The following is a 57,671-nucleotide window of genomic DNA, read 5'->3' as shown; positions in this document are numbered from 1 at the left end:
AAAAGGTTCTTATAAAATGGGAATTAGTCTTTTAGGATTTACAGATTATGAAAAAGAAACAACGATTGAAAAAGATACTGATTTAGGTACAATTATTTTAAAAGAAAATGCAACCAATTTGGGAGAAGTTGTCATTAAAACCAAAAAACCTATCATTGAACAAAAAACAGATCGTTTAGTTTATAATCTTGAAAATAATATTACAAATGTTGGAGGCGATGCTTTGAGTGCGATTAATACTGCACCGGGAGTTGTGGTGCAGAATAATGTTATCAATATATTAGGAAAAGGCGTATCTCGTGTGATGATTGACGGAAGAATGATTGAATTAACGGGCGAGGAACTAAATAATTTCTTAAAATCAATATCGGCTAGTGATATTAAAAATATCGAAATTATCAGTAATCCGCCGGCGAAATATGAGGCTGAAGGAACTGGAGGATTAATCAATCTTATTATGAAAAAAGGAACCCGGGATTCCTGGAAAAATACAACGACTGCTTCTTATGATCAGAATAAATACGGAATTTATACTTTAAGAGATAATTTCTTTTACAATAAAAAGAAAGTTAGATTTTCTGCAAGCGTTAACGGAAAAACAGGTTATAAAAATGCTACTGACAATTTAGACATGTATTTTCCTGACGGACTTTCAAACATGAAAAGTACAACAAGGGTAAAAGAGGAAAACCTTTCGGGGAAATTGGCTTTAGATTATGATATTTCTGAACGAACAACGGTTGGTTTTCAGTTTTTAAAGGATAGAAATAATCCGGATTTTAAATCGGATATCAGGATTGATAAGTATAATACTCAAAATCAGCCAGATTATTTTACACTCAATAATAGTTCTACCGACAAGGGATCAAATAATCAAACTTATAATGCGCACTTTATAACCAAACTAGATTCTTTAAAACGAAAATTGTCATTTGATGTGGATTATTTTAATTACGATTCGAAATTCGACAGAAATTTTATCGCTAATAATTATTCGCCGGATGGGTCTTTCGTAGATGTGAATCAGTCGGGAAGAAATATTTCTAATCAGGGAATTAATAACCTGAGTTTTAAGGCAGATATGGAACATCCGCTTCAAGCGTTAAATTTATCTTATGGTGCAAAAATGAGTTTTACAAACAGCCAAAGTGATGTACAGTATTACAATACAATTACCGGAACTCCGGAATTAGATCCTGCACAATCAAACCGATTTAAATACACTGAAAATAATCAGGCAGTTTATATTAATGGAGATAAAAAAATAAATGATAAATGGAATTTTCAAATGGGTTTACGACTTGAAAACACCAAAACGAATGGATTTTCGGAAACGTTGAATCAGGAAACAGAAAACAATTATTTGAAATTATTTCCAACGGTTTACGCTTCTTACAAGAAAAATGAGAACAATAGTTTTAGTTTGAATTATGGAAAAAGAATCAACAGACCTCGTTTTGACTTATTGAATCCGTTTAGAATTTATATTAGCAGCAATAGTTATTCAGAAGGAAATCCGTTTTTAAAACCTTCTTTCAGCGATAATTTTGAATTCGCCCATTCTTATAAAGAAATCTTGAGAACGAGTGTTTTCATGAATGTTGTTACAAATGGTTACGGTGTCATATTTACTTCTAATCCTGAAACGAATACGCAAATTGTATCACGTGAGAATTATTTTAATGGTTTGAATTATGGAGTTGGAGAAAGCTATTCGGCAACTTTTGCAGATTGGTGGCAAAGTGAAAATTCATTGTATTTTTTAGGATCAAAAACTAAGTTTGTAAAAGATATTAATGCGACGCCATCAAATAGTTTACAAATCGATTTTTCTACAAACAATACTTTTTCGTTAGGAAAAACAACCAAACTGCAAATCGATTTTGCTTATAGTACACCTTTTGAAAGTGGTTTGTATAAAGTAGGATATACGTCTGGTTTTGATATTGGTTTTAAACAGGATTTGATGAATAAAACGATGCAGATTGCACTTCTGGCAAATGATATTTTTAATACTTCTTATCTAAAAGATTTTACTTCTGTTGTAAATGGTGTAAAACAAGTTTATAGCCAAACGGAGAGTAACAGGTTTGTGCGCTTATCTGTGGTTTACAATTTCGGAAATAAAAAGATCAATGTAAAGGAACGCGCTTTTGGAAATCAGGAAGAAAAAAAGAGAACGGGGAATTAATTATAATTATAAATTATAAATTATGAATTATGAATTATGAATTATGAATTATGAATTATGAATTATGAATGTTGTCATTATCCAACTTAAAATTATAAAGTTCTTTGTGTGCGTGAGGGATAGGAGTAAACTACCGAAGTAGTGCGGATAGCCCGACCGGATTTGCGAAAGGTGCACATAAGCGGTTTGTTAAGTAGCACCTTTTGTGAATATGGTCACGCCCAGATATTTCTTTTCCTAAAATACATCTTTAGTCGGATTTCGTATCCTAACAGTTTTTTTTCAACCTGTTAGGTATAGTTTGAAGATGATAAAAGTTAATTCCTAACAGGTTTTGGAAACCTGTTAGGAAATCTAAATGGTTTTTATATAAAGAATGCCAATAAAATTCCTAATACGATCATTGAAACTTTGGCGATATTGAATTTGTGTCCTTCGCTGCTTTCAAAAATAATGGTTGATGAAATGTGGAATAAAATACCAATTACGATTGCAGTTATTTCAGTATAATAGTCGTTTAAAACAGGCAGGAATTCTGATGCAATTGTACCAAGCGGCGTCATGATTGCAAAAGTAAGCATGAAGGCAAAAATGGCTTTTTTATTGAGGTTTGCATTGATGAAAAAGGTGGTCAAAATTACGGCAATTGGCAAGTGATGAATAGCTATACCAAGGGCTAAATCATGATGATGACTTACCGGAAAACCTTCTAAAAATGCGTGAATACACAAACTGATAAACAGTAACCACGGAATCTGACTCATTTGCGCATGTCCGTGAACATGACCGTGTTCAGCTCCTTTTGAGAAAAATTCAAGCACGATCTGAAACAAAATCCCGACCATTATAAAAACGCCAATATTATGATTGTGGGTTTCGTAAACTTCCGGCAATAAATGCATTACGGTTAACGATAATAAAAATGAACCGCTAAAAGCAAGCAATAATTTTAGATTGGTTTTGTTTTGTGGTTTTAGAAACAAAGCCACTATATATCCTAAAAGTACAGAAAATAAGGGTAATAGATAATTCATCTTTTTGTTTAATCGGTTTATTGTTTAATTGTTGATTTGTTTAATCGATTAAACGGTTAAACAATTAACAATTAACCAGTTATTTAAAAATCATGATTAATCGTTCGCTTTCGGTTTTATGAAACTTTTTAAGTTTATAATCTCCAAAAATATCCAACAGAAAAATTCCGGCTTCGGCCATTAAATCTTCAAAATCTTTTAGGGTTAAAGCTTTTACTTTTTCGGTAAAATGATATTGGCGTCCCTGATCTTCAAAGTCAATTTCTTTAAAAATATGTCCGTCCTGAAGGTATCTTTTGATTTTAAAATCGATATTATCAACGGTTTTTACTTCCTCAGGAACTAAGGTTTCGATAACATTTGCGACGTTCATAAAGTCTATTACGGCAAAACCATATTCAGATAAACTTTCTTTGATGGCTTTTAGCGTTGTCAGATTGTCTTCTTCGTTTTCAAAATATCCAAAACTTGTAAATAAATTAAAAATGGCATCGAACTTTTCTTCAAAAGGTTCACGCATATCATGCACTTTAAATTGCAGGGTTTCGTTGCTGTTTTTGCTGGCTTCGGCAATGCTGTTTTCAGATAAATCAGCGCCTAAAACATTGAATCCTAATTGATTTAAATAAATAGAATGGCGTCCTTTTCCGCATGCTAAATCAAGAACTTTTGCTTTTTCGGGCAGGTTGAGATAATGCGTAAGATTATCCATAAAAATCTGCGCTTCGCGATAATTTCGGTCTTTATAAAGTATGTGATAATATGGAGTGTCAAACCACGATGTAAACCAATTTTCGGTATTACGGTCCTGATTTGGTGTTGATGAGTTTGGTGCTTCAGACATTTATTCTATTTCAATTAATTCAAAGTACCGCAAATTTAGTGTATTTTTGCCGAAAAATAACTATTTCGCTACGATACTAAAGAATCATTTTTGGTGTGTTGTGATTGGAGTTTTTTTTAATACAAAAATAAAGATGGAAGAAAATTTTAGAATGATTGCCAAATGTTTTTTTGGTTTTGAAGAAATATTAGAGAAGGAATTGCGTGATCTTGGTGCTCAGGATGTCGAAAAAGGAGTGAGAATGGTGAGCTTTAAAGGCGATAAGGGTTTTATGTATAAAGCTAATTTATCGTTGCGAACTGCACTTAAGGTTTTAAAACCTATTTACTCATTTAGAGCTAATAATGAGCAGGCATTATATAAAGGTATATCTGGTGTAAACTGGTCAAAATTATTAAATGCAAACCAGACTTTTGTGATTGATGCAACCGTGCATTCGACTTATTTTAATCACTCTGAGTTTGTTTCTCAAAAATGTAAAGATGCGATTGTGGATCAGTTTAGAGAAAGAACGGGACAACGCCCAAGTATTGATAAAGCTTTTCCTGATTTAAGAATTAATATACATATTGACAAAGATCAGGTTTCGGTTGCGTTAGATACTTCCGGAAATTCATTGCATCAGCGTGGTTATAGAACGGCAACTAATATTGCGCCAATCAACGAGGTGTTGGCCGCAGGAATTTTATTATTATCAGGTTGGGAAGGACAAAGTCATTTTCTTGATCCAATGTGCGGTTCAGGGACTTTCCTTGCCGAAGCAGCGATGATTGCCTGTAATATTCCGGCGAATATTAACCGTAAAGAGTTTGCCTTTGAAAAATGGAAAGACTGGGATAATGATTTGTTTGAGGAAATTGTAAACAGTTTAATGAAAAAAACTAAGGAATTTCATTATACAATAAAAGGTTTTGATAAAGCCCCAAGTGCTGTAAACAAAGCCAAAGATAATATCAAAAATGCGAATTTAGAAGATTATATCACGATTCAGGAAGAGAACTTTTTTGATACTGAAAAAGATGTTGAAGGAAAATTGCATATGGTTTTTAATCCGCCTTATGATGAGCGTCTGGATATTCATATGGAAGAATTCTACAAAAATATTGGTGATACTTTAAAGAAAAGTTATCCGGGAACAAATGCCTGGTTTATTACAGCAAATCTTGAAGCATTGAAGTTTGTGGGATTAAAACCTTCACGTAAAATCAAACTGTTTAACGCAAGTCTTGAAGCTCGTTTGGTTAAATATGAAATGTACGAAGGAAGCAAGAGAACGAAATTTCAGGTCTCTGAATAAGGTTCTAAGTTACTAAGATGCTGAGTTGCTAAGTTTTTTAACTTTGCGTCATTCTATAATAATAATAATAATAATAATAATAATATAAGGTTAGGTAATAAAGTGTTAAGATTAAGACTTAGCAACTTAGATACTCAGAACCTTAGCAACTCTAAAGAAATGTCAAAATTACAATTAAGAGGTTTTTTATATCAATTAGGATGTTTTGCAATTTTATTTATTGCGGGAAGATATTTAGTTGCGATGTACACGGGATTAACGGGACTTTGGATTCCTATGACGGCGTTTATTATTGCTACTTTGATTTCGCCTAAATTTCAGGCGGTAAAAACTAAAGATGGTGAAAAGCTTTTCATGAAATGGATTTTTATAAAAGGAATTAGAGAAATAGGATAATTTTAATTAGCCACAGATTAAGGGATTATAAAGATTTTTATTTCACGCAGATTCTGCAGATTTTAGCAGATTAAAATTTGGATAATCATCTGCGTACATTTGCTTAAATCTTTTAAATCTGCGTGAAAAAATATTTACAGTAAACTTTGGGAATCCCGATAGCTATCGGGATTGTGTTCTTGGCGTTAAAAAATAATTAAGGAGTATCTAAAAAAAAAAGTTATTTATGAAAATAATTGGACTTATAGGCGGAATTAGCTGGGTTTCGACCGGTGATTATTACAAACTTATTAATCAGGGAATAAATGAAAAACTGGGCGGTCTTAACTTTTCAGAATGTTTGATTTACTCTTTTAATTATGCCGATATAAAAAGAAATAACGAAAATAACGATTGGGATTCGACTTTTGAAATGCTTTTAAAAGGTTGCCAGTTTTTAAAACAAGGTGGAGCAGAAGCAATTGTTTTGTGTGCAAATACAATGCATTTTATTGCTGACCGACTTGAAACGGCAATTGATTTACCAATTATTCATATTGCAACTGCAACGGCAATTGAAATCGAGAAAAAAGGTTTAAAAAAAGTTGGTTTGCTGGGAACGAAGTTTACAATGGAACTGGACTTTTTTAAAGACAAACTTATCTCAAAAGGAATCGAAGCTATTATCCCAACAAGTGAAGAAGATAAAGATTTCATTCATACTACAATTTTTGAGGAACTTGGAAAAGGACTTGTAACCGATGAAACGAAAAAACGTTATCTGGCAATTGCAAATCAATTAATAAAAGAAGGCGCAGAGGGAATTATTTTAGGTTGTACCGAAATTCCTTTAGTTATAAAACCTGAGGATCTTTCGGTTCCTGTTTTTGATACTGCCTTAATTCATTCAAATGCAGCTATAGAATTTCAGTTGTCTTAGAATTAGAATATAACTTAAAAGCCATGAACTGATTATTTCAACTCATGGCTTTTTTATTTTTGGTACTCTTTAATTTTAACTGATTTATTGTTTTTAATTTGATATTCAGTGTAAGTTGTTTTATCGCTGTCTTCAAAACTTTCGGTTTTTCTTATCAGATAAAAATTATTGTTGGACCATTTGTAATGGTAATCAGATTCGTTTCCTCGTCCGTCAGCTTTATACTTTACAAACTCTTTGTTTTTTTGATCAAGGAATAAATATTCCAGTTCCTCCAGTTTTGTATTTCTAATAAACTGCTTCTTCGTATTGTCATAAACAAAATAAAGAAAACTGCCATCATATTTTATTCTGTCAGGAAAGTAAATTGGAATTTTCACATCTAATAATCCGTCAAAATTAATGTCTTCCAGTTGAACTTCTCCATCTTTTTCGTTAATCACTTTATCGAAACCGGAAAGTGTTTGAACTTTTTCTTTTTTCGAATTGTAAATATCCAGTTTGCTAATCAGATAATTGTCGGCTAATTCGCCATTCATATTTTCGGCTTTGCCTTTGTACTGATTTAATTTATAACTGAAATTTTTCGGATTAAATAAAGACAAGTTTTCAATACAGGTTAGTGATACATTAAATTGCTTGTCTTTTTTTTCGTTTTGCCAAATACCGGTTAATTCTTTTTCATTACTAAATTGTAAAGTAAACGAACCTGTTATTTTATGAATGTTTCCGTTTTTGGTTGGAGTATAAGTAGTTTCTGTTAACTTTATTTCCTCATTTTTCAAAATACCTTCAGTAAAAATAGACATGTCTTTGCCATTTTTTACATAGTAATAGCTTCCTGAAACAGAATCTTTTCCCTGAATAAATTCAACGGTCATTTCTATAGGATATTTGTCTATTTTTCCTGTGAAATGTAAATAAGTTTTTACAATTGTTTTTTGCGCAAAAGCGATCTGACTAAAGATAAAAAGAATGAGTATTTTTTTCATTTCAGTAAAGATTACTTTTTAGGCTTTTCCTTTATAATTTCAGGAATAATGATTTTTTTCTTGTAAAGCGGAATAAAATAAGAAACGGTATAGTTGAAACCAACTCCAAAACTTCCGTCATAGGTTTTGTTAAACCCTGGAATGTATAGATTATCAAATCCCGATGGTTTTGAATTGGCTACTAAAAGTTTTAACTGAACACCAAATCCCACAAACACATTATTAAAAACTTTAGCCTTTAAACCCATTGCAACTTCAATCCATCCTGCAGTAAGGCCATTGTATTTTTGACCGGATGCAATTGCGGGCTGTTCTCCCCAATATGGGTTTGCATTATAAATTTTATAACTGTTCAATTGCTGGCTAAATGTACTAAAACCACCACGTAAACCTATTGTAATAAGGTTTTCCATGTCAAGCCAGTTTTCGTAGGTATTGTAGTCAAATCCTCCTTTTACATAGGTTCCTGTTGCTGTTGAGTTTAATCTGTCATCATCTGTGGTTTTATCTTCAAAACCAAGTTCAGCTGCCAGATAGTATTTTTTCGTTAAACGAAAATCACTTACAACTTCAATTCCTTTATAATCTTTATCATAAAAACCTCGTGTTAACTTATACAAATCAACTCCTACACGAAGACCATAGCGATCTGTTTTGATGCTGTCTTTTTTTGTTTCCTGAATTGCAGGTTTTGCAGTTTCGGTTTTTGGTTTTTCTTTACCAGCTTCTTTTGTTACTGTTTTAGTTGACGTTTCCTGGGCGTGGCCTAAAAACATTGAAAACAATAAGCAAAAACTAAAATAATACTTTAATATGTGTTTCATTTTCAGATTCAACGTTAGATTGTAGTACAATAACTCTTTGCATCCATAGTCCATCATTACCTGGATCTGTTTGCTCAAATGGGGTTGATAATGGTTCAAGCTCAGATGGATTTAATGTGAAAAGGGTTTTAAAACCACAAGCTCTTGATACATATACATTATTATGAGTATAATTAAATTTTATCACATCTGTATTTATAGCAGCAGGATTGGCATTTCCGGAATCCAGAATAAAAGTATAAGTAGTTGAATTATCATCTGTTTTTAACGGGATAGAAATGGTATTTGCGCTGGTTTGATATTTAGTGATTTCAGTTCCGGTTTTATTAAAAATAATTCCTTCTGTTTGTCCTTCGCCAATTACTTTTAGATTTGTTACATTTTTAGGCGTTGTTGGCGCAGTAATATCAAAAAACGAAATCACTAATCTGGGAGTAGTGGGTGTATTTGCATCACAAATATCATCTTTTTCACAGCTGGATAATCCAAAAGTAAAAACTAATAAAAGAGCGATTATTTTTTTCATTTATATTTTGTTAGCGAAGTTCTAAAAGTACAACATTTTCGACATGATGTGTTTGCGGAAACATATCAACCGGCCTAACGCGGGTTACTTTATATTTTTCGTCCATTAAAGCTAAATCACGTGCTTGTGTTGCTGAATTACAACTTACATAAACTACTTTTTTAGGAGCAATTTTCAAGATTTGATCAATAACATCCTTATGCATTCCGTCTCTTGGCGGATCTGTAATAATAACATCCGGTTTACCGTGTTGTGCAATGAAACTTTCGTTGAATACGACTTTCATGTCACCTACAAAAAACTCACAATTAGTTATATTATTGCGTTCTGCATTTGCTTTAGCATCGATAATAGCTTCAGGAACACTTTCTACACCAATTACTTTTTTTGCTTTTTTAGAGACAAATTGCGCAATAGTTCCTGTTCCTGTATATAAATCATAAACGGTTTCATCGCCTGAAAGTCCTGCGAAATCACGTGTTATTTTGTATAATTCATATGCTTGGTCAGAGTTTGTCTGGTAAAAAGATTTAGCGTTGATGCTAAATTTTAAACCTTCCATTTCTTCCAGGATATAATCTCTACCTTTATATAGTTTGATATTTTGATCGTAAATTGTATCGTTTTGTTTTGAATTTACGACATATTGTAATGAAGTAATTTGCGGGAATTTCTTGTAAAGATGATCTAAAAGTAATTCGCGATTTTTTTTGTCATTTTCATAAAACTGAATCAAAACCATGATTTCTCCTGTCGAAGCGGTACGAATCATAAAAGTTCTCAATAATCCGGATTGCTCTCTTGGATTAAAGAATGCTAAATTATGTTCGTTAGCAAAATCTCTAATTTCGTTTCTGATCGCGTTTGATGGATCTTCCTGCAAGTAACATTTTTGAATGTCAAGAATTTTATCCCACATTTTAGGGATATGAAATCCTAATGCATTTCTGTTTCCTAAATCTTCTGTGCTTTCAATTTCTTTTTCGGTTAACCAACGGCTGTTAGAAAACGAAAATTCCATTTTATTTCTGTAGAAAAACTGTTTTTCTGAACCCAAAATAGTTTCGAATTCAGGAAGTTCTACTTTCCCAATGCGCTGTAAATGATTTTTTACTTCGTTTTGTTTGTAATACAGTTGTTGGCTGTATTTCATATTTTGCCATTTACAACCTCCGCAAACTCCAAAATGATCGCAAACAGGTTCAATGCGATGTTCTGATAATTCGTGAAATTTTACGGCTTTACCTTCATAATAGGCCTTTCTTTTCTTGAAAGTTTGTACGTCAACTACATCACCCGGAACCACGTTCGGGATAAAGATTACTTTTCCGTCAGGAGCTTTTGCTACTGATACTCCTTTTGCTCCGGCATCCAGAACCTGAATTTGATGAAAGACAACTTTGTCTGTATTTTTTCTTCCCATAGCGCAAAAATAAGGGTTTGTAAACTTTTTCAAATTTAATTTTCAAAATATTTTATCAAATAGTTCAATTTATTATTTTAATTGACTTTTAAAGCTAACTTTGTTTTTAGCAATTCGCCCAAATCTGCTATTTTTAATCTATAAGATTGTTATTTTTTTATGAAGTTATATCATAATCTTTCACAAATTAGCTTTTTGAAAAAAAGTTATGCCTTCAAATTTTTATTTGTAGCTTTTATAGGAATACATATTCCTCTGATCGGAATTTTGTTTTTCGTCCTGTATTATAATCATAGTGTATCGCCTACATCAATTTTAATTTTCTCATTGATGATGACTTTGCTGGCTACCTTAATAACACTTTTGATTTTAAATCAATTAATTAAGCCAATTTCTATTGCATCAAAATCATTAAATGATTACAGGAATAATAGAAAATTATCTGTTTTACCAACAGAATATGAAGACGAAGCCGGTTTATTAATGTGTAATATTCAGGAATCTATTTATGAAGCCGAAAGTTTTATAAATGAAAAACAAGATTTGATTTATATGCTTTCGCACGATTTGAAAAATTTTGCAGGAAATCCTCAGGGTTTGGCGAAATTAATTATTAGCGAAAACCCATCAGAATCAATTCGGCAATTAGCCGAATTAATATGTGAATCGACAAATTTGCAATTTAGATATATCGAAAATTTCATCAAATTATTGCAGGAACAGGATCGTGTTGTAAAAGGCAATCAGGAAAGCAGAAACATTTTGTTGCATGGAATTGTGCCTTTTATTAATGAACAGCTGGAACAGCGTTTGATTGAAAAAAATATAAAATTGAATTTGAGTTTAGAACTTAGTGAGGCTAAACTTAGAATTGATGAAGGTTTGCTGATTCAGGTTTTAGTAAATTTAATTAGTAATGCTATTAAATTCTCCTATTTTGACAGCGAAGTTAAAGTTAGAATTTACAATGAAAATTCAAAGTTGGTAATAACTGTTTTGGATAAAGGTATTGGCTTTGATAAAAATCAGATTGATGAATTATTTAAGAAATTTACTAAAATGAGCCGATTAGGAACTGCAAATGAATCCTCAACCGGAATTGGTTTATACCTGTGCAAAAAGATCATCGAAAAAAACAAAGGAACTTTAAGCGCAACAAGCGAAGGCAAAAATAAAGGTGCCGAGTTTAGAATTGAGTTTGAAAGTGAGGTTCTAAGAAGCTAAGTTGCTGAGTTGCTAAGGTTTTAAAATAGAAAATTACTCGTATTTATACTTATAGTTAAGGAAACTTAGAACCTTAGCAACTCAGAAGCTTAGTAACTTCAATCAAATAAATCCGAAGACAAATAACGATCACCGCGATCGCATATAATGGCAACGATTACGCCAGATTCTAATTGTTCGGCTATTTTTAAGGCAACGGCAACAGAACCTCCGCTGCTCATTCCGGCAAAAACACCTTCTTCAAGGGCTAATCTTTTGGTCATTTCTTTAGCTTCTTCTTCGCTTACATCAATTACGCTGTCTACTTTTGAAGCATCAAAAATTTTAGGTAAATATTCCTTTGGCCATTTGCGTATTCCGGGAATTTGTGATCCGTCGCTTGGTTGTGCACCAATGATTTGAATTGCGGGATTTTTTTCTTTCAAATAAGTCGAAGTTCCTATGATAGTTCCGGTTGTTCCCATTGCCGAAACAAAGTGTGTAACCGTTCCGTCAGTATCGTTCCAGATTTCAGGTCCTGTGGTTTTATAATGTGCTTTCCAGTTATCATCGTTCGCAAATTGATTTAGCATTAAATAACCGCCTTCAGCCACTTTTTTGTCGGCATAATCCCTTGAGCCAATAATTCCTTCGCTGGCAGGCGTTAAAATTACTGTAGCGCCATAAGCTCTCATAGTTTGAGTTCTTTCTTTTGTTGAATCTTCCGGTAATATTAATTCTATTTCAATTTGAAACAATTGTGCAATCATTGCCAGAGCAATTCCTGTGTTACCGCTTGTAGCTTCAATTAGTTTGTCGCCTTTTTTAATATCACCTCTTTCTAGAGCAGCGGCAATCATGTTATAAGCAGCTCTGTCTTTTACACTTCCGCCGGGATTATTTCCTTCTAATTTTAGTAAAAGTTTTACATTTTTATTTTTAACCAAATTGACAGTTTCCATCAATGGAGTGTTTCCAATTAGGTTAACCAATTTTTGTGCGTTCATTTTTTTTCTTTTATTTTAACTTCAGTTGTAGTAGTATTGGTTACGATAGAACCTTCAGGAATCGATTTTGTTATCCAGGCATTTCCTCCCACAATACTATTTTCGCCAATGATAGTTTCTCCACCTAAAATAGTAGCATTGGCATAAATGCAAACATTAGCTTCTACGGTGGGATGTCTTTTGGCATTTTTCATTTCCTTGCTTACGCTCAAAGCGCCCAAAGTAACGCCCTGATAAATTTTTACGTTCTTTTTAATTACGGTTGTTTCGCCAATAACAATTCCTGTGGCGTGATCAATAAAAAACGGAGAAGCAATATGAGCTCCGGCATGAATATCAGTTCCAGTAATTCTATGCGCGTATTCGCTCATTAATCTCGAAAATAGTAACAAATCCAGATGGTATAATTCATGGCTTAATCTATAAATTGCAATGGCAAAAAATCCTGGATAACCTAAATAAACTTCATCAATACTATTTGATGCAGGATCGTTTTCAAGAATATATTCCGCATCCTGATTTAGCTTTTCAAGAACACCTGGTAATTTCTCCAAAAATCTATCCCAAATTGATCCACATAAATTTGATGGTTTTTTGCAGGCTAAAACAGCAATTTCCTTAAAGCATACTTCGAGTTCGTTGATGCTTTCGTCTAAATCAGCATTCGAATCAAAAAGGGTATAAAAAAGCTTCTCGGTAAAATCTTCAGTCTTGGTTTTGATTCCGTAATTTATATTTAAATGGCTTTTTAAAGCCTTAATATTTTGTATGATAGTGTCTTTAGTCACAATTGTAAAATTGAGTGGATATTTAAAACGCTAAAAGTAGTGCGTTTTTTGTAAATAAGGACACGAATTATCTAAAGAAATTTTGTGCTGAGAATCGTATTTGTTATAAATGGAATAATATTAATTGCTGCTTTTTTATATGATTCTAAAGAAGTTAAATGCGTAAATTAGCCAGTAAAATTTATATAAAATGAAAAATAATTCGACTTTTAAAAGTTCCATTTCGGATGTTTCTTTTCCTGAAAGTGAGAAAATTTGGGGAAAATCTATTCATGATCCTATTTTGGGACTTATAATTAAAGATTTTCCATCTTTTAATGATACTGATTGCATTGGAGTAAAGGAGTTAAATAAATACCGTCAAATATACATTTCGAACTATTTGTCTACAGAAATCGGAACACTTTCTGATCTTGAAAAAAGTGTTATTACTTCTTTAAAAGAAGATAAATCAATTGTGAGCATTGTTGAAGATGAAGAAGAGACCAGAAGTTTTGGTCAAAAAATTGCCGATAAAGTAGCTGATTTTGGCGGAAGCTGGACTTTTATACTTTCCTTTTTATTTTTTATTATTGTCTGGATTTCTGCCAATGTTTACATTTTAGTCAACAAAGGTTTTGATCCATATCCGTTTATTTTACTGAATTTGATTTTATCATGTATTGCAGCTTTGCAGGCTCCGGTAATTATGATGAGCCAAAATCGTCAGGAAGAAAAAGATCGAAATCGTGCTAAAAAAGATTATATGATTAACCTGAAATCAGAACTTGAAATTAGAATGATTCACGATAAAATTGATCATTTGATTATGCATCAGCAACAAGAATTAATTGAAATTCAGAAAGTGCAAATTGAGATGATGAATGATATTTTGAATCAGATAAAAAAGTAATTTGAAGAGAATTTCAATTCGGAAAAAATCAAAAATAAAAAGAGTAAAATAGGATAGAAAACGTTCTGAATATTGCCGAAAATTCTCTTTGAAAAAGTAAGAATAAAAAGCAGAGCAAATACATTGTAAAAATTGGATTTTCATAAGTGTTTTATACAGTATTAAATCATATATAATTTTCGGAATATGAGTGTTTGTTTTTACAATTTTGAAGAAAAAATGTTTGACGAGATTCAAACAGAAGTGATGTACTATTTTAAAGTTTCATACTTTTGAAATCTTATACTTAAAAAAATGAAAGCTTTTAAAATTATAATAATGATTCTTGCTATTTCGGTTGCGTTATATGAGCAGGTTTCACCAAAAAAAAACATTTATATTACGGTAATTGCAATTGTAGTATTCATGTTTGGAATGATGCAATTGAGTGCTAAAACGCCTAGTAAAAATCAAGATAAAGAAGAACAAGATGTTGACTAAAGGAGATAAGGTTTCAGTATTAGACGAAGCCATAAACGGAACAGTAGTTTCAGTGAAAAACAACGAGGTTTTGATTGAAACCGAAGATGGATTTACGATGACATTTTTTGTCAATGAATTGCTTAAAATGCAAGAATCCAGTAATTTAATGAATTCCATTAGAAGAATTGATTTAGATGAGATTATAAAAGAGAAAACGGAGCCAAAAGCAAGGAGTTTTGTAAAAGAAAAGAAGGATAAACGCGAAATTCCTGCTCCTGAATTTGATTTGCACATCGAAAAACTTGTGCCCAATAAACGCGGAATGTCAAATTATGATATTCTGACTCTGCAGACTGAAACTGCAAAAAGACATATTGAATTTGCAATTAAAAATCGCATCCCGAAAATCGTTTTTATTCATGGTGTCGGTGAAGGAATCCTAAAAGCCGAACTTGATTTTTTATTGGGGCGTTACGACGGAATTGATTTTCAAGATGGCAATTATCAAAAATATGGCTTAGGTGCCACCGAAGTTTATTTTAGGCAAAACAATAAATAAGATGTTTTTTACATCTGAATTTGTTGTTTTTCAAGCATAAAAAAACGTCCGTTTTTCGTTCTGATTTGTAATTAAATCAGTTTGAAAAACGGACGTTTTTTTGTAAGAAATAAAAGTTTTTTTAGTAGTTTCGGAATTATGGTACTACAACAGTTACTGTTCCTAAAACAAATGTAGTTGCTAGCTTAAAAGTGCTGTTTCCTTTTTGAAGAGTTGCATTTTTCAAAACAACTTTATGTCTAAATACTTTAAGATCATTTGTAGTAGTAACCTCTATTGTACCGCTTACATTTGCAACTCCATCCTGCCCAACCCATGTATCAAGAACTGCTGGGGTTGTTGGCGTTTTTTCTGTGCAAAAATAGCTTTTTGTATCAACAGGTAAACCACCACTATAAGTTCTGTAGTAAAGTTTGTTTGTTGTTCCGCTTAGATTAATTAAACTAGTTCTTGGTGTACCCGTTGGAGTTGCTTCATTAACAATTAAATCGGCTATATTTTCAAGAACCAAAGAAGATACGGTATTATCGTTGTAGATTTTCTTTGTATCCGAACAGTAATCAGCATTCTCATCAGTAAAACTTACAACTACCGGAGTAACGGTTGTTTTATAGTCTCCAAAACTAAATTCTTCCTCAACTTGTGGTCCTGAAGGTTTTAAAAAAGTAATATTTCTAAAATTAATATTATGATTATAACCCGTAATTTTAGTACTTCCGTCGGTTGCAGTATTATCTGTAATAGGTGTAGTAGTAATTACAATTTGTCCGGCTGTTGCCTGCCATTCTTCTGTTACTTTAGGTGATGTTGGAGGTATTGCGCCACAAATATTAGCTGTTGCAACCGTACCATCATAAGCTCTGTAAACTACACGATAAAGTGAATTGTCGATATCGTAGATTAATGGTTTACCCTCAAGTGTTGGATCGTTTATAATTCTATCATTAGGCAATTGAATCAGCAACGATTCCTGAGTTTTAAGTCTGTATATTAAATTATTTGTCAAGGGATCACAGCTTTGAGATGTAATACTTGTATCGTCAAAATCAATAGTGTCTACTGTTAAATCACCATCATCGCAACCGTTTAATAATAGTGCGAAAAGCAGAAGGCTTGCATATTTTTTCATCGTAATTTTATTTGACGTCAAAAATAGTGAAAAATTTGGCAAATGATATTTAAGATTTCACAATTGATATTTCATAACTTTGCCGTAATGAAAAAAGTATACCTCGATAACGCCTCTACAACCGCTATGCGTCCTGAAGTGATTCAGGAAATGACTAAAGTTATGGCAGAAGATTTTGGTAATCCATCTTCTACTCATAGTTTTGGACGAAATGGAAAGACTATTTTAGAGCTTTCCAGAAAAAGTATTGCCAAACATTTAAATTGTTCTGCACAGGAAATTATTTTTACTTCCGGCGGAACCGAAGCTGATAACTGGATTCTTCGTTCTGCGGTTGAAGATCTTAAAATAGAACGCATCATTACTACTAAAATAGAGCATCACGCTGTTTTGCATACTGTTTTAGTATTAGAATCTGAATATAATGTTCAGGTGGATTATGTGAATATAAATCCTGACGGAAGTATCGATTTAACACATTTGTCTAATTTACTATCCGAAGAAAAAAAGACAATTGTGAGTTTAATGCACGTAAACAACGAAACAGGAACTATTTTAGACCTGGACAGAGTTGGGGTTATCTGCAAACAATACAATACCTTATTTCATTCAGATACCGTTCAGTCTATTGGGAAAACGGAAATTGATCTGCAAAAGATTCCTCTGGATTTTATTATTGCAAGTGCACATAAATTTCATGGACCAAAAGGAGTTGGCTTTGCTTTTATTCGAAAAAACTCAGGTTTACAGCCTTTAATTTTTGGCGGAGAACAAGAAAAAGGACTTCGTGCGGGAACAGAAGCTGTACATCAAATTGCGGGAATGGCAAAAGCTTTGTCTCTTTCATATGAAAATTTAGAAGAGGAAAGAAAGTATATTTCAGACTTAAAAACTTATCTGATCGATCAGCTTGAAACTCATTTTTCGGGCTTTAGAATCAACGGTAAAAAAGAGGATTTTTACAATATTATAAATATTATTTTACCTTTTTCTGCTGATAAAACATCTATGCTTTTGTTTAGTTTAGATATGAAAGGAATTGCAGTTTCAAGAGGAAGTGCATGTCAATCCGGAAGTATAAAACCTTCGCATGTTTTAAAAGAAATGCTTTCAGAAACAGATTTAAAACTCCCAAATCTCCGAATTTCATTTAGTCATTATAACACAAAAGAAGATATTGAATGGTTGATTGAGTGTTTGAAAAGTATTTAAAAAAAGGTTCAGAGGTACAGAGGGGTAAAGGTTCAAAGTTTTTTTTGCAGATTTTAGAAAATCTAAAATCTGCAATCTAAAATCTAAAGTTATTTACGAATCACTTTTACCTGCGAATCTTTTGTCAGTTTTATTATTGTTGATGGTTTTCCTGCCACTTTATCCCGATATAGGTTTACCACATAATCAACACCTTTTATGATTTCCGGATTGATATCTTTGAACGCAATAGGAGTGGGCTGACCTGAAATATTTGCCGAAGTTGAAACTAAAGGTTTCTTCATTCGCTCTAATAATTTAAAGCAAAAAGGCTCTTTTACAATACGAATTCCTAATGAATTGTCTGGTGCAATAATATTTGGCGCCACGTTTCTTGGTTCATCCAGTATTAAAGTTGTTGGTTTTTCAGATACATCTAAAATTTGCCAAGCTACTTCGGGGATATTTTTAAACACATTATACATCATTTTTTCACCATTCATCAATACAATCATGCTTTGCGTTTCGGCACGTTGTTTTAGTTTGTATATTTTGGCAACAGCTTCAGGATTTGTAGCATCGCAGCCTATTCCCCAAACGGTATCAGTAGGATAAAGAATAATCCCTCCTTCTTTGATGATTTCGTATGCCTTTATTATTTCTTCGTTCATTATCTTGGTAATATATTTTATAGATCAGTTTGTAAAAGTAGTAATTATAAATCATTTCAATAATTTATTGAATTGGTTAATGGTGTTGCTTTTGCCTGAATATTTTATTTTGAATTAAATTTTTATAAGTAATCAAGTATTTTCTTGTTTATAAGATTATTTTTGCTGTATTATTCAGAATTTGAAATAAATTCTAATCAAAAGTTTTTTTACAACAAGTGACTTGAAAGTTTGATGTAAATTTAAATTTAAAATAAAATTGTAACATGTCTCAGAATCTTGTAAAAATAGTAATTCCTGTTTATAGGGAATTTTTTGGTGAACTTGAAGAAAAATCTTTTTTGCAATGCTGCAAAGTTTTAAAGGATTATGAAATTGTAATTGCGCATCCGGAGGGATTAGATCTTTCTTTTTTATCTCAAAAGTTTGAAAAAATTACCTCTAAGAGTTTTCCTAAACATTATTTTTCAAGTATAAATGGATACAATGAATTGTTATTAAAACCATTATTTTATGAAAGTTTTCCGGATGCTGAATATATTCTAATTTATCAATTAGACGCTTTTGTTTTTAAAGATGAGTTAAAAAATTGGTGTAATAAAGGTTACGATTATATAGGATCGCCGTGGTTAGCGACGCCAGTTGATTCATTAGGAATGAAAATTTTTGATAAAATTGCGAGAATTTTTTGGTCTAAAAAGAAAAGAGAAAGGCAGCAAATTTTCTTTAAAGTTGGCAATGGAGGTTTTTCCCTTCGTAAAGTAGCATCACATTTGGCGATTACAAAAGAACATCAACAATTTATTTCTGATTTTTTAACTGAAAAAGAAAAGAAAATCTATGCTATCGAAGATGTTTTCTGGTCATTGAAAGCTCCTGAATTTGATAAAAATTTCAAAATCCCCAATTATAAAGAAGGGGCATTTTTTGCTTTGGACCGAAAACCAGATCTTGGTATGAAATTAACAAATAATGAACTTCCGTTTGGTTGTCACGGTATCAATAAACCTAAAGTGATCCACTTTTGGAAACCAATAATTAATCAATATTAAACACATTTTTTGTATATACTATGATTACAAAATATAAATTTTCCGGCGCAATTATAACTTCACAAGAGGTACTTTCTCTTTTTCAAAATTTTCATACTTCAGGAGAACTTTTTGGAAATGGAGATCGTAATAAAATTAAATTATTTGATGTTAATGGAAAAACTATAAATATAAAGTCATTTAAAATTCCTAATATCATTAATAAAGTTGCGTACAAATATTTTAGAAAATCAAAGGCGAGACGCTCTTTTGAGTTTGCTACAATTTTATTACAAAACGGCGTGGGTACTCCGCAACCAATCGCGTTTCTTGAAAATTTTAATAGTATTGGGCTAAGAGACAGTTATTATGCAAGTGAGCATTTAATCACGGACTTAACCTTTAGGGAGCTTGTAGAAATTCCGAATTTTCCTGATCATGACAATATACTAAGACAATTTACCAAATTTAGTTTTGAGCTTCACGAAAAAGGAATTGAATTTTTAGACCATTCGCCAGGTAATACTTTAATAAAAAAAAATACAGAAGGAAATTATGATTTTTTTCTCGTCGATTTAAACAGAATGAAATTTCATGATTCGATGACTTTTGAAATGCGAATGAAAAATTTATGCCGTTTGACTCCTTTAAAGGAAATGGTCGCTGTAATGAGCAATGAATATTCAAAATTATATGGAGAACCTGAGCAAAAAACTTTTGATACTTTATGGAAGTTCACAGCTGATTTTCAGGAGCAATTCTATAGAAAAAAGAACTTGAAAAAGAAACTGAAATTCTGGAAAAAGTAATTGTATGAAGGTTAAAATCGAATAGAATTAAAAGCAATATCAATATAAGAAAGGACAAGAACCATTAATAAGAATATGGTTTTTGTCTTTTTTTTAAAGTTAATTTTTAAATTCTATTTGAGATTATTATTATTATTATTATTATTATTAAGTTTTTTTAATTCTTTATACCGCACATAGATACTTAGAGCATTTAAATAACAAATTACAATTCCTTTTTTTCCATCTAATATGCCTAATCTTATCAGGTAATCATATAAAAATTTGTAGACTGGTTTTAAATAAAGCTGAATTAGATTTGTTTTTTTTTGTTTTAAAAAAAGCTCTTTTGCTCTTAGTTTTCCATAACTAATCATTTTGTTTTTATAAATGGTATAATCTGAAAATGAATAATGAATTAGTTTGTGTTTTAAAATCCCAACAGAACCTTGCACGTATAGTGTTTCGTGTACTAAACGCGTGCTGATATAGGATGCTTTGTCTTTTTTAAAAAGCCTGAAATTTTTATCAGTCTGCCATCCGCTAAAATGTAGAGGTTTATTTTTATACATAAATTTGCGAACAAAATAGTACGCATTTTTTGTTACAGGAGAATTTACAGTTTCAATTATTTCATCACGTAAAGCATCAGGAATTCTTTCGTCAGCATCTAAAAATAGAATCCAATTATGGTTCGCGTATGAAAGAGCTAAATTTCGTTGCTTAGTGTAATCTTCAAATTTATTTTGAATTAAGGTTACATGACTATAAGATTTTACAATTTCGACTGTTTTATCAGTACTAAAAGAATCAACGATGATTAGTTCATCTACAAAATTCATGTTTTTGATTAATTCTTCTATATGATTTTCTTCATTAAATGTGATTACGAGTCCACTTATTTTATTTTTAGAAAATGTATTCATGAAAAGAGAGTTTTTATTTTATTAATTTATCATTATTAACCCTGTTATTAAATATAGACATTTAAGAATATTTGTATTTTTTGAACAGTACATCTTTAAAATTAAATTGCTTAATATTAATAAAGTAAAGAAATATGTTTTAATTGCGAAATAATAATTACAAGAATCTCTTAAAAAAGCGAGATACTACTTTCGTAATTATTACTTCGATATTAATGGCTTTAATGAAAATGTTTTATTAAATATTGATTGATTTGCAAATGAAGTAAAATAAAAAAGATTTAGAAAACATTTTTTACTGTTCTCTAAATCTTTTTGTTTAAATACATTCGCATCAAAAAATAGTAGCTCAAAATGAGCAAAGAGTAGCGGTTAAACTATTCTGTTTTTTGTTTTGTAATTATAAATGTTTCGGTTTATTATTGATGCTGATTTAGAAAAAAGCTAAGTTTATCTTCGAATAATTCAGGATTGAATTTATCGTATAAGGAAGATATAATTGCTTTTATTTCTTTATTTGTAAGACCATTTATTAATTCAGGATTATAATCACTTAGATGCACCGAGATATTTTGTAAACCATCTTCAAAAGTAGCCCAGTCATTTTTATCAACGTGTGGAGAAAAAATTGTAAAGGAAGGTTTATTAAGAGCTTTTGCCATATTTATGGCGCCTCCGTCATTTCCAATAATAAAATCACACTGATTCATTATTGCAATAAATGACCTGAGGTCACTACCTAATAAATCAAAAAATACTTTTTCCTGTGTACTTTTTGTACATAATTGAAGTATTCTTTTTGCCTCTTCAATTTGATTTGGAAAATAATTAAAAAGTATTTGAATGTCTCTGTTATTGGCCACATGGTCAATAACTTTTGCCATATATTCAGAAGGATATGTTTTTGATTTTTCGCTCCCTAATAAACTTATCATCACAATTTTTTTGCTGTTGCTTATTTGGTGGTTGGCAAAAAGAGTAATTGCATCCTGATTTTCTTTTTGATTTACAAATAATTTTGGATGCGGATCTATTTTAGTATCGTCCAGCTTTAATGAATTTAATAATAAAAGGCGATTGTCTATCGCTTGTCCGTATTTTGCCGGCTCCTCTTTTTTTAACCGTTTCGTATTATAATTATAAAATAAAGACGAATACCATTTATAATATGATATTTTATATTTAGAGCCTGAAAACAGAGTAATTAAATTTGTTTCTAATTTTCCATAAACATCAATTAATATATCATATTTCTTAGATCTGATTTCAAAGAAAAACTTAAATAAAGATGGATACGATTTTCGTGTTTTTTCCGGAAGTATAATTACAGAATCAATATTGGGATTGCCAATTAAAACATCTTTACAATTAGAATAACACATAAAGTCTATAACTGAATCCGGATATTGTTGCTTAAGAGAATTACACAAAATACTGCTTACTAGTACATCACCAATTCTTTTTTGCTGTATAACTAATATTTTCATTTACAAATGGAGTTTTATAGGGTTTGATAATTGGGTGATATTTTTTGTTTTAAAAAAAAAATCAATCCATATTTCGGTATAATAACCATAGAATAAAATAACGTTTTAAAACGGAAAAAGAACTAATATAAGCCAAAATAAATCCTTCACGGCCATTTAGAAATCCTAATTTAAAAAAATATTGATTTATAAAAAGAAAAAAAGGTTTCATGAAAAAATGATAAATATTTGGTTTTTTATTCTTTTGAAATAAAACCAAAGCTTCTTCTTTTCTAATTAAATTTAGTCTGCTGTTAAAGTCTTCAAAGTTTTTATAAGAAAAAGAATTTATTTTATTTTTGAAAAGTTTTAATCTTTTAGGCGGATTACGATTAAAATCTTCTGAGTATGAGAATCTTGTTTTATCAAAAATCAAAAGTTTCTTTTTATTTAAAAACACACCGTATTTTATTGTTTTGCCAAAGAAAAATAAAGTTTGTCCGGCAAAATAACATTCAGCAGCTTTTGATTTATCAATTTCTGTAGTGAACTCATTTATAAGTTCCGGAGATAAAAAATCTGTAACATTAATTACTATTACCCAATTGTTCGCTGCAGAATTAATTGTTGATTGTATGATATCGGCCCTGTTATTTTCACTTTGCTGAATTACAGTTATACCTGCTTCCTCTGCAATTGAAACGCTTTTATCTGTGCTGTTATTATCAATTAAGATAATTTCTTGGGCAAATGATAAATTTTTAATATGTTTTTTTATATAGATCTCATCATTATAACAAAGTGAGATAATGCTTATGTTTTTGATTGACACGATTTTTGATTTTTTCATCAAAAATAATCTTAAAATAAATAACTTTGTCGAAAAATAATTAAAATGTCCAAATTACCAATTTTAATGTATCATAACATTTGTCAATCTAAATCAGGTAGTAATAAATTGACAGTTTCGGCACATAATTTAGAAAGACAATTTCAATATCTAACAGACAACAATTATAAAACATTCCATTTTTCTGACTTAGAAAAAATGAAATCAATTCCAGAAAAAAGTATTGTCCTTACTTTTGATGACGTTACTGAAAATCAATTGATTTATGCCTTGCCTTTATTAGAAAAATACAAATTAAAAGCCAGTTTTTTTATTCCTTTTAAATATATCGCAAAAACAGATTTATGGAATGAAAACGGAGAATCTGCACAAAAAATAATGACAATTGAGCAATTAAAACAATTGCCACCGGACATAATTGAACTTGGTTACCATTCTTATGAACACAATAGATATCAGGAATTAAATGCTTTAGAAATTCAGGATGATTTTTTAAAATGTGAACAGGAAATCAACACTCACAATTTAAATGTATATCCTGCAGTTGCATATCCTTACGGAAATTACCCTAAAAAAAGTACAGAAAAAGCAAATTTTAAGGCATTACTTAGCCAAAACAAAATGAAATTTGGATTAAAAATTGGCAATCGTCCTAATACATTTCCATTTAAGGATACTTATGAAATTAAACGTATAGATATTAAAGGTTTAGATAACCTAATAGTTTTCCGACTAAAAATAAAATTTGGTAAATTAAAACTATTCTAGATTTTTTTCCAGCAATAACATCTTAGCATATCTTGAAAAAACACCATAAGCATCGATTGAAGCTGCTGCAAGTCCGGGAACCCCATCAAGATAAACTCTTTTTATAAAATAAGTATGAAAAAAACGGTAGAGTGGTTTAAAGAATAATAAAAAAAGAGTTGTTTTTTTACCCTTATTAAATGACATATTTGCCTGAAACCATGCATATTTATCTTTTTTACTTATAAAATGAGATAAACCTTTATAAGTATAATGTATCATGTAGTTTTTTAATACAACAGGTTTGCATTTTAGGATTAATTTTTCATGCACTTCATTTTCAAAACGAATATTGTCATTTTTTACCAAGCGCGTTACTTTATCAGTGTAATGAAATAAGAAACGATCCATAAAAAAGTGAGGAAACCAAATTCTGTAAGCATCAAATTTATTTAAAGTAATGCATTCAAGAATTTCATGCTTAAGTTTATCAGAAACTCTTTCGTCAGCATCCAGAAAAAGAACCCATTCTCCAGTGGCAGAACTAATGGCATGATTTCTTTGGTTGCAATAATTATCAAATTTTCTATAAATAAGTTTCGCTCCCAGATTTGAAACAATTTCAGCAGTAGAATCAGTACTATGTGAATCTAAAACAATTATTTCGTCAGCAAATGCAACAGATTGAATTGCATCAGCAATATAGAATTCTTCATTGTAAGTTAATATAATAACAGATAATTTTTTACCTTCTTTAGACATTAGTAATATTTTAGAATTCTATTTTTTTTCCTATTTTCTTTCTTTAATTTTTGCTTGCAAAAGTTGTACAATAGTATAATTTTTTTTCTGATTTTTGACAAAAAAAATCCATTCTTTCTAATAGTAAGAAAGAATGGATTTTTTAATTTTTTTTATGGAGGATTATATCATATTACACTGCTACATCATATTCACGAAGCGCATTATTTAATGAAGTTTTTAAATCTGTAGATGGTTTACGGGTACCAATGATTAAAGCACATGGAACCTGAAATTCACCGGCAGCGAATTTTTTAGTATAACTTCCAGGAATCACAACTGAACGGGCAGGAACAAAACCTTTCATTTCAACTGGCTCATTACCTGTTACATCAATAATTTTTGTTGAAGCAGTTAAGCAAACGTTAGCACCAAGAACAGCTTCTTTACCTACGTGAACACCTTCGACAACAATACAACGAGAACCAATAAAAGCTCCATCTTCTATAATTACCGGAGCAGCTTGTAATGGCTCTAAAACTCCACCAATACCAACTCCACCACTTAAGTGTACATTTTTACCAATTTGAGCACAACTACCAACAGTTGCCCAAGTATCAACCATAGTTCCTTCGTCAACATATGCACCAATGTTTACATAACTAGGCATCAGGATAACGCCGCTTGAAATGTAAGCTCCATAACGGGCAACAGCATTAGGTACTACACGAATTCCTTTTTCAGCAAAACCTCTTTTTAGCAACATTTTATCGTGATATTCGAAAATACCAGATTCCCATGTTTCCATTTTTTGAATTGGGAAATACATAACAACAGCCTTCTTTACCCATTCGTTTACCTGCCACTTATCACCAACTGGTTCAGCACAACGTAATTTTCCTGTATCAACCAATTCTATCACTTGTCTGATAGCATCAGTTGTAGTAGTTTCTTGTAGTAAAGCTCTGTTTTCCCAAGCTTGTTCAATTATAGTTTGTAAAGAATTCATAAGTTTTAATTTTTGGCAAAGATAGCGTATTTGTGCAAATGCAAAAAGGTAAAAGCTTTTGATAATGTTACAGATTTAACTTTTTGTTTTTAATTTGATAAATAAAAATTCTCCCTTACTGAATTTTATTGACCTAGATATCCTCTATAAGTTTTTTAAATGTCAGAATATGACAAAAATCAGGTTTTGAGTTTTTTGTTCTGATTAATTTTGCGTCATTAATTTCTATAAACATTTAAGAAATTAAAAATAGTATTCCAAAACAAATCATTAACTAGCAAGACATGAATCAGGAAAATCATCTTCAAGGACAAAAAACTATTATAGATAAAGAAGTCTCATGGGACAAAACTCAGGTCATTATGAGTAAAACAAACGCTTTTGGCATTATTGAATATGCTAATGAAGTATTTGTAGACGTTTCAGGATATGAAGATTATGAATTAATGGGACAGCCACATAATATTATTCGCCATCCTGATATGCCTAGAGTAATTTTTAAAGTACTCTGGGAAAATCTTAAAAACGGAAAAAACTTTCATGCCATTGTAAAAAACTTAGCAAAATCAGGAAGGTATTACTGGGTCATAACCGATTTTGAAATCTCAAGAGATGAAAATGATGTTATTGTAAATTATTTTGGAAGACGTCAGGCTGTTCCTCAAGAAGTTATCGCATTACATATTGAACCTTTGTACAAAAAACTATTGCAAATTGAAGGAGCAAGCGGTATGGAATTCAGCGAAAAATACCTTATTGGATTTTTAGAAGAAAAAAAGAAAAGTTATGTTGAATATATCAAAGATTTGATTTTTGAACATGAAAAAGGTCATGCAAAATTTGCTCAATATGACGAACGCGCAATAGACGAGGAGGAAGAGGAAGAAGAAAGAGGTTTTTTTAGCAGACTATTTAGCAGGTAGGGATTTTTTAGGTTTTGAATATTTGGATAAAGTCCGTTTTGAGTTTTTCAAACGGACTTTTTTCTATTGTCTAAATTTTAAATCGCTAACTTATTACTGGTCACCCTTTCATTAAAAGATTGAATATAAGCTTTTAGGAATTTTTCGTATTCCTTTACTTTTGACGGATCTTTTTTCATTAAATTATTTTTCAATAAAACGTCCTTTTTCCAATCATACAAACCAATTGTCTGGTTATTTGCAAAAGCAAGATAATAGTCGTCCTTTATATAATGATAAGTTCCCTGAAGATAATAAACCACAAAACTTTGTTTTGATTTGTAGCTTTTTCCAAAACTTACCATATCAGTTTTTATGTTCAGATAATCCAATATACTTGGCATAATATCAATTTGCTGAAAGTTTTTTTCATCAACACCGATTAATTTAGGATTAGACGGATCGAAAAAAAGTATTGGAATCCTAAATTTTCCAATATTTGTTTTATCAATATCTTTATTTCCTCCTGACGAAGTATGATCAGATGACAGCACAAATAAAGTATTCTTGTACCAGCTTTGCTTTTTTGCAGTCTTAAAAAATTCTCTCAGAGCATAATCTGTATAGGCAATACTTTCCTGAATATCAGTTGTTCCCTTTGGAAATTTCTCTTTATATTTATCAGGAATAACATAAGGATTGTGTGAAGAAATCGTAAACAGCGAACTAAAGAAAGGCTGTTTGAAAGAGGATAATTTTGTGGCGTAAAATTGTAGAAATTCTTCGTCAAAAATTCCCCATTTTCCGTCAAAAGCTTCTTTTCCTGTATATTGATCTTTGCCAAAATAATGATCAAAACCTGCTACTTTAGCATATTGATCAAAGTTTTGACTGCCATTAAAAGCACCATGAAAAAATGAAGTATTGTATCCTTCCTTCTTAAAAATCTTCGGAAGACCATTTATTTTATTTAAAGAATAGCTTGAAGATATAAATGAGTTATTCATCAAACTAGGAATGCTCGAAAGTATTGACGGAACAGCATCTATAGAAACTTTTCCGTTTGCGAATCCATTTTTAAAATAATATGATTTTGTAATAAGAGAATCTAAAAAAGGAGTTTGTCCACGCGCAATATTTTCATTTCCAAAACTTTCTAAAATTAAAATCACTACGTTTTTTTTAACGGCAGCATTTTTTGGTTTTAAGGAGATAACCGGATTATAAATTGAAACAAGTTCATTATTGTCAAAATATTTTACGTTGTCAATGTCTTCCTTTTTTGTAATAGTTTTTAAAATTGTAAATGGCGTGTTTAAAACTAATGCAGTATTGCTAAGTGCACCGTATTTAATTCCGTCAACGATTTTTATAGGTTTTTTTCTAAATCCTCCGCGGCTTGCAAGCAATATTATAATTATTGAAAACAGTAAGTAAGTATACTTAATATAATAATCTTTTCTTGTTAACTTTTGCGGTACTAAATTTTTATTCAAATTTGGAATTAATTTCCAAAACAAGAAACTTATAATTATGAATATAAGCCAGATATACCAGAATTCTTTTAAAAAAGAAGGTATAAGTCCCATCGCTTCATGTTCCATGCCTTTTGCAGTAATCATACCAAAAGTGCTTCTTCTGCCTGTGAAACGATAATAAATAATATCAATAAAATTTGTTGCAATAAACATAAGATTTGCAACGTAAAATGAAATTTTAAGATATTTTTGATAAGCAGGAGTATATTTAAAATTTCCGGGAAGTAAATGCGCAATTAAAAATATAATATTTATGTAAGCAATTGCAGCAATATCAAAAATTAATCCGCCTAAAAATGTTTGAAAAGTAAAATTTTCAAACAAGTTTAAATTCATAAAGAAAAACAACAATCTGCTAAACTGGTAAATCACAATAATTAAAAAAAATCGTTTCAAAAATAAAGCAATGCTTTTTTTATAATTAGTCATATGGACTTAGTTGAATTTAAATATTTATAGATTTTTTTGTGTGATTAAACTGTTTAATTGGGCGCGCAAACTTAACGAAAAATTTACATAGAAATTGAAGTTTTTTAAGAATAAAGTATTTTAAAATTGTATTTTTTATTTATAATCTGATATTATGTTAAATTTCTTATAAAATTTAAAGAATAGTGTGTTAATGTTGTTTTTCAATGGCTATAAAGATGTTTTTATTTTGATTTATTTGTTAAATTAATGATCCTTTAACGAAACGAAATTTTTCGTTCTCTAAAGAATCTGAAAATTAAAAATAGTTATCTTTGATAAAAATTACAAAATGCCAAGAATTCTATCCATAGATTACGGACAAAAACGTACAGGAATCGCTGTTACAGATGAAATGCAGATTATAGCTTCGGGTTTAACGACGGTTCCAACTAATACTTTAATAGATTTTTTGAAAGATTATTTTTTAAAGGAAAAAGTAGAAGCAGTTTTAATTGGCGAACCTAAACAAATGAACGGACAACCCTCAGAAAGTGCTCCTTTAATTAAAGGTTTTGTAACTCATTTTTCTAATATTTTTCCTGACATGAAAGTAGTTCGTGTTGATGAACGCTTTACATCCAAAATGGCATTTCAGACCATGATTGATAGCGGATTGAGTAAAAAGAAGCGTCAGGATAAAGGATTAATTGACGAAATTTCGGCTACAATTATGCTTCAGGATTATCTTTCTTCAAAACGTTTTTAATTTTTCTCTAGTTTTAATTTAATAGTTCTTTATTTTTAGCAAAAACATAACTTTTATCATGTATTTTTAGTTTTTTTTTGCAATTATAAAAAGTACCTTTGCACTTTAAACACAAATTACTGTTATGCCTGACAATACAATACGTTCCAATAGTGAAGTAGTGCTTATTGGAGCTGGAATTATGAGCGCAACTCTTGGATTAATTTTGAAAGAGCTGCAACCTGATATAAAAATTGAAATTTACGAAAGATTAGATGTTGCTGCTGCCGAAAGCTCTGATGCTTGGAACAATGCAGGAACAGGACATTCCGCTTTTTGTGAGCTAAATTACACACCAGAAAAGGCTGACGGAAGTATTGATCCTAAAAAAGCAATAAGTATTGCAGAATCTTTTGAGATTTCCCGACAGTTCTGGTCCTACTTAGTGCAGGAAAATAAGATACCATCTCCAGAAAATTTTATTAAAAGTGTTCCCCACATGAGTTTTGTTTGGGGAGAAAAAAATGTAGAGTATCTTAAAAAGAGATTCGAAGCTTTGCAAAGCAATCCTATATTTTCTCAAATGGAATTTAGTTCTGATTTTGAAAAATTAAAAGAATGGATGCCACTTGTAATGGAAGGCAGGGAAACTAATGAAAAATTAGCGGCTACACATATGGAAATTGGTACCGATGTTAATTTTGGAGCCTTGACCAGAAGCATGTTTAATTATTTAGAAAAACTTGATGGTGTTTCTTTATACTTTAATCATGAAGTAAAAAAATTGAGACAACGCGAGGATAAATCATGGAGAATAAAAATCACTGATTTAACAACTGATCAAACAAGAAAATCTTATACTAAATTTGTATTTATTGGAGCTGGTGGAGGTTCATTGCCATTACTTGAAAAAGCAAATGTTCCGGAAGGGAATGGTTATGGAGGTTTCCCGGTAAGCGGACAATGGTTGAAGTGTACAAATCCGGAAGTTATTGCTAAACATCAGACAAAAGTATACGGAAAAGCAAGTGTTGGAGCGCCGCCTATGTCTGTTCCTCATATTGATACACGTGTAATTGATGGGGAAAAAGCATTACTTTTTGGACCTTTTGCAGGATTTTCAACCCGTTTCTTAAAAAATGGTTCTTATTTAGATTTACCATTATCCATAAAAGCAAATAATTTAATTCCGATGTTATCAGCGGGATTTCACAATATACCGTTAACTAAATATTTAATAGATCAGGTACGTCAATCTCCAAAAGACAGAATGACAGCTTTACGCGAATATTTACCTACGGCACGTTCTAAAGACTGGAAACTTGAAAAAGCGGGACAACGTGTTCAGGTAATTAAAAAAGATGAAAAAGAAGGTGGAGTTTTAGAATTTGGAACGGAAGTAATCAATACACATGACGGAACTTTAGCAGTATTATTAGGCGCTTCTCCGGGAGCATCCACTGCCGTTGCAATTATGGTAGATTTAATTAGCCGATGTTTTACAAGTCAGATCAAAACTCCGGAATGGGAAGAAAAAATGAAAAAAATGATTCCTTCTTACGGACAAACTTTAAATGATAAACCGGAACTTTTAGCAGAACTTAGAAAACATACTTCTGATGTTTTAAAACTGACGAATTAAAAGTTTACGTATAATAAATAACAAATCCAGATGAATTAATCTGGATTTGTTGCTTTAAATTCTTCCGTAATTTTTAAAATCTTTTCTGCCAGATTGCTCATCCATATTAATTGTTCGATGACCATTTGGGCTTCCTGCATTTTTGCCTGACGCGTTTCCTTATCAAGTTCGTCATCCTTAATTAAACGCGTAAAATTGATTCGTTTAAGTTCTTCAAATTGCAAAGTCACATCTTCCTTATCAAAAAAAGTATCCGTTATAATAACTTCATTTCGCAAAATAGAAATCGAATGATCTAAATTTGAAAGTATTGTTTTTATAATATAATTAAATGATTCTGAGGCTGATGTTGTCTGATGCGATTGAATATAAGTCGATAATGAAGCTAAAGCCGATAATATCGAATGATTCAAAACAACCAATTTATTAACTAGTGGGAGCGTTTTTTGTTTCGATTTTGGTTCCTGCATCATACGCTGAAAAGAAGTCATCAAATTACCAATTTCAACAAAAGCATTCTTTCTTGCCAATCGGTATGATGTTGGGATTTCTCCTTTTTTATTATAAAAATCAGCAATTTCCTTAAGATAATTTCTATTAGCTCTAATCGAATTTTCAATATGAATTGGAGTATTAATAAATTCCCACGCCGGCCATAAAAACTGATTCGCTAAAAAAGCCAGTGTTGCTCCGGCAAGTGTATCTATAACTCTAAATTGTATCACCTGAACAATATTAGGAACCAAAATTCCATAAATAAAAACAACATACATAGTAACAAAAGTGGCACTAATTTTATAGTTGATTTGTGTAAAGGAAATCCCCAAAAGCATACAAACAATAGATAATATACTAAGAGCAAAGTGATTTTGAATAATTAACACAATCCCAAAAGCAATAACCCCGCCTAAAATAGTTCCGAAAATTCGATTATAAGAACGTTCTTTGGTTAAACCATAACCCGGACGCATTATCACAACAATAGTCAGCAAAATCCAGTATGTGTTTTGAACGTTTAATAATCCACCTATAATTAAACCAATCATAATTGTGATTGTAAGTCGCAATGAATGTCTGAAAATAGAAGACGAATAACTTAAATTTTCAATTAAAGTACGCAACGGATAATATTGAGGCGTCAGGAATTTTTCGAGTTCTTTGTCTTTATCTTTTAATTTATAGGACTGCATTGCCAATGAAAAAGCACGCTGGATAATTTTAATTTTCCCGACTTGGTTTTTAGCATATTTCAGCATATTGGTCAACATCAAAACACCTTCGGCAGCTTCATCTTTGCCTAAGCTTTTTTCATAATCAAAAATGGCAAATTCAAGAGCGTCAAGTTCGTTTTTCAAGTCATTTTTATCAACATAAACACTAATATGATGTACGTTTTTAGAAAGTTTCTTTAAAGTCGAAGCCAGTTTGTACGCTACATTTTGATATGTTCTGAGCACATCAGGATGTTTCGCAAATTTTTCATGAAGTTTACTATGATCGAATGATGTGTATAAAGCAAGTTCCTGAATTTCTACCAATGTGATGAATACAAGTAACATTTTTCGGTTTTGGCTCGTAGCTGCAGATGCGTTTTGATTGCCGATAAGCATTTTTCTTAAATCCTCGTGAATCAGATTCAAATCAACCTGAACGCTTAATTGTTTCTCTATAATGGCTTTTCTATTGGCTTCGGGAGACCATAAATCACCTCTTAATTTCAAATATTTTGCCGTTAATTTTATTCCTTCTGCAATTTGCAATTCGACATACTTATAAGGTTGTACAAAATGAAATACAAGCGATACAATTAAATATAAAATTCCACCAATAAAAATAAATCCGGAATATTGAAAAGCTTCTAAACCAGTGTGTAAATGACCAAATGACAATGAAATGGATAGTAAAGCCGAAAACGAAACTAAAGTTGCGCGTTGTCCATAAACAGAAATCATCGAACATAAAAAAAGTAAAAGAACTAAAAAAGGATAAAATAAAAATGGATAAGGATAAACAAGATTTACTAATAAGTTAACACCTGAAACTATAAATGAAGCAACAATAAGACCTTTTATTTTATGGCTTAAAGAGCTGGGAACATCACTGGGATAAGTAAAAAACGCGCCTAAGGCAATTGTAAAGCCTATTTCGAAATGTCCCATAAAATTCAAAATCAAAACAGGAACAACAGAAGCAATAGTAACTTTTGAGGCGTTTAAAAAGGAAGTACTGTTGGTAAATTTCGAGATACGATCAATCATATAATGAGGTTTACTAACAAAAGTACGAATTGTACGAAATAATTTGGCATAATTATGGATGAGATTTTAAACAGTAAGCAAAAAATGCGATATAAAACGTCTTTAGAATTATTCTTGAGTATTTTTTACTATTTTTGCCAGCTGAATTATGAGAACTAAATTCAGGAGTTTTCATTAGATAATACATTAAAATAATACAAATGATTTTACCAATTGTAGGATATGGTGATCCTGTTTTAAGAAAAGTGGGTGAGGTAATTACGCCGGAATATCCAAACTTAAAAGAAATAATCGCAAACATGTACGAGACAATGTACAACGCATTAGGAGTAGGACTTGCTGCCCCTCAGGTAGGCGTGCCTATTCGTTTGTTTATTATTGATACGACTCCTTTTAGTGATGATGATGATTTACCTGCTGATGAGCAAAAAGATTTAAAAGGTTTCAAAAAAACTTTTATCAATGCTAAAATTCTTAACGAAGAAGGTGAAGAATGGAGTTTTAACGAAGGTTGCCTGAGTATTCCTGATGTTCGCGAAGATGTTTACAGAAAACCAACCGTTACTATTGAATATTGCGAAGAAGATTTTGTAATGAAAACAGAAGTTTTTGATGGTTTGATTGCAAGAGTTATTCAGCACGAATACGATCATATTGAAGGAGTTTTATTTACGGATAAAATATCATCATTAAAAAAACGTTTGATACAAAAGAAATTAAAAAATATTACCGAAGGCAAAACATTTCAAGAATACAGAATGAAATTTGCTGCCGCTAAAAAAGGAAGATAATTGATTTGAGAAATCAAGTTCAATAAAAATATAATAAATCAAATTCTTAATACTAATTTTAATAAACATGAATTTAGAGAAAATTTTAGCCATATCTGGGAAACCAGGTTTATATGTATTGAAAGTGCAAACTCGTACAGGTTTTGTGGCAGAATCATTGACAGACGGAAAAAAAATTACAGTTAACCTAAAAAGTAACGTAAGTTTATTATCAGAGATTTCAATTTATACTTACGATGGAGAAAAACCATTGACTGAAGTAATGCAACGTATTGCAACAAAAGAAAATAAAGGTCAGGCTATTTCTCACAAAGAAGATAACGCTACATTAGCAGCTTATTTCAAAGAAATCCTTTCTGATTATGATGAAGAAAGAGTTTATCCTTCGGATATTAAAAAAGTATTGAACTGGTACAATACGCTTCAGGCAAAAGGTTTAGTGACAGATTTAGCTCCGGCTCCAACTGAAACTCCCGAATAAACTCCTGCTGTTGAAGAAAAACCCAAAAAAGCTCCAGCTGCTAAAAAAGCAAAAGCCAAAAAAGAAGAATAGTAATTTTTTATATTCAAAATTATAGTAGTCCTGTTAAGATATTTTCTTAGCAGGATTTTTTTTGTAAGTTTTTTATTATTTTATGACTTTTGTTAGTTATGAAACAAAATTTAAAATTTATTTTTGTAAGAAATAACTCAATATGTAATTGTTTAAGATTATTGAAGAAAATTGCGTTATAAACTCAATTTGTTGATTTCAAAAAAGATTATATCAGAGCTTATTTTAAACAATTAAAAATTTTAAATATAAAATGAAAAAATTAACGACAAAAATTTTGCTGGTTTCTGCATTGATGACAATCGCAGCTTGTACAGACAAAACCAGCATTTATCAAGATTTAAAAGAGGAAGAAAAGAAACATTGGAATTATGAAGGCGAAACTGGTCCGGAGCATTGGGCAGAAATTGATCAGAATGATTGCGGAGGAAGCGCACAATCACCAATTGATATTGTGGAAACAGAAACGGATAATACTTTACTGCCAATTGATTTTCATTATGACACAAAAACAAGAATCCATGACGTGGTAAACAACGGACATTCGATTCAGTTTGATTTTGAGCCAGGCGATTATATTATGATCGATGGAGATAAATATGAGTTAAAACAATTCCATTTTCATGAACCGGCAGAACATACTATTCGTGGTATTAGATATCCGTTAGTTGTTCACATGGTTCACATGAATAAGGATGGTAAGTATGCCGTAATTGCAATTATGGCTCAGGAAGATAAACAAAGCAATGAAGCTTTTGAATTTCTGGATAAATATTTACCGGCAAAAGTAAATGAAAGTATAAAAATAAATGAAGATTTTAATATAAATAGTGTCTTGCCTGAAAACAGAACATATTATACTTATACAGGTTCGCTTACTACTCCGCCATGTACGGAAGGCGTTCAATGGTATATTTTTAAAAATTCAATTGGAGTTTCTTCAAAAATTATTGAAGATTTAAGAAAAATAATGCCGGTGAATAATTTTAGAAACGTTCAGCCACTAAATGGGCGAATAATCAAGGAATCAATATAAAAGATTATTATATATTAAAGAAGGTCTTTTGACCTTCTTTTTTTGTTTATTAAACGAATTAATTAGTAAAATGAATTAATTTTGATCTAATAAATAAAAACAATGAGCAAAGAACTTCAACTTCAGGCATTCGAAAGATTATTAATTATAATGGATGAACTTCGCGAGCAATGTCCTTGGGATAAAAAGCAAACGTTGCAAACCCTTAGACATCTTACAATCGAAGAAACGTATGAACTAGGAGATGCTATTTTAGATAATGACCTTAACGAAGTAAAAAAAGAATTGGGTGATTTATTATTGCATATTGTTTTTTATGCAAAAATAGGATCAGAAACCAATGATTTTGATATTGCTGATGTTTGTAACGAAATTTGCGAAAAACTAATTCATCGTCATCCTCATATTTATAGTGATACCGTTGTAAAAGATGAAGAAGAAGTAAAGCAAAACTGGGAAAAGTTAAAACTGAAAGAAGGTAAAAAATCTGTTCTGGAAGGAGTTCCTAAAAGTTTACCGGCATTAGTAAAAGCGAGCCGAATTCAGGATAAAGTAAAAGGCGTAGGTTTTGATTGGGAAGAATCGCATCAGGTTTGGGATAAAGTACAGGAAGAACTGCAGGAATTACAAGTTGAAGTAGAAGCAGGAGATCAGGATAAAATTGAAGCCGAATTTGGAGATGTTTTATTCTCTATGATTAATTATGCCCGTTTTTTAAATGTAAATCCTGAAGATGCATTAGAACGTACCAATAAAAAATTCATTAAACGTTTTCAATATCTGGAAAGCAAAGCCGGGGAATTAGGTAAACCTTTAATGGATATGACTTTAGCAGAAATGGATGTGTTTTGGAATGAAGCAAAAAAGCTTTAATTATTCAGCCATTTTTTTTAATGCCTTAATGTTTTTAAGCATAATTTTTTTGCCAACTAATTCAATCAAATCCAGTTTATTAAAATCAGATAATAATCTGATACAACTTTCTGTAGCGGTACCAATAATACCGGCAAGTTCTTCTCTTGTAAGTTGAACTTTTAAAGTTTTATCATCATTCTCACCAAAGGAATCATGCAAATGAAGCAATGTTTCAGCCAAACGTTGTTTTACTGTTTTTTGAACTAAAGCAATTTTATCGTTTTCAGATTCTTTTAAATCTTCGCAAACAGATTGCATCAAATTCATAGAAAACTGATTGTTATTATTAAAAAAGTGTAAAATTTCGCTTTTCGGAATAAAACAAACTTCCATATCTGCAATAGCTTTCGCAGATAAATTTGCAGGTTCATTACTAATCATGGAACGCTGTCCTAAAAGTTCACCTGTTTGTACCAGTTTTACAATCTGTTCTTTTCCGTTTGCACTTAATTTAGAAAGTTTTCCAACACCATCTTTAATACAAAACACGCCGTTTGTTACTTCACCTTCTTCAAAAATTGCATCACCTTTTTTAATTTTATACGTAGTCTTACTATTAGCCAATTTTATAACTTCGTCTTTATTAAGTGCTTTAAGAGAGGAAAGTTGTCGTACGATGCATTGATCACATTTATTCATGGCAAAAAATTTACTGCAAAATTAACCAATATTTGCATTCTAAGGGCTTATTATTACTGAAAATACGAAGAAAAAGAGTATTATTTCTATTTGCTAATTTTAATTCGCTAATTTTAAAATCCGTTTTAAATATAATATGATAATTATCATATTTGAAATCTCGTATTTTTTTAACATTTGCTGTATCTAAAAAAACAAATTTTATGAGTGTGCAGAATTGTTTTCACTGTGGGTTAACCATTGAAAAAAATGAAGAGATCAATTTTGATGAAAAAAAGTTTTGTTGTAATGGATGTAAGACCGTTTACGAAATTTTTAGTCTTAATGATTTAACCTGTTATTATGATTTTGAAAATTCTCCAGGTGCCACTCCAAAAGACATTCAGGGAAAATATGACTTTTTAGACAACGAATCAATATTGTCAAAAATCCTGGAATTTCAGGAAGGAAACACTTCCATAGCTTCCTTAAATATTCCGCACATTCATTGTAGTTCCTGTATCTGGATTCTCGAAAATCTAAACAAACTTCAGCCGGGAATAAGCATTTCACAAGTTAATTTTCCGGAAAAAAGAGTTCGAATTACATTCAACTCAGATCTTGTCTCGCTTAAAACTATTATTTACATGTTAAGTTCAATAGGATATGAACCCTATATAAGTTTAGAAAACTACGAAACAGGTAAAACAAATGTAGACAGAACTTTGACTTATAAATTAGGTGTTGCATTTTTTTGTTTCGGAAATATTATGCTTTTGTCATTTCCGGAATACTTTGAAATTAAAGAATTTTGGTTAGATAATTACAAACCATTTTTTAGAATTTTGATTTTCATTTTGGCATTGCCAAGTTTTTTATATTCGGCAAGTGGTTATTATGTTTCAGCCTATAAAAGCATCAAATCTAAAATGCTGAATATCGATATTCCAATTGCTTTAGGAATAATCGTAATGTTTGTTCGAAGCACTTTTGATATTGTAATGAATTACGGATCAGGTTTTTTTGACAGTTTAACAGGATTGGTTTTCTTTATGCTGCTAGGAAAAATGTTCCAGATTAAAACCTATAGTTTTTTAAGTTTCGAAAGAGATTTCAAATCTTATTTTCCAATTGCTGTAACCAGAATAAACTCAGATACATCAGAAGAAAGTGTACCTATATATGATGTAATCAAAGGCAACAGATTATTGATCAGAAATCAGGAATTAATTCCTGTAGATGGTATCTTAATAAGTGAGAAAGCCGAAATTGATTATAGTTTTGTAACCGGAGAAGCCGTTCCTATTACTAAAAAATCCGGAGATAAAGTTTTTGCCGGAGGAAAACAAATCGGTAAAGTAGTTGAAATGGAAGTTTTGCATTCCGTTTCACAAAGTTACCTTACACAATTGTGGAGCAATGAAATTTTTCAGAAAAAAGTATTTCAAAAACATAAAACCATTACAGATGCAATAAGCCGCTATTTTACACCTATATTATTACTAATTGCTTTTGCAGGTTTTGGATATTGGATATTTATCGATGCCAATACCGCTTTTAATGTTTTTACAGCGGTTTTAATTGTAGCATGTCCTTGCGCATTAGCTTTAACTGCCCCTTTTACTTTCGGAAATATTCTAAGAATTATGGGCAAACAGAAAATGTATCTTAAAAATGCATTAGTAATTGAGCAATTAGCAAAAGTTGACACCATAGTTTTTGATAAAACCGGAACAATTACGACCAATAAAAAATCAAATATTATTTACGAAGGAAATACGATTTCAGATGAAAATTATATTCTGATAAAAAATGTTTTACGTGGCTCAAACCATCCTTTAAGCCGAATGTTATATGATTTTTTAAATGAAACAAAAAAAATTGCCATTGATGATTTTCAGGAAATAACAGGAAAAGGAATTCTGGCTTCGGTTCAAAACAGAATCATTAAAATCGGATCAGCATCATTTGTTGGTAATCCGATTTTAGATACATCAGAAATTGAAAAAACAGCACTTCATATTAAAATTGATGATTTGTATTTAGGCAGGTTTGTTTTTCAAAATAAATATAGAGAAGGACTTGAAAAATTGTTTTTAACGCTCAGTAAAAGTTATCAGATAAAAGTACTTTCCGGAGATAACGATGGAGAAAGAACCAATCTTGAAGCCATTTTACCAAAAGGTACGGAACTGATTTTTAACCAAAAACCGGAACAAAAACTTGATTTTATTAAATACTTGCAGGATCACGGGCAAAATGTAATGATGGTAGGCGATGGCTTGAATGATGCCGGAGCTTTGGCGCAAAGTAATGTCGGAATTTCTATCTCTGAAAATGTCAATGTTTTTTCTCCGGCTTGTGATGCAATTTTAGATGCTTCGGAGTTTTCACGCCTGAATTATTTTTTAAAATTATCTCAAAAGTCAATTTTAATCATCAAAATGAGTTTTGTTTTATCTCTTCTTTACAATATTGTAGGACTTTCTTTTGCGATCACCGGCAACCTCCTGCCTTTGGTAGCCGCTATAATCATGCCTTTGAGTACTATTACCATAGTTAGTTTTGTTACTCTTATGGCTAATTATTTCAAATCCAGTAATTTAAAATAATAATTAACATTTTGTTAAGTATTTTTTCCTACATTTAACATATCGTTCTATTATGATAATTATCATGTTTTTATAGCTGCTGAACTGTTAATTTTGTTAACATAAATCAAGGATATGAGTGTCATTTATCTATTAATTTCAGTAAGCATTTTTGTAGCAATAGGATTCTTTATTGCATTTATTATCGCTGTCAAATCCGGACAATACGATGATGATTATACGCCGTCGGTCAGAATGCTTTTTGATGATGAGACTAAAATTACTCCCCAAAATAATAAATCAACAACAGAAGAAAAACAAGTATAATTATGGAAATGGAACAGTTTTATTACGACAACAAAATTGTAAAAAAATTCATTTACGCCACTATTCTCTTTGGAGTAGTAGGTATGTTAGTAGGGCTAACCTTAGCGGTTATGTACCTTTTTCCCAACATTACAGATGGTATTTCGTGGCTTAGTTACGGCCGTTTAAGACCTTTGCATACTAATGCAGTGATTTTTGCCTTTGTAGGGAATGCTTTTTTTGCAGGTATGTATTATTCAATGCAGCGATTGCTAAAAGCCAGGATGTTCAGTGACTTTTTAAGTAATGTCCATTTTTGGGGTTGGCAGCTTATTATTGTCGCCGCTGCGATAACATTACCTTTAGGATATACTTCATCAAAAGAATATGCTGAATTAGAATGGCCTATCGATATTGCAATTGCTGTTATCTGGGTTGTAATGGGAATCAATATGATTGGTACAATGTTACGTCGTAGAGAACGTCATTTATATGTAGCAATTTGGTTTTATCTGGCAACATTTGTTACTGTAGCTGTATTGCACATCTTTAATAATATCGAAATTCCGGTTTCAGCATTAAAAAGTTATTCTGTTTACGCAGGAGTTCAGGATGCGTTAGTACAATGGTGGTATGGACATAATGCAGTGGCATTTTTCCTTACAACTCCATTTTTAGGATTAATGTATTACTTTATTCCAAAAGTTGCAAATCGTCCTATTTATTCTTATCGTCTTTCTATTATCCACTTTTGGTCCTTGATTTTCATTTATATCTGGGCAGGACCACACCACTTATTATATTCGGCTTTGCCAAGTTGGGCACAAAATTTAGGAGTAGCTTTTTCAGTAATGCTTATCGCGCCGTCTTGGGGAGGTATGATCAACGGACTTTTAACATTAAGAGGCGCATGGGATAAAGTTCGTGAAGAACCGGTTTTAAAATTCTTTGTAGTTGCAATTACAGGTTACGGAATGGCAACTTTTGAGGGACCAATGCTTTCATTAAAAAATGTAAATGCTATAGCACATTACACAGATTGGATTATTGCACACGTACACGTAGGTGCATTAGCGTGGAATGGATTTATGTCATTTGGTATTATCTACTGGTTAATTCCGCGAATGACAAAAAGCAAATTATTCTCAAATAAACTGGCTAATTTTCACTTTTGGATAGGTACTTTAGGAATTATTTTATATACAGTTCCCATGTACGTTGCTGGTTTTCAGCAAGCTTCGATGTGGAAACAATTTAATCCTGACGGAACCTTAACTTACGGTAATTTCCTTGAAACAGTTACAGCAATTATGCCTTTATATTGGATGAGAGCTATTGGAGGTACTTTGTATCTTATTGGAATGCTGACATTGGTTTACAATATTATTATGACTGTTAGAGCAGGAAATGCTATTGAAGACGAATTAGCTCAGGCTCCGGCTTTACAAAGAATAAGCAGCGGTAGGATTAATGGAGAAAAATTCCATTCATGGTTAGAAAGAAAACCAATTCAGTTAACCATTTTAGCGACAATTGCTATTTTAATTGGAGGTATAATTCAAATTGTGCCAACGCTTATGGTGAAATCAAATATACCTACAATTAGCAGCGTAAAACCATATTCGCCTTTAGAACTTGAAGGACGTGATTTATATATTCGAGAAGGTTGTGTAGGTTGTCATTCTCAATCCGTTCGTCCTTTCAGAAGTGAAGTTGAACGTTACGGACCACAAGCAAAAGCAGGTGAGTTTGTTTATGATCACCCATTTCTTTGGGGATCAAAACGTACAGGCCCGGATTTATTAAGAGTAGGAGGAAAGTATAATGACAATTGGCATTTTAATCATTTCTGGAATCCTCAAAGTATTTCAGCAGGTTCAATTATGCCAGGTTATAAATGGCTGTTTGATAATGAGCCAATGGATATTTCATTAACTCAAAAGAAAATGCAGATTATGGTTACACTTGGAGTTCCATATACTGAAGCAGAAGTTGCAAATGCTCAAAAAACATTAAGAACCCAAGCACTTTCAATTGAAAAAAACTTAGAAAATGATCCTGATTTTGTAAAAAGTTACGAAGACAGCAAGAAAAAAGCTGCTGCAAAAGGTGAAAAATTTGTTCCAATGAATGAAAGAGAAATTGTTGCTCTTATAGCTTATATACAAAGACTTGGAACAGATATAAAAGTAAAAGACACTTCAAAATAACAACATTATGTTTGAACAAATAAAACACAATATGGAGAATATATCGGGTATAGAAGTTTACCCGATTCTGTCTCTGCTAATCTTCTTTTTCTTTTTTGTAGGCTTAGGCTTTTGGGTGTTCTCTTATAAAAAAGAAAAAATTCAGGAAATGAGTGAAATTCCTTTAGATGAAGGAGCTGTATAATTTCAAAAGATATTTAAAATGAAAAAATTTTTCCCAGTATATTTAAGAGTGCCACTGATTTTCTTCATCGTTTTTGCTATGATGGAATACTTTATAGATTCAGGTGATCGACCTGCTTTTATAAAATATCCAATGGTTTCAGTATTTCTTTTTGTATTTCTATTTATTTTGATTGCTATCGAAATAACAATGAGCGCAGTAAATCGTGTCATGTATCAATTGATGACTCCGGAAGAAAAGGCAAAATTGGCCTATGAAGATAGTCTGAGTTTACAAGAAAGCACTTGGTACAAAAATTTAATGCAAAAACTTACCAAAACGCAGCCAATAGAAAATGAAGGCGATTTGTTAATGGATCATGATTATGACGGAATTAAGGAGCTAGACAATAATTTGCCGCCTTGGTGGGTGTATTTATTTTATGGGGGAATCATTTTTGGTATGATTTATTTTGCCCGTTACGAAGTTTTTGGTGGTGACGATCAGGAAACCGAATTAAAAACAGAAATGGCTCAGGCAAAAGTTGATGTAGAGGAATATCTAAAAACTGCACCGGATTTAATGGATGAAAAATCAGTTGTTTTACTTACTGATGCTACAGATTTAGCTGCCGGAAAAGAGATTTTTACAACAAATTGTGCCGCTTGTCACAGAGCTGATGCAGGAGGACAAATTGGACCAAACTTAACTGATGATCATTGGATTTTAGGTGGAGGAATAAAAAATGTATTTCACACTATAACAAATGGAGGACGTGACGGTAAAGGAATGGTTTCATGGAAAACAAATGGTTTAAAACCAAAAGAAATTCAAAAAGTTGCCAGTTATATTTTGTCTTTACAAGGAAGTAATCCAAAAGAGCCAAAGGCTCCGGAAGGTGAAATTTGGGTAGATGAAAGTGCGCCAAAAAAAGAGGCCACCGCAAGTACAGTAACGGAAAGTACTGAAGTTAAAAAATAATTACAATAAATCATGTCAAATTTACCAGACGAAGCTTTTAGAGATACCATTGGAACTATTGATGAAGGAGGTAATCGAAAATTTATTTTCCCTAAAAAACCGTCTGGTAAGTTCTATGATTATCGAAAAATAGTTAGTTATATCCTATTGGCTATTTTAGTAGCAAATCCGTTTATGAAAGTAAACGGAAATCAATTTATGATGTTCAATGTAATGGAACGTCGTTTCAATATTTTTGGATTTCCGTTCTGGCCTCAGGATTTTTATTTATTTGTAATATCAATGCTGGTTGGGATTGTTTTTATAATCTTGTTCACGGTGGTTTTTGGAAGGATTTTTTGTGGATGGATTTGTCCTCAGACTATTTTTTTAGAAATGGTTTTTCGCCGAATCGAATATTGGATTGACGGTGATCGCGGAGCGCAATCGCGTTTAGCAAGACAGGAATGGAATGCTGAAAAAATCCGAAAAAGACTTATTAAGTGGACTATTTTTTTCTTGATTTCTTTTGGTATAGCAAATGTTTTCCTGGCATATTTAGTTGGTAGCGATACGTTGTTTTTAATGGTCGAACAAGGACCTATTCTACAAGCAAGTAATTTTATCGCACTACTTATTTTTACCGGAGTTTTCTACTTTGTTTTTGTATGGTTTCGCGAGCAAGTCTGTATAATTGCTTGTCCTTACGGAAGATTGCAGGGAGTACTTTTAGATAATAAATCAATTAATGTAGCGTATGATTTTGTCCGTGGTGAAAAAGAAGAAGGTCGTGCAAAATTTAATAAAAAAGAAGACAGAGCACTTACCGGAAAAGGAGATTGCATTGATTGTCATCAATGTGTTCATGTTTGCCCAATGGGAATTGATATTAGAAACGGAACGCAATTAGAATGCACCAATTGTACCGCTTGTATTGATGAATGTGATACTATAATGGAAACAGTTGGTTTGCCAAAAGGACTTATTCGATACGCATCTGAAGATGAAATCGCTAAAAAAGAGCCATTCAAATTCACCGCCAGAATGAAAGGTTACACCGCAGCTTTATTTATTTTATTAAGTGTTTTTATCGGAATGTTGTTTTTACGTACAAATGTTGAAGCTATAATTCTACGTTTACCCGGACAGCTTTTTCAGCATAAAGGCGATAAAATAAGTAATGTTTATACCTATAAAATTGTCAATAAAACAATGAAAGATTATAATGACATTCATTTTGAATTAATCGATCAGAAAGGGCAAATTAAAAACGTAGGAAAGGAACATTTTAAAATCAAAAAAGAAGGAATTTCACAAGGGACATTATTTATAGAAATAGATAAAGTGCTTTTAGAAAGTGATAAAACCAAAGTTGAAATTGGAGTTTATAATGGCACAGAACTGCTGGAAAAAACTGCTACAAATTTTTTAGGACCAAGAAGTTTTAATTAAAAAGATACTACCATGAAAATCAATTGGGGAACAGGAATTGTTATTGCATTTGCACTCTTTATGACATTTATATTATATTTTGTTTTTGAAGTGCAATCGAATAGTAAATATGATAATGACTTAGTTGTAGAAGAATATTATAAACATGATTCACATTTTCAGGAAGAAATGGCACGGATTCAAAATGCTCATGATTTACAGCAAAAACCTTCAGTAAAGTATTCTGAAGAAGGCGTAAAGGTGACTTTTCCTGTAACGTACGAAACGGATAAAATAAAAGGTAATATACTATTATACAGACCTTCAAATAAAAAATTTGATTTTGATACTCAAATTGCTTTGACAAATTCATCGTTGCTAATTCCTAAAAGTAAATTAATAAAAGGACGTTGGGATGTTAATATGGAATGGCAATACAATGGTAAAAGCTATTTATCGAAAGAGGTTATTTATGTGAATTAATGATTGTGTAGTCCCTACGGGCAATGCCATTAAGTTAAAAAAACCAATAATGTTATGTCGAATAAATCTCTCGCAAAATCGCAAAAGTTTATTATTTCGACCGAGGAGAAATCTCTGTAAGTAACTCCACAACGCAAATCCAATCTTTGTCGAGCTTCTCGCGAAGATTTCTCCTCCGTCGAAATGACAATTTTTGTTTAAACTTTGCGCCTTTACGTCTTTGCGAGGTTAATTCTATTTCTAAAAGTACATTGCCCGTAGGGACTATACTATATTAAATTGGCACTTATATTAAACTGAATTAAAAAATCATTTTAATCCAAATAATCTCTGGAAAAACAAAAAAACAAATGTTATACTCAGCTTTTATATTAGGATTGATTAGTAGCTTACACTGCATTGGCATGTGTGGGCCAATTGCTATGATGTTGCCCGTAGATCATCAAAATGAAGCTAAAAAAGTCACTCAAATAATCACATATCATTTAGGAAGATTGACCGCCTATGCAACAATTGGATTGATTTTTGGATTATTGGGAAGAGGATTTTTTCTGGCAGGAATACAACAAAAAATGTCTGTTATTATTGGTTTAACCATGATTATTGTGGTTTTGATTCCTGAAAAAAATTTTTCAAAATATAACTTTTCAAAACCAGTCTATAGAATTATTTCAAAAGTAAAATCAAGCTTAGGAAACCAGTTTAAAAAGAAAACCTATAAATCACTTTTTACAATAGGATTATTAAACGGCTTTTTACCATGCGGAATGGTTTATGTAGCATTATTTGGCGCAATTGCAATGCAAAGTGCCACCTTTGGAGTTTTATATATGGTTTTATTCGGATTAGGAACTGTGCCTTTAATGACAATTGTTGTTTACGTCCATTCATTATTAAAACTACCTTTTAGAAATAAAATCCAAAAGGCAATTCCATATGTAGCTGTGGTTATTGGTGTGTTATTTATCCTTAGAGGATTAGGTTTAGGAATTCCTTATATTTCTCCATCAAATATGAATTTGTTTGTACAAGCCACTCCTAATTGTCATTAGACCGTCATAGAAAATAAGTTAGTTTCCGGTGATTTTCTTTTTAAATGTAAATCAAAAGCCATACAGATATTACGAACAAAAGGTTTTCCTGCTTCGGTAATTTTTATTTTATCTCCTTCAATTATAATCAATTTATCTTTTTCTATTTCTCTCAAATTTTCCAGAACATTCGTGATTTCTTTAAAATAAAGTGCTTCTTTACTCCAGGAAGTTTCAAATTCGCATGTGAGGTTTAAGATGTGTTTTCTAATAATCAAATCCTCATTGTTTAGAATATGACCTTTTACTACAGGTAATTTGTCGTGTTCTAATAATAGGTAATAATCTTCGATACTTTTTGTGTTTTGCGCAAAGCTGTACCAACTATCACTAATTGAAGAAACTCCTAAACCAATCATTAGTTGCGTTTTTGAGGCGCTATAACCCATGAAATTTCTATGTAATTGTTTGTTTGTTGTAGCTTTGTATAAACTATCAGATTTTAAGGCAAAATGATCCATTCCTATTTCGGTATAACCGTTTTTAGAAAGCATTTGTTTTCCTGTTTCGTAAAGTTTTCTTTTTTCAGCATCTTTAGGAAGATTTTCTTCGTCAAATCCACGTTGTCCGTTTCCTTTTATCCACGGCACATGAGCATAACTGTAAAAAGCCAGACGATCCGGTTTTAAAGAGTTTGTTTTTTCAACTGTATCAATTACATTTTCAATTGTCTGAAAAGGCAAACCAAAAATAATATCATGACCAATTGAAGTATAACCGATTTCCTTTGCCCAAAAAGTTACTTTTGCGACATTATGAAAAGGCTGAATTCTATGAATTGCTTTCTGAACTTTTTCGGCATAATCCTGAACACCAAAACTCACTCGGCGAAAGCCTAAATCATATAACTTTTTAAGCTGATCGTAAGTGGTATTATTAGGATGACCTTCAAAACTAAATTCATAATTTTCAGCTTTGTCTGCTTTACAAAGAATACCGTTTATAAGTTGTTCTAAATTGTTTATTGAGAAAAAAGTTGGAGTTCCTCCGCCTAAATGTATTTCTTTTATGATGGGTTTTTCCGGTAATAATTCGCAGTACAAATCCCATTCCTTAAGAACTGCTTTTATATAAGTTTCTTCGACTGAATGATTTTTGGTAATTCGTTTATTACAGCCGCAAAAAGTACACATGCTTTCGCAGAATGGTAAATGAATGTATAAACTGATTCCGTTTTGAGAATTACTTTCTAAAAATGCTTTCTGAAATGATTCGATCCATTTTTGACTTGTAAAGTCACTTTCGTTCCAGTACGGAACTGTTGGATAACTTGTATATCTGGGACCTGGAACATTGTATTTTTGAGTCAGAGAGATTTTCATAAAGTCGGAATTTGTTTCAAATCAAAATTAGAATTTATGAAGTAGAGATAAAATGACAAATATCATGTATTAGGCAAATAAAAAGAGACTCACTAGGAGCCTCTTTTCTGAATTAAATAACTAACGTGAAATAGAATCTTGAATGATTTTATGCCATTTTTTTGCAAACTGATGATCTTGGTACGCGCTTATTTGTTTGATGCGGTCATCGTCAAAATCATAGAATGGTATTGTGACTTTTTTAGAAGTTTCTTTTTCCAGAAATTCAAAATCAATTTTTACAATAGTGTCGGATGGTCCTTCAGTTGTTAAAACTAATTTACAGGATGAAACACTTTTTAAATCCAGATATATTGATTCTTGCTGATTAGGATTGAAATTCATCAGGATAAATTTTCTATTTTTTTGATCTATTGTAAGCGTTTTGTTGCTTTGAGATTCAGTTAAATCAAAATCTTCCGGATAAGTTGGATTGAACTTCTTTTTTATGTTTAATATTTTTGATTTATTGGCAGCGCTCGATCGTGCTGAAAAATAGATAGGGATTGCTACTATGACCGCGATCACAATACCAATTATGGTTACACTTGTTTCCATTGAATTTTTAAAATTTGGTAATTATTATGAAATATGAAAAAGCTTTCATGAATAGAAAGCATCTCAGGTTGTTAGGAAATAAAATTTGTTTCCTAATTAAAAATTTCATGAGTGACTACCAGAAAAAATGGAAGGGATAGAGCATCAAGAGGACTTTTTTGCTCTGGGCTGCAAACTGATTTGCAAAGTTTGACGTTGATTTAACTGCTTTATGCTGAGGAATAATCATCAATATAGAGTCAAACCATTTTACTATAATAGTGGGATTGCTTTTTATATTTGCAGCAAATTGATAAGCTGCCTGAGGTTGTATAAAAGCAAGAGAATCTGCGTGATCTATAGAAAAATTAGTATCCGTTTTTTGATTTTCAGTTATTTGAATAGTCGATTCATTTGCCTGAACAGCAAAAAAAGCGATTATCAAAAGTGATAAAAATATAACGGTTTTACGAATCCAATTCATGGTGGCGAATTTAGCTCATAAAATACAATTAAAGAAATTTTAAAGAATTAATTAACTTTTGAAGGTATGGTAATTTTTTATCCTCAATATTCCAGAAAGAGATATTGAGGATAAAGAATGTTATTGTTGCATTTTGAAATAGTAATCGGCAGAATGTTTTCCGCTTCCATAAAAAAGAAAGAAAACACAAGCAAGTAAAACTAGTATTGCTAAAATTAAACTTTCAGAATGCATATGTCCCATAAAGTTGATGAGAATTGCTCCAAAAAGTATTGGTAATTGAGCTGCAATTGCCCAACGTGTAAGTAATCCGAAAACGATCATTATCCCGCCAATCATATGTGCCGGTGCAATATAATGCAAAAGAAACATGCCGCCGCCAAATTGATCTATGGGAGAAATCAGATCATGTAAATATTGAATATTTGTTACGAACCAAACTCCCTTCATAAATAAAAAAACACCCAAAACAATACGTACTAAATCTACAGGTAAATAAGTGTGCGAGTTTGCCCATTTATTTAAACTTTTTACATTTTCCATGATACTGTGTGATTAAAAATTACACATTAAAGTTACTGATTTTTAATGATATAATTGTTTTAAGTGTCTGAAAATAAGTTTATTGCTTTTTTAAGTGTTCTTTTTGGCGATTATAGAAATCTTAAACCTGAATAACCCCTAAATTAAATTGTTTTTGAATAGGAGCGTGGTTTGCAGCTTCAATTCCCATAGAAATCCATGTACGGGTATCTAATGGGTCAATAATAGCATCAGTCCACAATCTTGATGCAGCATAATAAGGTGAAGTCTGTTCATCGTAACGTGCTTTTATTTTAGCAAATAATTCAGCTTCTTTCGTTTCGTCTACAATTTCTCCTTTTGCTTTAAGCGAAGAAGCTTCAATTTGTGCTAAAACTTTTGCAGCCTGGGTTCCGCCCATAACGGCAAGTTCTGCACTTGGCCAGGCAAAAATTAATCTTGGATCATAAGCTTTTCCACACATGGCATAATTTCCTGCGCCGTATGAATTACCCACAATAACTGTAAATTTTGGCACAACAGAATTACTTACCGCATTCACCATTTTGGCACCATCTTTTATAATTCCGCCATGTTCAGATTTTGAACCAACCATAAAACCTGTAACATCTTGTACAAAGACTAATGGAATTTTTTTCTGGTTACAATTTGCGATAAAACGGGTTGCTTTATCTGCGCTGTCAGAATAAATTACACCGCCAAATTGCATTTCGCCTTTTTTGGTTTTTACTACTTTTCTCTGATTCGCTACAATTCCAACTGCCCAACCATCGATTCTGGCGTAACCTGTAATTATAGTTTGTCCGTAACCATCTTTATACGCTTCAAACTCAGAATTATCGACTAAACGATTGATGATTTCCATCATATCATATTGCTCATTTCTGGCTTTTGGTAAAATCCCGTAAATGTCTTTAGGTTCTAAAGCAGGTTTTTCGGCTTTGATTCGGTTAAAACCTGCCTTATCAAAATCACCTATTTTGTCTACAATATTTTTTATTTTGTCAAGCGCGTCTTTATCATCTTTCGCCTTATAATCAGTCACTCCTGAGATTTCACAATGTGTTGTTGCGCCACCTAAAGTTTCATTATCGATAGATTCACCAATTGCAGCTTTTACAAGATAACTTCCGGCAAGGAAAATACTTCCGGTTTTATCAACGATTAAAGCTTCATCGCTCATAATAGGCAAATATGCGCCACCGGCAACACAACTTCCCATAACTGCCGAAATTTGAGTAATTCCCATACTGCTCATTTGGGCATTGTTTCTAAAGATTCGTCCAAAATGTTCCTTATCAGGAAAAATTTCATCCTGAAGTGGCAAATAAACTCCCGCACTATCTACTAAATAAATAATTGGCAATCTGTTTTCCATTGCAATTTCCTGCGCACGAAGGTTCTTTTTTCCTGTAATAGGAAACCAGGCACCTGCTTTTACGGTAGCATCATTAGCAACAACAATGCATTGTTTTCCTCTAATATATCCTATTTTGATGACAACGCCGCCAGATGGGCAACCGCCATGTTCAGCATACATTCCGTCTCCAACAAATCCTCCAATTTCAATATTTTTTGAACCTTCATCTAACAAATACGCGATACGCTCGCGAGCGGTCATTTTACCTTCGGCATGTAGCTTTTCGATACGTTTTTCTCCACCGCCTAATTTTACTTTGGCAAATCTTTGTTTTAGGTCAGAAAGTAGTAATTTATTGTGATCTTCGTTTTTATTGAAGTTTAAATCCATAATATATTGATGTTTTTACAAAATAGTGTTGGCTAATTTACAAAATCAATTGAAACCCACATAATAAATATTATCATCAGATAAAATAAAAATCAGAGTTTGTAAAATTCAAAATTTCTATTATTTGTACTAAATTCCTGAATTGATCTGAAGTCGTTTTTTTTGTTTTAATTTGTTGATTCATACTAATTAGTATTTTTTATGTCTAAAGCTGCCAATACACGATTTACAATTTTAAACAAAGCATTTGAATTGATTTATTCAAAAGGATATCAAACCACTAGTATTGATGATATTATTGCAACAACACAGGTTACAAAAGGTGCTTTTTACTATCATTTTAAGACAAAAGATGAGATGGGAATTGCCATTATCGAAGAGATTTTGAAACCTGTAATGATGAAAAGTTTTATTTTACCTATTGAAAATTCTATTGACCCTTTAGATGATTTTTATAATATGATTTCTTATTTACTGCTTGAAGATCCTTTTTTGCAGGTAAAATATGGTTGTCCGGTTGGGAATTTAACGCAGGAAATGACACCGTGGAATACTCAGTTTAGTAAAGCTTTATCTGAATTAATTGAGCAATGGAAAAATACTATTGTAAAAGTCATTTCAAATGCTCAGAAAAATAATTTAATAAGGAAAGAGGTAAACGGAGAACAAGTTGCTTTTTTTATCATGTCTGGCTATTGGGGAATACGAAATTTCGGGAAACTTCAGGATAATAATTCGTGTTATAGGGTTTATTTAAAGGAGTTTAGAAATTATTTAAACAGCTTAAAATAAATCTTCATTCAAAAACATACTAATTAGTATGTTTTTGAATATATTTGCATTGTCAATAATCAAAAAACAATGTATCAAACTCTTTTAATTTGCCATTCTTATTTAAGGTGGTTCGTTTTGATAAGCTTATTATATTCTATTTTTAGAGCTTACAAAGGATATTTCCTAAAATTATCTTTCACTAAAACAGATAATTCAGTCCGGCACTGGACAGCAACAATTGCTCATATTCAATTAATTTTTGGGATATTGATTTATGTGCAAAGTCCAATTGTCAAATATTTTTGGTCCAGTTTCGCAATGGCAATTCAAAATTTAGATGCTGCTTTTTTTGGAATCCTTCACATTTTATTAATGCTCACGGCAATTGTTTTTATAACGATTGGTTCGGCTTTAGCAAAAAGAAAAACACTTGACAGCGATAAGTTTAAAACCATGCTGATCTGGTTTTCTATCGCTTTATTGATCATTTTTATTGCCATACCGTGGCCATTTTCATTTTTAGCAAACAGACCTTATTTAAGATAAAATTTTTATGACACACTTATTACAGACAAATACCGGAAGATTACGAATTATTGGTTTTTTAGAAGGAATTTCATTATTGGTTTTGCTTTTTATAGCTGTTCCTTTAAAATATATTTTTGAAATGCCTTTTCTAACAAGACCAGTTGGAACAATTCATGGCGCTTTATTTTTACTTTTTATTTTTAATACTTTAAGCGTGGGTGTAGAGCAAAACTGGAAATTTGCAGCTACAACCTGGAAAGTGCTTTTGGCATGTATAATTCCGTTTGGCACTTTTTATATTGATGCAAAAATTTTAAATAAAATTGAGCAGAAATAGATTGAAAATGCAGTATTAATTCCAAATTAAAAATCAAACAAATGATTTTAGTTTTTAAAACAAATATCGATACCGTTTCTAAAGTGAAACGAATTTCATCAAAATTGAATCAGTTATTTCCAAATTCTAAATGGAATTTTGATCTCGAAGATTGTGATAATATCTTAAGATTTGAATCTGATAATGATATCGTTGCCGAAGTTATGATTCTTATGAAAATCACAGGTTTTGAATGCGAGGCTTTGTAAAGTATTAAGCAAAAAAAAACAGAAGTCGCCTTCTGTTTTTTTATATAATATTATTTTGTTTTGTTTGTTATTTTTTAGAATCACAAACCATTCTTTTTAGAATAGCCCATTGTTTTAAGGCATCACGAGCTTCAACAGCAGGATAACCCAACATTGTTTTTCCGGCAGGAACATCGCCAGTAACACCTGAACCAGCACCTACAACAGCTCCATCGCCAATAGTTGTATGATCTTTTATAGAAGCGCTTCCGCCAATAATAACTCCGTTTCCTAAAGTTACAGATCCGGCTAAACCACTATTTCCGGCCATAATACAAAATTTGCCTAATTTACTATTATGTCCAATTTGAACTAAATTATCAATTTTACATCCGTCACCAAGTACAGTTGAGCTAAATTTTCCGCGATCTACGCAAGTATTAGCACCAATTTCAACTCCGTTTCCTATAATTACATTTCCAATTTGTGGAATTTTCACCAAACCTTTTTCTTTACAAGGACGGAATCCGAAACCATCTGCTCCAATAGTTGCATTAGGATGAATGATACAATCATTGCCTATATGACAACGTTCTCTAACAACAGTTCCTGACCAAATAATGGTGTTTTTACCAATTGTACATTCGTCTAAAATAGTAACATTTGGGTAAATAGTAGCATTTGCACCAATTTCTACTTTTGGACCTATATAACAACCTGCACCAATTCTTGCTCCTTCACCAATAATAGCCGTTTCATCAACATTTGCTGATTTATGAATATTTGTATGAAATATTGGAGTAGGAGGTGCAAAAAGTGCTAAAATTTGAGACATTGCTAAATCAGCATTTTTTACTTTTATAAAAGCACGATTATCTCCGGGTTCAATCGAAATGTCTTCGTTTACAACTGCAATTGAAGCTTTTGAGCTTTCCCATAATTTTTCATATTTTTTATTTCCTATAAATGAAATTTCAGAAGTTGTCGCCTTTTCTAATTGTTCAGTTGCTGTTATACATTGCGAAGTTGTGCCGTAAATTACGCCATTAATAACTTCATTAATTTCTTGAATTGAATAGGATTTCATTGAAAAAATTTATTGATTTGGGGTTATTTTCGGACCAAATAAAATCAATTAGATTCTAATTACCTAATCTTATTTTGAAGTTTTTTAAATAGTGTTATAAATAACAGTTTAAATATTACAAAATTAACATTAAATCTATTAAAATTTTGCGTGTTTTTGAATATCCACGATTTGTATATGTTTTAAAGTGAGGGATTTGTAAGTGTAAAAACACTTTTTTAAACACTTTTTATTTAACATTTAATAAAATTAGGAAGTAGTTATCTTATTTTAAATCAATCGATTTAAGAGTTTTTTTTAGCAGAATATGCGTTGTGGTTGGTTGTCTTAAATATTAGGGTATTTTGTAGGTTTATTTCGCTCTTGTTTTTAAAGATCTTAGTTAGAGAATTTTTAAATGTTAAAATTTGCGATATAATATATTTTTTTCCTTTACTCTCAGTTTAACGTTGTTTATTATTAAAATTGGTAAGTTATATCTTAAATAAAATATTTATCATTTTAAAAAAAACTTTACTTAGTATGTTGTGTAAAAGCAAAAAAGCGATTCTTTTACTTGAAAATGAATCGCTTTTTTATTTATTCTTTTATTTTAGATAATGATATCGCATTTATGCAATAACGTAAACCGCTTGGTTCAGGACCATCCGGGAAAACGTGTCCCAAATGTGCATCACAAGTATTACAAACAACCTCAACCCGAATCATTCCGTATGATTTGTCTGCGTTATACGCAATGGCATTTTCCTTAAGAGGTTGTGTAAACGAAGGCCATCCTGTTCCTGATTCAAATTTTTCGCTTGCATCAAAAAGCAAAGTGCCACAACATTTACATTCATAAATTCCCGGATCGAATAAACTGCAAAGCTCAGAGCTAAAAGATCTTTCGGTACCTTTTAAACGAGTAACCTGAAATTCTTCGGCGGTTAAAGTTTGTTTCCATTCTTCTGGTGTTTTCTCCACTCTTTTGTCCGGAAGTGGATTTCCTTTATTCGTAAAACGAATTATATCTGCCCATTTTATCATAACTTTTTTATTTAGTTTTTCAGTCTCAGTTTTCGGTCTCGGTTTTCAGTCTCAGTCTCAGCTTTCAGTTACTGTGACTGAAAACTGAAACTTAATACTAAAATTATTCCTCTTCCCGTTGTCCCATCATCATTAAAAATGCTTTTAGGAAAGCGTCGATATTTCCGTTCATCACGCCATCAACATCGCTGGTTTCGTAACCTGTTCGAACATCTTTTACTAATTTATAAGGTTGCATTACATAATTACGTATTTGCGAACCCCATTCGATTTTCATTTTTCCGGCTTCGATGTCTGCGCGTTGTGCCTGTTGTTTTTTCAACTCGATTTCGTACAATTGAGAACGTAACATTTGCATGGCGCGTTGTCTGTTATCTTGTTGAGAACGTGTTTCAGAACATTGAATCTGAATTCCGGTTGGTTTGTGAACCAATTGTACTTTGGTTTCAACCTTATTCACATTTTGTCCTCCGGCTCCGCTGGAACGTGATGTTGTAATTTCGATATCGGCTGGATTAATGTCAATTTCGATACTATCATCCACAAGCGGATACACATAAACAGATGCAAACGAAGTATGGCGTTTAGCGTTACTGTCAAAAGGTGAGATTCGAACTAAACGATGAACTCCGTTTTCTCCTTTTAAATATCCAAAAGAATAATCGCCTTCAAACTCCAGCGTAACAGTTTTGATTCCCGCAACCTCGCCAGCCTGAAAGTTAAGTTCTTTTATCTTAAAGCCATAACTTTCTCCCCACATCATGTACATACGCATTAGCATTCCTGCCCAATCACAACTTTCGGTTCCGCCGGCACCAGCAGTAATTTGTACTACGGCACTTAAGCTGTCGCCTTCGTCCGAAAGCATGTTTTTAAACTCGATGTTTTCAAGGTGAGCTTGCGTTGTTTTATAATGCTCGTCTAATTCTTCTCCGGAAAGTTCTCCTTCCTTATAAAAATCATAGGCAAGTTGCAATTCATCTGTAAGTTCGATTGCTTTATTGTAATCTTCGATCCATTTTTTCTTGTTTCGAAGGTTTTTTACAATGACTTCAGCTTCTTTTGCATTGTTCCAAAAGTCGGGTGCGAAAGTTTTTTCTTCCTCGTTAGCGATTTCAATTAGTTTGGCATCAACGTCAAAGATACCTCCTCAACGCACCAAGGCGCTCCACAATACCTTTTATTTGTTCGGTAGTTGTCATAAATTAATAGTAGTTTTATATGTTTTTTATAAATATTACGTTAATTTGGTTGTGTCGTAATTGACAAGTTAAAATTTAATCAAACTTGCAGAAATTAACAAACAGTAATACGTAATTTTGCTGTACAAAAATAAGATATAGTTTTTAGAATATGGAAATAAATTTAATTAGCGATACTATTACCAAACCTACACACGAAATGTTGCAGTATATGTTTAATGCGCATGTTGGCGATGATGTATACAGGCAAGATCCTACGGTTATCGAATTAGAGACTAGAGTGGCGGAGTTTTTTGGTATGGAAGCGGGACTTTTTTTTCCTTCAGGAACTATGGCTAATCAAACTGCTATTAAATTACATACACAACCGGGAGAACAATTAATTGCTGATAAATATGCTCATGTTTATCATTATGAAGGCGGAGGAGTTTCGTTTAATAGTGGAGTTTCGTGCTGTTTAATTGATGGAGATCGCGGAATGATTACTGCAAGTCAGGTTGCAGCAGCGATTAATGATCCTGAGTTTTATCATAGTCCGTTGACGAGTTTAGTTTGTGTAGAAAACACGACTAATAAAGGCGGCGGCGCTTGTTATGAATTAGAAGATTTAAGAGAAATAAAAAAAGTTTGCGATGCTAATAATTTAAAATTCCACCTTGATGGGGCGAGAATTTGGAACGCATTAGTTGCTAAAAGACAAAACCCAAAAGAATTTGGTGCTATTTTCGATACTATTTCCGTTTGTTTGTCAAAAGGATTGGGCGCACCAATTGGTTCTGTCTTATTAGGATCTAAAGCTGATATTCACAGAGCTTTACGAATCAGAAAGATTTTAGGCGGAGGAATGCGTCAGGTAGGTTATTTGGCGGCAGCCGGATTATATGCGTTGGCACATAATATTGAAAGATTAGCCGAAGATCACAGAAGAGCGAAAGAAATTGCGGCTGTTTTGAGTACAAAAACCTGGATATCTGCAATAGAACCTGTGGAAACCAATATTTTAATTTTTTCACTTGCCGAAGGTTATAGCGATCAGCTTTTGATTGAAAAATTAAAACAAAAAAATATTTTAATAAGCTCAATGGGAAACAATAAACTTAGAATTGTAACGCATTTAGATTATAAAGAAGTAATGCATACTTATGTGATTGAAACGTTGCAGAAGTTTTAGGAAAAAGGTTCTGAGTTGCTAAGATCCTAAGTTTCTAAGTTTTAAATTGGAGACTTAGAAGCTTAGTAATTTATTAAAAAAGTTCATCTATTCC

General features: G+C 31.6%; 58 protein-coding genes (1 of these 58 running past the window's edge). 32 read left to right on the top strand and 26 right to left on the bottom strand.

Translation table 11 applies throughout. The features are described from left to right. Positions 1–2,191 carry the 3' portion of a TonB-dependent receptor domain-containing protein gene (locus ACHZDT_RS23205; RefSeq protein WP_394777071.1) on the top strand. Its footprint begins 197 nt before the window's first position, so only the last 2,191 of its 2,388 coding nucleotides appear in the window; its start codon lies beyond the left edge, outside the window; its stop codon occupies positions 2,189–2,191. A gap of 365 nt (positions 2,192–2,556) precedes the next feature. Here the strand turns inward: ACHZDT_RS23205 and ACHZDT_RS23200 are convergent, their stop codons facing one another. Continuing rightward, positions 2,557–3,225, bottom strand: coding sequence for a ZIP family metal transporter (locus ACHZDT_RS23200; protein WP_394777070.1), 669 nt, complete (start codon positions 3,223–3,225; stop codon positions 2,557–2,559). 79 nt (positions 3,226–3,304) lie between these two features. Beyond that, complete coding sequence (locus ACHZDT_RS23195; RefSeq protein WP_394777069.1) at positions 3,305–4,069, bottom strand: class I SAM-dependent methyltransferase; 765 nt, start codon at positions 4,067–4,069, stop codon at positions 3,305–3,307. Between the two features lie 133 nt (positions 4,070–4,202). On the opposite strand from ACHZDT_RS23195, the gene ACHZDT_RS23190 reads away from it, so the two are divergent. From ACHZDT_RS23190 to ACHZDT_RS23180, 3 genes are all read left to right on the top strand, one after another. Then, positions 4,203–5,366, top strand: coding sequence for a class I SAM-dependent RNA methyltransferase (locus tag ACHZDT_RS23190; RefSeq protein WP_213304196.1), 1,164 nt, complete (start codon positions 4,203–4,205; stop codon positions 5,364–5,366). A gap of 159 nt (positions 5,367–5,525) precedes the next feature. Then, a complete protein-coding gene (locus ACHZDT_RS23185) occupies positions 5,526–5,762 on the top strand; it encodes a hypothetical protein (protein WP_394777068.1) in 237 nt (78 codons plus the stop codon). A 226-nt stretch (positions 5,763–5,988) separates the two neighbouring features. Then, positions 5,989–6,681: an aspartate/glutamate racemase family protein gene (locus ACHZDT_RS23180; RefSeq protein ID WP_394777067.1), complete on the top strand. Its 693-nt coding sequence runs from the start codon at positions 5,989–5,991 to the stop codon at positions 6,679–6,681. Positions 6,682–6,734: 53 nt separating this feature from the next. Here the strand turns inward: ACHZDT_RS23180 and ACHZDT_RS23175 are convergent, their stop codons facing one another. Genes ACHZDT_RS23175 through rlmD form a run of 4 tightly spaced genes read right to left on the bottom strand, consistent with a single transcriptional unit; the run spans position 6,735 to position 10,446 of the window. Further along, complete coding sequence (locus ACHZDT_RS23175) at positions 6,735–7,673, bottom strand: XAC2610-related protein (protein WP_394777066.1); 939 nt, start codon at positions 7,671–7,673, stop codon at positions 6,735–6,737. Positions 7,674–7,684: 11 nt separating this feature from the next. Next, complete coding sequence (locus ACHZDT_RS23170) at positions 7,685–8,497, bottom strand: DUF6048 family protein (protein WP_394777065.1); 813 nt, start codon at positions 8,495–8,497, stop codon at positions 7,685–7,687. After that, positions 8,469–9,023 (bottom strand): DUF6452 family protein, encoded by a 555-nt coding sequence (locus ACHZDT_RS23165; protein WP_394777064.1) that lies wholly within the window; start codon positions 9,021–9,023, stop codon positions 8,469–8,471. Before ACHZDT_RS23165 ends, ACHZDT_RS23170 begins: the two co-directional genes overlap by 29 nt. A gap of 10 nt (positions 9,024–9,033) precedes the next feature. Next, positions 9,034–10,446, bottom strand: coding sequence for a 23S rRNA (uracil(1939)-C(5))-methyltransferase RlmD (gene rlmD / locus ACHZDT_RS23160; RefSeq protein WP_394777063.1), 1,413 nt, complete (start codon positions 10,444–10,446; stop codon positions 9,034–9,036). Positions 10,447–10,776: 330 nt separating this feature from the next. Here rlmD and ACHZDT_RS23155 point away from each other — a divergent pair, with 330 nt between their 5' ends. Further along, a complete protein-coding gene (locus ACHZDT_RS23155; protein ID WP_394777062.1) occupies positions 10,777–11,670 on the top strand; it encodes a sensor histidine kinase in 894 nt (297 codons plus the stop codon). 98 nt (positions 11,671–11,768) lie between these two features. On the opposite strand, the gene cysM is transcribed toward ACHZDT_RS23155, so the two are convergent. Next, positions 11,769–12,656: a cysteine synthase CysM gene (gene cysM, locus ACHZDT_RS23150; RefSeq protein WP_394777061.1), complete on the bottom strand. Its 888-nt coding sequence runs from the start codon at positions 12,654–12,656 to the stop codon at positions 11,769–11,771. Continuing rightward, a complete protein-coding gene (locus ACHZDT_RS23145; protein WP_394777060.1) occupies positions 12,653–13,444 on the bottom strand; it encodes a serine O-acetyltransferase in 792 nt (263 codons plus the stop codon). Before ACHZDT_RS23145 ends, cysM begins: the two co-directional genes overlap by 4 nt. A 190-nt stretch (positions 13,445–13,634) precedes the next feature. Here ACHZDT_RS23145 and ACHZDT_RS23140 point away from each other — a divergent pair, with 190 nt between their 5' ends. The 3 genes from ACHZDT_RS23140 to ACHZDT_RS23130 all read left to right on the top strand — a co-directional run bounded on the left by ACHZDT_RS23140 (position 13,635) and on the right by ACHZDT_RS23130 (position 15,357). Continuing rightward, complete coding sequence (locus ACHZDT_RS23140; protein WP_394777059.1) at positions 13,635–14,336, top strand: DUF1003 domain-containing protein; 702 nt, start codon at positions 13,635–13,637, stop codon at positions 14,334–14,336. A 294-nt stretch (positions 14,337–14,630) separates the two neighbouring features. After that, positions 14,631–14,816: a hypothetical protein gene (locus ACHZDT_RS23135; RefSeq protein WP_394777058.1), complete on the top strand. Its 186-nt coding sequence runs from the start codon at positions 14,631–14,633 to the stop codon at positions 14,814–14,816. Continuing rightward, positions 14,806–15,357, top strand: coding sequence for a Smr/MutS family protein (locus tag ACHZDT_RS23130; RefSeq protein WP_394777057.1), 552 nt, complete (start codon positions 14,806–14,808; stop codon positions 15,355–15,357). Before ACHZDT_RS23135 ends, ACHZDT_RS23130 begins: the two co-directional genes overlap by 11 nt. Positions 15,358–15,493: 136 nt before the next feature. Here ACHZDT_RS23130 and ACHZDT_RS23125 read toward each other — a convergent pair whose 3' ends face one another. Then, positions 15,494–16,486, bottom strand: a complete 993-nt coding sequence (locus tag ACHZDT_RS23125; RefSeq protein WP_394777056.1) for a hypothetical protein — start codon at positions 16,484–16,486, stop codon at positions 15,494–15,496. An 87-nt stretch (positions 16,487–16,573) separates the two neighbouring features. Between ACHZDT_RS23125 and ACHZDT_RS23120 the strand changes: the two genes are divergently transcribed. Further along, positions 16,574–17,698, top strand: coding sequence for a cysteine desulfurase family protein (locus ACHZDT_RS23120; protein ID WP_394777055.1), 1,125 nt, complete (start codon positions 16,574–16,576; stop codon positions 17,696–17,698). A gap of 89 nt (positions 17,699–17,787) precedes the next feature. Here the strand turns inward: ACHZDT_RS23120 and ACHZDT_RS23115 are convergent, their stop codons facing one another. After that, entirely contained in the window at positions 17,788–18,348 is a 561-nt protein-coding gene (locus ACHZDT_RS23115; protein WP_394777054.1) for an L-threonylcarbamoyladenylate synthase, read from the bottom strand. Between the two features lie 266 nt (positions 18,349–18,614). Here ACHZDT_RS23115 and ACHZDT_RS23110 point away from each other — a divergent pair, with 266 nt between their 5' ends. Both ACHZDT_RS23110 and ACHZDT_RS23105 read left to right on the top strand, forming a co-directional pair. After that, positions 18,615–19,400: a DUF5672 family protein gene (locus ACHZDT_RS23110; RefSeq protein ID WP_394777053.1), complete on the top strand. Its 786-nt coding sequence runs from the start codon at positions 18,615–18,617 to the stop codon at positions 19,398–19,400. A gap of 20 nt (positions 19,401–19,420) precedes the next feature. Then, positions 19,421–20,188, top strand: a complete 768-nt coding sequence (locus tag ACHZDT_RS23105) for a Kdo domain containing protein (protein WP_394777052.1) — start codon at positions 19,421–19,423, stop codon at positions 20,186–20,188. A gap of 113 nt (positions 20,189–20,301) precedes the next feature. Here ACHZDT_RS23105 and ACHZDT_RS23100 read toward each other — a convergent pair whose 3' ends face one another. The 3 genes from ACHZDT_RS23100 to ACHZDT_RS23090 all read right to left on the bottom strand — a co-directional run bounded on the left by ACHZDT_RS23100 (position 20,302) and on the right by ACHZDT_RS23090 (position 23,409). Further along, entirely contained in the window at positions 20,302–21,093 is a 792-nt protein-coding gene (locus tag ACHZDT_RS23100; RefSeq protein WP_394777051.1) for a glycosyltransferase family 2 protein, read from the bottom strand. A 419-nt stretch (positions 21,094–21,512) separates the two neighbouring features. Continuing rightward, the gene (locus tag ACHZDT_RS23095; RefSeq protein WP_394777050.1) at positions 21,513–22,580 is read right to left on the bottom strand and encodes a glycosyltransferase family 9 protein; all 1,068 of its coding nucleotides are present in this window, start codon (positions 22,578–22,580) and stop codon (positions 21,513–21,515) included. 61 nt (positions 22,581–22,641) lie between these two features. Continuing rightward, positions 22,642–23,409 (bottom strand): glycosyltransferase, encoded by a 768-nt coding sequence (locus ACHZDT_RS23090; protein WP_394777049.1) that lies wholly within the window; start codon positions 23,407–23,409, stop codon positions 22,642–22,644. A gap of 45 nt (positions 23,410–23,454) precedes the next feature. Between ACHZDT_RS23090 and ACHZDT_RS23085 the strand changes: the two genes are divergently transcribed. Continuing rightward, the gene (locus tag ACHZDT_RS23085) at positions 23,455–24,177 is read left to right on the top strand and encodes a polysaccharide deacetylase family protein (RefSeq protein ID WP_394777048.1); all 723 of its coding nucleotides are present in this window, start codon (positions 23,455–23,457) and stop codon (positions 24,175–24,177) included. On the opposite strand, the gene ACHZDT_RS23080 is transcribed toward ACHZDT_RS23085, so the two are convergent. Together ACHZDT_RS23080 and ACHZDT_RS23075 are read right to left on the bottom strand one after the other, a co-directional pair. After that, the gene (locus ACHZDT_RS23080) at positions 24,169–24,918 is read right to left on the bottom strand and encodes a glycosyltransferase family 2 protein (protein WP_394777047.1); all 750 of its coding nucleotides are present in this window, start codon (positions 24,916–24,918) and stop codon (positions 24,169–24,171) included. The two genes, ACHZDT_RS23085 and ACHZDT_RS23080, sit on opposite strands and share 9 nt — an antisense overlap. A 172-nt stretch (positions 24,919–25,090) precedes the next feature. Then, entirely contained in the window at positions 25,091–25,906 is an 816-nt protein-coding gene (locus ACHZDT_RS23075; RefSeq protein WP_394777046.1) for a 2,3,4,5-tetrahydropyridine-2,6-dicarboxylate N-succinyltransferase, read from the bottom strand. A gap of 284 nt (positions 25,907–26,190) precedes the next feature. On the opposite strand from ACHZDT_RS23075, the gene ACHZDT_RS23070 reads away from it, so the two are divergent. Further along, entirely contained in the window at positions 26,191–26,829 is a 639-nt protein-coding gene (locus ACHZDT_RS23070) for a PAS domain-containing protein (RefSeq protein WP_394777045.1), read from the top strand. Between the two features lie 77 nt (positions 26,830–26,906). On the opposite strand, the gene ACHZDT_RS23065 is transcribed toward ACHZDT_RS23070, so the two are convergent. Continuing rightward, complete coding sequence (locus ACHZDT_RS23065) at positions 26,907–28,775, bottom strand: LTA synthase family protein (RefSeq protein ID WP_394777044.1); 1,869 nt, start codon at positions 28,773–28,775, stop codon at positions 26,907–26,909. A 331-nt stretch (positions 28,776–29,106) separates the two neighbouring features. On the opposite strand from ACHZDT_RS23065, the gene ruvX reads away from it, so the two are divergent. Continuing rightward, positions 29,107–29,523 carry a Holliday junction resolvase RuvX gene (ruvX, locus tag ACHZDT_RS23060; RefSeq protein ID WP_394777043.1) on the top strand — a complete coding sequence of 139 codons (417 nt, stop codon included), beginning with the start codon at positions 29,107–29,109 and terminating at the stop codon, positions 29,521–29,523. Positions 29,524–29,647: 124 nt separating this feature from the next. Beyond that, positions 29,648–31,144, top strand: a complete 1,497-nt coding sequence (locus tag ACHZDT_RS23055; RefSeq protein WP_394777042.1) for a malate:quinone oxidoreductase — start codon at positions 29,648–29,650, stop codon at positions 31,142–31,144. 35 nt (positions 31,145–31,179) lie between these two features. Here ACHZDT_RS23055 and ACHZDT_RS23050 read toward each other — a convergent pair whose 3' ends face one another. Next, positions 31,180–33,402 carry an FUSC family membrane protein gene (locus ACHZDT_RS23050; RefSeq protein ID WP_394777041.1) on the bottom strand — a complete coding sequence of 741 codons (2,223 nt, stop codon included), beginning with the start codon at positions 33,400–33,402 and terminating at the stop codon, positions 31,180–31,182. Positions 33,403–33,602: 200 nt separating this feature from the next. Here ACHZDT_RS23050 and def point away from each other — a divergent pair, with 200 nt between their 5' ends. The 4 genes from def (at position 33,603) to mazG (ending at position 36,655) form a co-directional block, all read left to right on the top strand. Next, entirely contained in the window at positions 33,603–34,193 is a 591-nt protein-coding gene (def, locus tag ACHZDT_RS23045) for a peptide deformylase (protein WP_394777040.1), read from the top strand. 67 nt (positions 34,194–34,260) lie between these two features. After that, a complete protein-coding gene (locus ACHZDT_RS23040) occupies positions 34,261–34,674 on the top strand; it encodes a DUF5606 domain-containing protein (protein ID WP_394777039.1) in 414 nt (137 codons plus the stop codon). A 325-nt stretch (positions 34,675–34,999) separates the two neighbouring features. After that, complete coding sequence (locus ACHZDT_RS23035) at positions 35,000–35,782, top strand: carbonic anhydrase (protein WP_394777038.1); 783 nt, start codon at positions 35,000–35,002, stop codon at positions 35,780–35,782. A gap of 102 nt (positions 35,783–35,884) precedes the next feature. Continuing rightward, the gene (mazG, locus tag ACHZDT_RS23030; protein WP_394777037.1) at positions 35,885–36,655 is read left to right on the top strand and encodes a nucleoside triphosphate pyrophosphohydrolase; all 771 of its coding nucleotides are present in this window, start codon (positions 35,885–35,887) and stop codon (positions 36,653–36,655) included. Here mazG and ACHZDT_RS23025 read toward each other — a convergent pair whose 3' ends face one another. Further along, positions 36,656–37,336 carry a Crp/Fnr family transcriptional regulator gene (locus ACHZDT_RS23025; RefSeq protein ID WP_394777036.1) on the bottom strand — a complete coding sequence of 227 codons (681 nt, stop codon included), beginning with the start codon at positions 37,334–37,336 and terminating at the stop codon, positions 36,656–36,658. A 203-nt stretch (positions 37,337–37,539) separates the two neighbouring features. On the opposite strand from ACHZDT_RS23025, the gene ACHZDT_RS23020 reads away from it, so the two are divergent. From ACHZDT_RS23020 to ACHZDT_RS22985, 8 genes are all read left to right on the top strand, one after another. Continuing rightward, entirely contained in the window at positions 37,540–39,927 is a 2,388-nt protein-coding gene (locus tag ACHZDT_RS23020; RefSeq protein WP_394777035.1) for a heavy metal translocating P-type ATPase, read from the top strand. A gap of 114 nt (positions 39,928–40,041) precedes the next feature. After that, on the top strand, positions 40,042–40,233 hold the full coding sequence (gene ccoS, locus ACHZDT_RS23015) for a cbb3-type cytochrome oxidase assembly protein CcoS (protein WP_394777034.1): 192 nt from the start codon (positions 40,042–40,044) through the stop codon (positions 40,231–40,233). A 2-nt stretch (positions 40,234–40,235) separates the two neighbouring features. Then, positions 40,236–42,422, top strand: coding sequence for a cytochrome-c oxidase, cbb3-type subunit I (gene ccoN, locus ACHZDT_RS23010; RefSeq protein ID WP_394777033.1), 2,187 nt, complete (start codon positions 40,236–40,238; stop codon positions 42,420–42,422). 7 nt (positions 42,423–42,429) lie between these two features. Next, positions 42,430–42,606 (top strand): CcoQ/FixQ family Cbb3-type cytochrome c oxidase assembly chaperone, encoded by a 177-nt coding sequence (locus ACHZDT_RS23005; RefSeq protein ID WP_213304337.1) that lies wholly within the window; start codon positions 42,430–42,432, stop codon positions 42,604–42,606. Between the two features lie 18 nt (positions 42,607–42,624). After that, positions 42,625–43,566, top strand: coding sequence for a cbb3-type cytochrome c oxidase N-terminal domain-containing protein (locus tag ACHZDT_RS23000; RefSeq protein ID WP_394777032.1), 942 nt, complete (start codon positions 42,625–42,627; stop codon positions 43,564–43,566). Between the two features lie 12 nt (positions 43,567–43,578). Then, the gene (gene ccoG / locus ACHZDT_RS22995; RefSeq protein WP_394777031.1) at positions 43,579–44,997 is read left to right on the top strand and encodes a cytochrome c oxidase accessory protein CcoG; all 1,419 of its coding nucleotides are present in this window, start codon (positions 43,579–43,581) and stop codon (positions 44,995–44,997) included. 12 nt (positions 44,998–45,009) lie between these two features. Beyond that, complete coding sequence (locus tag ACHZDT_RS22990; RefSeq protein ID WP_394777030.1) at positions 45,010–45,459, top strand: FixH family protein; 450 nt, start codon at positions 45,010–45,012, stop codon at positions 45,457–45,459. 350 nt (positions 45,460–45,809) lie between these two features. After that, entirely contained in the window at positions 45,810–46,511 is a 702-nt protein-coding gene (locus ACHZDT_RS22985; protein ID WP_394777029.1) for a sulfite exporter TauE/SafE family protein, read from the top strand. Here the strand turns inward: ACHZDT_RS22985 and hemN are convergent. From hemN to ACHZDT_RS22960, 5 genes are all read right to left on the bottom strand, one after another. Continuing rightward, positions 46,508–47,872 (bottom strand): oxygen-independent coproporphyrinogen III oxidase, encoded by a 1,365-nt coding sequence (gene hemN, locus ACHZDT_RS22980; protein WP_394777028.1) that lies wholly within the window; start codon positions 47,870–47,872, stop codon positions 46,508–46,510. The two genes, ACHZDT_RS22985 and hemN, sit on opposite strands and share 4 nt — an antisense overlap. 120 nt (positions 47,873–47,992) lie before the next feature. Beyond that, positions 47,993–48,469 carry a hypothetical protein gene (locus ACHZDT_RS22975; RefSeq protein ID WP_394777027.1) on the bottom strand — a complete coding sequence of 159 codons (477 nt, stop codon included), beginning with the start codon at positions 48,467–48,469 and terminating at the stop codon, positions 47,993–47,995. Positions 48,470–48,584: 115 nt separating this feature from the next. Further along, the gene (locus ACHZDT_RS22970; protein ID WP_394777026.1) at positions 48,585–48,932 is read right to left on the bottom strand and encodes a hypothetical protein; all 348 of its coding nucleotides are present in this window, start codon (positions 48,930–48,932) and stop codon (positions 48,585–48,587) included. Positions 48,933–49,052: 120 nt separating this feature from the next. After that, on the bottom strand, positions 49,053–49,475 hold the full coding sequence (locus ACHZDT_RS22965; protein ID WP_394777025.1) for a DoxX family protein: 423 nt from the start codon (positions 49,473–49,475) through the stop codon (positions 49,053–49,055). 121 nt (positions 49,476–49,596) lie between these two features. Continuing rightward, on the bottom strand, positions 49,597–51,225 hold the full coding sequence (locus ACHZDT_RS22960) for an acyl-CoA carboxylase subunit beta (RefSeq protein WP_394777024.1): 1,629 nt from the start codon (positions 51,223–51,225) through the stop codon (positions 49,597–49,599). Positions 51,226–51,426: 201 nt separating this feature from the next. On the opposite strand from ACHZDT_RS22960, the gene ACHZDT_RS22955 reads away from it, so the two are divergent. The 4 genes from ACHZDT_RS22955 to ACHZDT_RS22940 all read left to right on the top strand — a co-directional run bounded on the left by ACHZDT_RS22955 (position 51,427) and on the right by ACHZDT_RS22940 (position 53,112). Beyond that, a complete protein-coding gene (locus tag ACHZDT_RS22955) occupies positions 51,427–52,017 on the top strand; it encodes a TetR/AcrR family transcriptional regulator (RefSeq protein WP_394777023.1) in 591 nt (196 codons plus the stop codon). 117 nt (positions 52,018–52,134) lie between these two features. Beyond that, positions 52,135–52,545, top strand: a complete 411-nt coding sequence (locus tag ACHZDT_RS22950) for a hypothetical protein (protein ID WP_394777022.1) — start codon at positions 52,135–52,137, stop codon at positions 52,543–52,545. A 7-nt stretch (positions 52,546–52,552) separates the two neighbouring features. Then, a complete protein-coding gene (locus ACHZDT_RS22945) occupies positions 52,553–52,864 on the top strand; it encodes a DUF3817 domain-containing protein (protein WP_394777021.1) in 312 nt (103 codons plus the stop codon). 41 nt (positions 52,865–52,905) lie between these two features. Continuing rightward, positions 52,906–53,112, top strand: a complete 207-nt coding sequence (locus ACHZDT_RS22940) for a hypothetical protein (protein WP_394777020.1) — start codon at positions 52,906–52,908, stop codon at positions 53,110–53,112. 67 nt (positions 53,113–53,179) lie between these two features. Here the strand turns inward: ACHZDT_RS22940 and lpxD are convergent, their stop codons facing one another. From lpxD to prfB, 3 genes are all read right to left on the bottom strand, one after another. Continuing rightward, the gene (gene lpxD, locus ACHZDT_RS22935; RefSeq protein ID WP_394777019.1) at positions 53,180–54,178 is read right to left on the bottom strand and encodes a UDP-3-O-(3-hydroxymyristoyl)glucosamine N-acyltransferase; all 999 of its coding nucleotides are present in this window, start codon (positions 54,176–54,178) and stop codon (positions 53,180–53,182) included. Between the two features lie 579 nt (positions 54,179–54,757). Beyond that, the gene (msrB, locus tag ACHZDT_RS22930) at positions 54,758–55,204 is read right to left on the bottom strand and encodes a peptide-methionine (R)-S-oxide reductase MsrB (protein WP_394777018.1); all 447 of its coding nucleotides are present in this window, start codon (positions 55,202–55,204) and stop codon (positions 54,758–54,760) included. Positions 55,205–55,307: 103 nt separating this feature from the next. Next, positions 55,308–56,406, bottom strand: a protein-coding gene (gene prfB, locus ACHZDT_RS22925; RefSeq protein ID WP_394777017.1) for a peptide chain release factor 2 whose coding sequence is annotated in 2 segments (ribosomal slippage) — positions 55,308–56,342 and positions 56,344–56,406 — 1,098 coding nt in all. Because the reading frame shifts where the segments join, the coding sequence is not laid out codon by codon here. A 151-nt stretch (positions 56,407–56,557) separates the two neighbouring features. On the opposite strand from prfB, the gene ACHZDT_RS22920 reads away from it, so the two are divergent. Then, positions 56,558–57,577 (top strand): threonine aldolase family protein, encoded by a 1,020-nt coding sequence (locus tag ACHZDT_RS22920; RefSeq protein ID WP_394777016.1) that lies wholly within the window; start codon positions 56,558–56,560, stop codon positions 57,575–57,577. Positions 57,578–57,671 lie beyond the last annotated feature (94 nt).

Source organism: Flavobacterium sp. (assembly GCF_043722275.1).
In the GTDB taxonomy this organism is placed as follows: domain Bacteria; phylum Bacteroidota; class Bacteroidia; order Flavobacteriales; family Flavobacteriaceae; genus Flavobacterium.
The sequence above is the reverse complement of the archived record's forward strand: the minus strand, read 5'-3'. Positions and strand labels throughout refer to the sequence as shown.

Bases quoted from the DNA above. Each gene is read 5' to 3' on its own strand.
- hemN (WP_394777028.1), bottom strand. From the start codon at position 47,872: ATGAAAATCTCTCTGACTCAAAAATACAATGTTCCAGGTCCCAGATAT.
- ccoS (WP_394777034.1), top strand. From the start codon at position 40,042: ATGAGTGTCATTTATCTATTAATTTCAGTAAGCATTTTTGTAGCAATA.
- ACHZDT_RS23105 (WP_394777052.1), top strand. From the start codon at position 19,421: ATGATTACAAAATATAAATTTTCCGGCGCAATTATAACTTCACAAGAG.
- ACHZDT_RS23085 (WP_394777048.1), top strand. From the start codon at position 23,455: ATGTCCAAATTACCAATTTTAATGTATCATAACATTTGTCAATCTAAA.
- ACHZDT_RS23100 (WP_394777051.1), bottom strand. From the start codon at position 21,093: ATGAATACATTTTCTAAAAATAAAATAAGTGGACTCGTAATCACATTT.
- ACHZDT_RS22985 (WP_394777029.1), top strand. From the start codon at position 45,810: ATGTTATACTCAGCTTTTATATTAGGATTGATTAGTAGCTTACACTGC.
- ACHZDT_RS23095 (WP_394777050.1), bottom strand. From the start codon at position 22,580: ATGAAAATATTAGTTATACAGCAAAAAAGAATTGGTGATGTACTAGTA.
- ACHZDT_RS23075 (WP_394777046.1), bottom strand. From the start codon at position 25,906: ATGAATTCTTTACAAACTATAATTGAACAAGCTTGGGAAAACAGAGCT.
- ruvX (WP_394777043.1), top strand. From the start codon at position 29,107: ATGCCAAGAATTCTATCCATAGATTACGGACAAAAACGTACAGGAATC.
- ACHZDT_RS23200 (WP_394777070.1), bottom strand. From the start codon at position 3,225: ATGAATTATCTATTACCCTTATTTTCTGTACTTTTAGGATATATAGTG.
- ACHZDT_RS23110 (WP_394777053.1), top strand. From the start codon at position 18,615: ATGTCTCAGAATCTTGTAAAAATAGTAATTCCTGTTTATAGGGAATTT.
- ACHZDT_RS23140 (WP_394777059.1), top strand. From the start codon at position 13,635: ATGAAAAATAATTCGACTTTTAAAAGTTCCATTTCGGATGTTTCTTTT.
- ACHZDT_RS23065 (WP_394777044.1), bottom strand. From the start codon at position 28,775: ATGACTAATTATAAAAAAAGCATTGCTTTATTTTTGAAACGATTTTTT.
- ACHZDT_RS23130 (WP_394777057.1), top strand. From the start codon at position 14,806: ATGTTGACTAAAGGAGATAAGGTTTCAGTATTAGACGAAGCCATAAAC.
- ACHZDT_RS22990 (WP_394777030.1), top strand. From the start codon at position 45,010: ATGAAAATCAATTGGGGAACAGGAATTGTTATTGCATTTGCACTCTTT.
- ACHZDT_RS23195 (WP_394777069.1), bottom strand. From the start codon at position 4,069: ATGTCTGAAGCACCAAACTCATCAACACCAAATCAGGACCGTAATACC.
- ACHZDT_RS23170 (WP_394777065.1), bottom strand. From the start codon at position 8,497: ATGAAACACATATTAAAGTATTATTTTAGTTTTTGCTTATTGTTTTCA.
- ACHZDT_RS23080 (WP_394777047.1), bottom strand. From the start codon at position 24,918: ATGTCTAAAGAAGGTAAAAAATTATCTGTTATTATATTAACTTACAAT.
- lpxD (WP_394777019.1), bottom strand. From the start codon at position 54,178: ATGAAATCCTATTCAATTCAAGAAATTAATGAAGTTATTAATGGCGTA.
- ACHZDT_RS22920 (WP_394777016.1), top strand. From the start codon at position 56,558: ATGGAAATAAATTTAATTAGCGATACTATTACCAAACCTACACACGAA.
- msrB (WP_394777018.1), bottom strand. From the start codon at position 55,204: ATGATAAAATGGGCAGATATAATTCGTTTTACGAATAAAGGAAATCCA.
- ACHZDT_RS23190 (WP_213304196.1), top strand. From the start codon at position 4,203: ATGGAAGAAAATTTTAGAATGATTGCCAAATGTTTTTTTGGTTTTGAA.
- ACHZDT_RS23050 (WP_394777041.1), bottom strand. From the start codon at position 33,402: ATGATTGATCGTATCTCGAAATTTACCAACAGTACTTCCTTTTTAAAC.
- ACHZDT_RS22965 (WP_394777025.1), bottom strand. From the start codon at position 49,475: ATGGAAAATGTAAAAAGTTTAAATAAATGGGCAAACTCGCACACTTAT.
- ACHZDT_RS23090 (WP_394777049.1), bottom strand. From the start codon at position 23,409: ATGAAAAAATCAAAAATCGTGTCAATCAAAAACATAAGCATTATCTCA.
- ccoG (WP_394777031.1), top strand. From the start codon at position 43,579: ATGTCAAATTTACCAGACGAAGCTTTTAGAGATACCATTGGAACTATT.
- ACHZDT_RS23180 (WP_394777067.1), top strand. From the start codon at position 5,989: ATGAAAATAATTGGACTTATAGGCGGAATTAGCTGGGTTTCGACCGGT.
- ACHZDT_RS23185 (WP_394777068.1), top strand. From the start codon at position 5,526: ATGTCAAAATTACAATTAAGAGGTTTTTTATATCAATTAGGATGTTTT.
- ACHZDT_RS23055 (WP_394777042.1), top strand. From the start codon at position 29,648: ATGCCTGACAATACAATACGTTCCAATAGTGAAGTAGTGCTTATTGGA.
- ACHZDT_RS23115 (WP_394777054.1), bottom strand. From the start codon at position 18,348: ATGAACGAAGAAATAATAAAGGCATACGAAATCATCAAAGAAGGAGGG.
- rlmD (WP_394777063.1), bottom strand. From the start codon at position 10,446: ATGGGAAGAAAAAATACAGACAAAGTTGTCTTTCATCAAATTCAGGTT.
- ACHZDT_RS23040 (WP_394777039.1), top strand. From the start codon at position 34,261: ATGAATTTAGAGAAAATTTTAGCCATATCTGGGAAACCAGGTTTATAT.
- ACHZDT_RS23020 (WP_394777035.1), top strand. From the start codon at position 37,540: ATGAGTGTGCAGAATTGTTTTCACTGTGGGTTAACCATTGAAAAAAAT.
- ACHZDT_RS23000 (WP_394777032.1), top strand. From the start codon at position 42,625: ATGAAAAAATTTTTCCCAGTATATTTAAGAGTGCCACTGATTTTCTTC.
- ACHZDT_RS23125 (WP_394777056.1), bottom strand. From the start codon at position 16,486: ATGAAAAAATATGCAAGCCTTCTGCTTTTCGCACTATTATTAAACGGT.
- ACHZDT_RS23135 (WP_394777058.1), top strand. From the start codon at position 14,631: ATGAAAGCTTTTAAAATTATAATAATGATTCTTGCTATTTCGGTTGCG.
- ACHZDT_RS22960 (WP_394777024.1), bottom strand. From the start codon at position 51,225: ATGGATTTAAACTTCAATAAAAACGAAGATCACAATAAATTACTACTT.
- ACHZDT_RS23025 (WP_394777036.1), bottom strand. From the start codon at position 37,336: ATGAATAAATGTGATCAATGCATCGTACGACAACTTTCCTCTCTTAAA.
- ACHZDT_RS22940 (WP_394777020.1), top strand. From the start codon at position 52,906: ATGATTTTAGTTTTTAAAACAAATATCGATACCGTTTCTAAAGTGAAA.
- def (WP_394777040.1), top strand. From the start codon at position 33,603: ATGATTTTACCAATTGTAGGATATGGTGATCCTGTTTTAAGAAAAGTG.
- mazG (WP_394777037.1), top strand. From the start codon at position 35,885: ATGAGCAAAGAACTTCAACTTCAGGCATTCGAAAGATTATTAATTATA.
- ACHZDT_RS22955 (WP_394777023.1), top strand. From the start codon at position 51,427: ATGTCTAAAGCTGCCAATACACGATTTACAATTTTAAACAAAGCATTT.
- ACHZDT_RS22975 (WP_394777027.1), bottom strand. From the start codon at position 48,469: ATGGAAACAAGTGTAACCATAATTGGTATTGTGATCGCGGTCATAGTA.
- cysM (WP_394777061.1), bottom strand. From the start codon at position 12,656: ATGAACGCACAAAAATTGGTTAACCTAATTGGAAACACTCCATTGATG.
- ACHZDT_RS23120 (WP_394777055.1), top strand. From the start codon at position 16,574: ATGAAAAAAGTATACCTCGATAACGCCTCTACAACCGCTATGCGTCCT.
- ACHZDT_RS22945 (WP_394777021.1), top strand. From the start codon at position 52,553: ATGACACACTTATTACAGACAAATACCGGAAGATTACGAATTATTGGT.
- ACHZDT_RS23035 (WP_394777038.1), top strand. From the start codon at position 35,000: ATGAAAAAATTAACGACAAAAATTTTGCTGGTTTCTGCATTGATGACA.
- ACHZDT_RS23005 (WP_213304337.1), top strand. From the start codon at position 42,430: ATGTTTGAACAAATAAAACACAATATGGAGAATATATCGGGTATAGAA.
- ACHZDT_RS22970 (WP_394777026.1), bottom strand. From the start codon at position 48,932: ATGAATTGGATTCGTAAAACCGTTATATTTTTATCACTTTTGATAATC.
- ACHZDT_RS23175 (WP_394777066.1), bottom strand. From the start codon at position 7,673: ATGAAAAAAATACTCATTCTTTTTATCTTTAGTCAGATCGCTTTTGCG.
- ACHZDT_RS23070 (WP_394777045.1), top strand. From the start codon at position 26,191: ATGAATCAGGAAAATCATCTTCAAGGACAAAAAACTATTATAGATAAA.
- ACHZDT_RS23165 (WP_394777064.1), bottom strand. From the start codon at position 9,023: ATGAAAAAAATAATCGCTCTTTTATTAGTTTTTACTTTTGGATTATCC.
- ACHZDT_RS23155 (WP_394777062.1), top strand. From the start codon at position 10,777: ATGATGACTTTGCTGGCTACCTTAATAACACTTTTGATTTTAAATCAA.
- ccoN (WP_394777033.1), top strand. From the start codon at position 40,236: ATGGAAATGGAACAGTTTTATTACGACAACAAAATTGTAAAAAAATTC.